Here is a 57,671-nt window from a genome sequence, read left to right as displayed (position 1 = left end):
GAGGCCCTGCAACAGGCGCTGCCCGAGGCCGAGCCCATGGTGGCCGAACATATAGAATGGGCACTGACCACCCTGGCCACACGCCAGCGAGAGGATAACAAGAAGACAAAATTGCTGATCCGTTGCATAGAAAAAGGCTTGCCAGGTCACGCCTGAGTGATCTGCCCCTTGCCGGATGCCAGTCATTTTTTCATGCTCTGCCGACGTTCGATCATCGGCGCACTAAAAGGAACATTCTGATGCAGATGTTGGGAGTAGATATAGGCGGATCCGGGATCAAGGGCTGCCTGGTCGATACCGTGACCGGCGAGCTCATCGGTGAGCGCCACCGTCTGGCCACCCCGCAACCGGCCACTCCGGCCGCTATCGCCCATACCCTCAAGGCGCTGGTCGAACACTTTGAATGGAAGGGCCCGGTAGGCTGTGGCTTCCCCGCCATCATCCACAACGGCATCGCCAAGAGCGCCGCCAACATCGACAAGAGCTGGGTCGAGACCGATGCCGCCCACTTGTTTGCGGATGTGACCGGTCTGCCCTGCCACGTGCTCAACGACGCCGATGCGGCGGGTCTGGCCGAGATGCGCTTTGGTACCGGCCGGGATCGCAAGGGGGTCATCATCCTCATCACGGTCGGCACCGGCATCGGTACTGCCGTGTTCGTCAATGGCCAGCTGCTACCCAACACCGAGCTGGGTCACCTGATGCTGGAAGGCATGATCGCCGAGCACTACTGCTCGGATGCGGCCCGCAAACGCGAAGATCTCTCCTGGAGCCGCTGGGGAAAACGCTTCAACAAGTACCTGGCCAGGCTGGAGTTCCTGTTTTCCCCCGATCTCTTCATCCTGGGCGGCGGCAGCGCCGCCAAGCTCGACAAGTTCATCGACAAGATAGAGACCCGCGCCCCGCTGGTGGCGGCGGCCAGCCTCAACCAGGCCGGCATCATAGGTGCCGCCCTCTACGCCGAGTCCCAACAAGGGCACTGAGCTGCAGTCACACGCTGATGCAAGAGGCCCGGCACATGCCGGGCCTCTGCCGTCAGTAATGCGGATTGTCGTCACAATCGCCCCTTCGCAATGCCCCACAGCGGCCACGGCGCGAACCTGCTCTCCCACTGCAAATCTTCTTCTCCACGACGCTCCCCGTCATCGGGTGTGCCGAGCATGCCATCAGTACCAAAGTGGTACCATTTCGGCCGTCGACGCCCTGCTTGATCTGGCTGTTTTCCCTCCAGCGACTCATCTCCAGGCCGGGCTGAACGGCCATCGCCTCTTCCCCACCCCAGAGCTGGCTATTTATTGTGCTTTATCAATAGGATGGAAAAGAAAAGAGGACGGGACAAGGCCGGCGGATCCGTGTCATCTTGGCAACGACCGATCCGGAGCGTCGACAACGAGATCAGGCGAGACTGATGAATCGGCGGTTTAAGACTAATGTGACGGGTTATATTCGGCAATTTAGCCACAAAAAAGAATCTAATATTGAATGGCCGCACATCCTGCCAATCCATAGTCGCTCGGCAGAAATTCTTATCCATATTTTAGACGTCTAGACGTAGAAACATGCGTTGACACAGCCATCCAGACATCTTAGCATCATCCTCCATGATGGCAGAGCAACCCAGTGAAACCTCTGCCCAATTCACCCGCCTGTAGCGCCCTGTGCTTTAAGGCTGTTAGCACGGAAGAATTCATGATCAAGTTGAACGGTCTCAACAAAGTCTACGGTAAGGGCACTGACGCCGTGCACGCCCTGCGTGACGTGAGCCTGCATGTGCCACAAGGCAAGATCTTCGGGGTGATTGGCGCCTCCGGTGCCGGCAAGAGTACCCTCATTCGTTGTGTCAACTTGCTGGAGCGCCCCACCGACGGCCAGGTCATCGTCGATGGCCAGGATCTGGTGGCCCTGCCCGAGCGGGATCTGACCCAGGCTCGCCGCCAGATCGGCATGATCTTCCAGCACTTCAACCTGCTCTCCTCCCGCACCGTGTTCGCCAACATCGCGTTCCCGCTGGAACTGGCGGGCTGGAGCAAGGCCCGGATCCAGACCCGAGTCGAGGAGCTGCTCGCCCTGGTCGGGCTGGAAGCCCGCGCCCACGCCTATCCGTCCGAATTATCCGGTGGTCAGAAGCAACGCGTCGCCATCGCCCGCGCCCTGGCGCCGGCCCCCAAGGTATTGCTCTGTGACGAGGCCACCTCGGCGCTGGATCCCCAGACCACCCGCTCCATCCTGAGCCTGCTCAAAGAGATCAACGTTAAACTGGGGCTCACCATCTTGCTCATCACCCACGAGATGGACGTGGTGAAAGGGATCTGCGACGAAGTCGCCATCATCAGTGATGGCCGCCTGATCGAGCAGGGCGAAGTGGCCTGGTTCTTCAGCAACGCCAAGACCCAGCTGGCCCGTGACTTCATCCACTCCACCATCCATCTGGAGGTACCGCAGGAGTATCAGGACAGGATGAGTGCGGAGCGTGTGGCGAACAGCTACCCGCTGGTCAAGCTCGGCTTCACCGGCAGCACCGTCGATACGCCGCTGATCTCAGAGGCGAGCCGCCGTTTCAACATCGATATCAGCATCTTGAGTGCAGACATCGAATACGCCGGCGGGGTCAAGTTCGGCTTCCTGCTGGCCGAACTGTTCGGGGATGAAGCCCAGTGCGCGGCGACCCAGCAGTTCCTGATCGACAACCATATTCAGCTGGAGGTGATGGGTTATGTCCGTAGCAATGACTGATCGACTCATCACGGCCCTCAACGGCTGCCCGGCGCAGTCCCCGCTCATAATCCTATTCAGCTGGAGGTGATGACTCATGTCCGAAGCAATGATTAATCTGCTGATCTCAGCCCTCGGCGACACCCTGATCATGGTGTTTGCCTCCGCCCTGTTTGGCTGCCTGCTCGGGCTGCCGCTCGGTGTGGCACTGCACGTGACCAAGGCCGGCCAGATCCTGGCCAACCCGCTGCTGAACCGGACCCTTGGCATCATCGTCAACGTCGGCCGCTCGGTGCCCTTCATCATCCTGCTGGTCGCCATCATCCCGCTGACTCGCTTCATCGTCGGCACCAGCATCGGCACCATAGCCGCCATAGTGCCGCTGACCATAGGCGCCGTGCCCTTCATCGCCCGCCTGGTGGAAGGGGCACTGATGGAGGTGCCGGACGGCTTGCTGGAAGCGGCCAAGGCCATGGGTGCCAAACCCTTGCAAATTATCGCCAAGGTGCTGCTGCCAGAGGCCCTGCCCGGGATCCTCAACAGCGTCATCATCACCTTAGTCACACTCGTGAACTACTCCGCCATGGCCGGTGCCATCGGTGGCGGTGGTCTGGGAGATGTGGGTATTCGCTACGGCTATCAGCGCTTCGATCCAACCGTCATGCTGGTCACCGTGGTCATTCTGGTAGTGCTGGTTCAACTTATCCAGAGCGCGGGTGAGCGCCTGGTTCAACAATGTGATCATCGTTAATCATCGATTTCTGACAGGAGGTTTTTATGAAATTGGGCATTAAATCCGCTGCGGCAGCCCTGCTGGCCGCTCTGGTACTGGTCGGCTGTGGCCAGAAAGAAGAGAACAAAACCCTGAAAGTCGGCGCCATCGCCGGCCCCGAGACCGAGCTGATCGAAACCGCCGCCAAGGTAGCGAAAGAGAAATACGGCCTGACCGTCGAGATCGTGACCTTCTCCGATTATGTCACCCCAAACGTGGCCCTGAATGACGGCAGCGTCGACGTCAACGCCTTCCAGCACAAGCCTTATCTGGATGCCCAGATCCGTGATCGCGGCTTCAAGCTGGTGCCGGTTGGCAACACCTTTGTCTACCCGATCGCCGGTTACTCCAAGAAGCTCAAGGCCCTCTCCGAGCTGAAAGACGGTGCCCAGATCGCGGTGCCGAACGATCCGACCAACCTGGGTCGCTCCCTGATCCTGCTGGAGAAGCAAGGTCTGCTGACGCTGAAAGAAGGGGCTGGCCTGGAAGCCACCGTACTGGACATCGCCAGCAACCCGCGCAACTTCAAGATCGTCGAGCTGGAAGCCGCTCAGCTGCCGCGCTCCCTGGAAGATGTTGATCTCTCCATCATCAACAACACCTTCGCCGGTCAGATCGGCCTGACCCCGACCGAGAACGGCCTCTTCGTGGAAGACAAGGAGTCCCCCTACGTGAACCTGATCGTCGCCCGTGAAAACAACAAGGATGACGAGAAGGTCAAGCAGTTCGTCCAGTCCTTCCAGACCGACGAGGTCTACAAGAAAGGCACCGAACTGTTCAAGGGTGGCCTGGTCAAAGGTTGGTAATCACTCACTCTGCAAAAAAGGCTGCGCCAAGCGTGGCCTTTTTTTTTACCCCCGCTATCATGGTCGGCAGCACGGTAACACGATAAAAAATAACACAATGAAAAAATGGTATCTGGCCTACTGCAAGCCGAGAGAAGAAGCTCGCGCCCGCGCTCATCTGGCGGCCCAGGGCGTCGAATCCTACTACCCCATGGTCGAAATCGAGAAACTGCGCCGTGGCAAGCGAGTGCCCGTACGCGAACCCATGTTTCCCAACTATCTGTTTATCTATGTGGATCTGGAAGAAGTCACCCCCGTCACCCTGAAATCGACTCGCGGCATCAGCCGCATCATTCATTTCGGCAAGGAGTGGACCGCCATCAGCAGCCAGCTGATCTATCGGTTGATGAGCCGGGATGACAGCGACGAGGCGAGGGCAAACTATGCCAGCCTGCCGACCCAGGGGGACAAGGTGCTCATCGAGGCGGGGCCCCTCACCGGCTTCGAGGCCATCTATCTGGAGCCGGATGGGGAGAAAAGAGCCATTCTGCTGGTCACCCTGCTCAATCAGGAGACCAGCGGCAGCTTCGACAACCAGACTTTCAGGCGGCTGGAATAAGCCAGACCATGCCGCTGCGTTGAGGGAAGCCTCCAGCGGCGCTGTCGACAGACGAAAAAGAGGGAGGCGTGATGCCTCCCTCTTTCTATGGTGCGCTACCCATTCGTGGTGGACTCACACCGCACCTTGGAACCAAACGCCCAACAGCATCCGGACAGGGCAGCCGGCTTCAGCCGTTGATCAACGTGGGCAAGCGCACGAGCCAGGCCTGATGCCACTGCGGCAGCGCCTCCGGCGGCATGGGACGGGCGGAGAAGTAGCCCTGACACTGATCACAACCCAGCTGGACCAGCGTCCGCCAGGTCGCCTCATCTTCGATCCCCTCGGCCACCGTCTTGAGCTTCAACTTGCGGGCCAACTCGATGCTCGATTCTATGATGGCCAGCCGCGCCGGATCCTCATGGCAGCGATCGACGAAGGATCTGTCCAGCTTCAGCTCGGTGAAGGGCAAGAGCGCAAGCTGCTGCATGGAGGAGTAGCCCGTGCCGAAGTCATCGATGGAGATGCCAAAGCCGTGCATGCGCAGCCGGGTCAGCTCCTCCAGCGACTTGCCCAGATCCTCGACGAAGGCGCTTTCCGTCACCTCCAGGGTGATGAACTCCGGCTCTATGCCCCAGTGCCGGCACTTCCCGAGCAAGGCATTGCAGAGATCCCCCTCGATGAGCGAGGCGGTGGAGAGGTTCATCGACAGCCTGAGGGAGCGCGGAATCCCCCCCTGCCGGTGATAATCGCGCAGAGCCTTGTCGATGATCATCTCGGTCAGCGGGGCGATCAGGCCATGCTCCTCCGCCAGCGGGATGAAGCGGGCGGGCGAGATGAAACCAAACTCCGGATGGCGCCAGCGAGCCAGCGCTTCCATGCCGACCCACCGCCCCGTCGCCAGACTCACCTTGGGTTGGTACCAGGGCAACAGCTCATCCTGCTCCAGGGCCCGGTGCAGATCGATGGGCTCCAGCAGCAGGCTGGGGTGCGCCGGCGACACGCGATCCTGATGCGGCCGCCAGCTCAGGATCAGCTGTCGCAGCTGCTGCGGGGTCGCCGGTTTGTCGATGCGGCCAAGCACCTTCAGGCCATAGGCGACGCTCATGCGCAGCACCGCCTCGACCAAATCTCCCTCCAGCGCGCTGGAAAGGATGACGCCACCGTGGAAACCGCTCACGGAGAGGCGCCGCAGCAGTGCCATGCCGTCCATGCCGGGCATGCGCAGATCGCAAAACAGGATGTCGATCCGATGTTGCAGGCACTGCGCCAGCGCCTCTTCACCGTCCTGCGCCTCCAGCAGGTCGGTATAGCCGAGCCCGCGGATCTGATGCATCAGGGTCTTGCGCTGGAACGAGTGGTCTTCCACCACCAGGATCCGCACCCCAGATTGGGTCTTATTCATAGAGCCAAAGTCCGATGTCTTGAATGATCGTATCCATCGATACCTGGATCGCCTGACTCCCTGCGGCGATCTTGTTCAGTTGTTGTCGTTGGACGGCCGCCTCGAGCTGCCTACCTCGCCAGGCTCCACAAGGCGAGCCATCACCACAAGAGAAGGCGATAACAGCGACACAGCATGGGTATTTCCTACACAAAATTGGGGTATACAGAGAGGGGCGAACCTGAGCCTGGGCGCCGCAACAGCCATCATGAAGGCACGGCGGGTACCATGAATGCAGTATGTTAGCATGTGCTCACCCAGAAGGGATTGAACAGAGGCTGTACGAAACTGGCAGAGAATCGGCTGTTATCTATAGGGTGCTAACGTCAACATCATCGTGACCATCCGATCTCATGCTCCCCACAGCCTTGCCAGATGACGTCAACAAATCATGGGGGCCGGGGTCGACCCCGGGTGAGGATCCGGCGCACAGGGGACAGCCGCGTCAGAGGCAGGTGGTGATGGGGACGCAGCCACTGACGGAGGTAAGGACATGTTTTGAGTGGATGGCGGCAGGCAGATCCACCTGCCCTATTGGGATCAGTCTGGCCCTAATGCTCGGAAAAAAGAGGCGGGCACCTGCCCGCCTGCATCTCAGCCCAGTTCGAACCGGCTGATGACCGAGGTCAACCGACCCGTCTCCCGGGTCAGTCTGGCAGCAATCAGCTCACCCTGTTGACCACGCTCACTGGATTGGCGGCTGAGTCCGGCGATCTCCTCGACCGTTCCGGCCACCTCCTGCGCCACTCGGGTCTGCTGTTCGGTCGCGGTGGCGATGGCCCCGAGCTGACCACAGAGATCCTGCACCAGCAGCGTCATGGCCTCGAGGGTGTCGGTCACCGAGGCCACGGCATCTCGTCCCTGCTCCACAAGCAGGGTACCACTGCTCACGGTATCGGCCGTCTGACGAGTCTGCTGCTGAATACTGGCGATGGTCTGATTGATCTCCGCCGTCGACTGGCTGGTACGGCTGGCCAGCTGGCGCACCTCATCCGCCACCACCGCAAAGCCGCGCCCCTGCTCCCCGGCACGGGCCGCCTCGATGGCGGCATTGAGTGCCAGCAGGTTGGTCTGCTCGGCGATGGTGGCGATGACCTCGGTGACGCGCCCCACCTGTTCACTCTGGGTACGCAACTGCTCCATGGCCTGATTGGCCTGGCTGATCATGGCGGTAATTTGCCGCATGGTGGTGCTCATGCGCGCCAGGGCGTCGTCTCCCTGCCGGGCCTGCTGCTCGGTCTGGCGGGCCGCCTCGGCCGCCTCGGCGATGTTGCCCGCCACCTCCCGGGTGCTGACCGACATCTGCTCGATGGCTGCGGCGACCGTATCGACCCGTTGATTCTGGCTTGCCAGATCCTCGACGATGGCGTTGGTGGTCTGGCCCACCTCGCGGCCCGCTCCCTCCACCTGACCCACAGCACCCTGGATCTCGCCCACCAGCTGGCGCAACTGGGTCGACATCCGGTTAATGGAGCCGGTCAATCCCCCCAGCTCATCCTGGCGCAGTACCGGCAAGGGTTCGGCCGGCAAGTGGCCATCCGCCACCAAACCGGCGCGCGTCACCAGGCTCGCAATATCCCGGGTCAGGCGACGGCTGAACAGCAAGGCCACCAGGGTGCCGAGCAGAATGACGCTGAGGGTGGCCAGCAGCAGGGTACGGTGAATGGCCTGACTGGCGCCGGCCATCTGCTGCGCCATCCCGTCCACCTCCGATCGGGTGTGGGTCACCTGAGACGCCAGCTGATCGGCGAGTCGGGCCAGCACAGGCTCGATATCGGTCGCCATCAGGTGGTTCGCCTGATCCCAGTCCGGCGCCTGGCGCTTACTGATCACCTGGCTCACCAGTTCGGCAAAGGGGGCCGACATCTGCTCAAACAGCGCCCACAATCCCTTCTGTGCCTCGGTGAAGTTCGCCTCCTGCTGTTTCAACTCGGCTACCCGCTGCCGGTGGAACTGGTAGTAATCCTGATACTTGTCCCGATACTCCTGCTCCCCCGAGATGAGAAAGTCCCGCAGGGCGGAGAGCGCATTGCCGAGGCCGTTGTAGGCATCCCCCACCTGCTTGAGCAGCAGCCGACGATCCCCTGGCAGCTGGTCCTGCGGGGTCGCGACCTCCTCGTTGGCAAAGGACTGCAACTGATCGAGTGCCGCCTCCGCCAGCGGACCCGCCTCCAGCAACATCAGGCTGTGGGCCGGCAGGTTCTCCTCGGTATGGGCGATGGCCCACACCTTCTCCTGGGCGTCTTTGAATGCCTTGAGCGACTGGGTCAGTGCGGGCGTGAAAGTCTGTTGTTCGATGGCATGCCAGGCACCATCCCACTCCTGCTTGAGACGCTCGGCCTGGGCCGGATCCTTGCCGAGGATGAGATAAGCGCGCAGGGAGGAGACGGTGGCGATCAGCGCCTTCTGACTCGCTTCATCCCGTTGCAGGGCGGGCAACGCTTGCTCCAGCAGGGCATCTTGCGACTGCTCGATCTGGCCGAGCTGATGGTAGACGAGGGTCGAGGAGAGAATGATGAGCAGATTGATAAAACAGAAGCTCAACAACAGCTTGCTTGAAATTTTCATGAACATCCTTGTTCCACTGCGGGCATCCTGCCCAGGGTTTAACTCTTGATCAATGCGGGCAATCGTTCGAGCCAGGTGCCGTGCCACCTCAGCAACTCCTCCCGCGGCATGGGGCGAGCGGAGAAGAAGCCCTGGCACACATCGCAACCCAGTCCGGCCAGCAGCTGCCAGGTGGATTCATCCTCGACCCCCTCGGCCACCGACTTGAGCCCCAGTCTGCGGGCCAGCTCGATGCTCGACTCAATGATGGCGAGCCGGGAGGGATCCTCATAGCAGCGATCCACGAAGGATCTGTCAAGCTTCAACTCGGTGAAGGGCAACAGGGCCAGCTGCTGCATGGAGGAGTAACCGGTCCCGAAGTCATCGATGGAGAGACCAAAGCCGTGCATGCGCAGCCGCGTCAGCACCTCGAGCGACTTGCCCAAATCCTTGACGAAGGCGCTCTCGGTCACCTCCAGGGTAATCAACTCGGGGTTGATGCTCCAGCGCTGACAGTGGTTGAGCAGGGTATTGCACAGGTCCCCTTCGATCAGCGACGTGGTGGAGAGGTTCATCGACAGGTTGAGAGAGAGCCCGGTCTGCTCCCACAGGTGACCATCGCGCAATGACTTGCCGACGATGACCTCGGTCAGCCTATCGATGAGTCCGTTTTGCTCCGCCAGCGGGATGAAACGGGCCGGGGAGACGAGACCATATTTCGGGTGCTGCCAGCGAGCGAGTGCCTCCATGCCGACCCACTGGCCGGTGCCGAAGCTCACCTTGGGTTGATACCAGGGCAGCAGTTGATCCTGCTCCAGTGCCTGACACAGCTCATCCAGCGTCAGGCTATGGCCATCTTCCTTCTGGCTGTGTACCTGCTGGGGCCGCCAGGCGCCGATCATCTGTTTGATCTGCTGATGGCTTGCGGGTTTGTCGATCCGCCCCAGCACCTGCAGGCCGTAGGCGCTGCTCATGCGCAGCACGGCGTCGACCACATCATCTTCCAGCGCACTGCACAGGATGATGCCGCCACGAAATCCCCCGAGCGAGAGCCGGCGCAGCAGCGCCATGCCGTCCATGCCGGGCATGCGCAGATCGCAAAACAGGATATCAACCTGGTGATGCTGGCACAGCGCCAGCGCCTCCTCCCCGTCCTGCGCCTCCAGCAGATTGCCGTAGCCGAGCCCGCGGATCTGGTGCATCAGGGCCTTGCGCTGGAAGTTGTGATCCTCCACCACCATGATTGCCAAATTATTCCCTGTGCTATTCATCGAGCCATAATCCAATTTCGCCTGTAATAGAGTCCATCAATGCCTGTACCGTCTGGCTCAACTCGGTGAGTCTGTCCAGCTGCTTCAGGCGGGCCGCCGCCTCCAGCCGGGCCGCCTCTTCTGCCAGCGCGAGCTGCCCGACCATGCGGGCCGCCCCCTTGATGCGGTGCGCCGTCTCCACCAACGCCTGGGCATCCTGCCGGGCCAGTGCCCGCATCATGTCTTCGCCATCTTGTCGATTGGAGTCCAGATACTCCATCGCCATGCTGCGCGCCACCGCCTCATCCTCAAACAAGGATAGCCAACTCGCCCCCTGCTCCTGCGCCCTGGCCTGCACGAGTGGCTCGGGCTCGCCCGACGGCAGGCTGGCGACCGGTAGCCAGCGCTCCAGCGTCTGGCGCAAGGTTTCCAGGCTGTAAGGCTTGAACAGCATGTCGTTCATGCCCGCCGCCTGCATCTGCAGACTGGCCTCCTCCGAGGCATCGGCGGTGACCCCTATGATGGGCGCCTCATCGCCCGCTGCACGCAGGGTGCGAGTCAGGGTATAGCCGTCCATCACCGGCATGTGGCAATCGGTCAGCAACAGGGCGAAGCCCTGCCCCTGCCAGGCGCGCAGCGCCTTCTCGCCATCATCCACCAGCTCGGCATCGATACCTAGAATGCTGAGCTGGCGGGCCAGCAGGGCTCGGTTGACGGGGTGATCATCGGCCACCAGCACCCGCCCCTGCAGCTTGTCCCCCAGGGCCTGCACCGGTTGACTAGCCAACTCCCCCGACAGCTGGCGACAAGTCTCCAGCAGCAGATCAGGATAGAGCGGAGACTGACCCAGCCGCCACCAGGCATCCGAGCCCATCCGGCCACGCAGCGCCTCCTGTGAGGAGAGCACTATGCCCTTGAGCGAGGATTGCTGCAAATGCTGCAACCAGTCGCTGCCGAGGGCTTGTTCCAGGCGACTCTCTTGGGCCAACAGGCGCCCGCTGAGCGACGACTGCCACTGGCCGGGATCCAGCCGATGAAGCCTGGCGCCGAGCCGCGTCATCACCGACTGCAGCACCTCATCCTCGCCAAACCACCACCACTCTTGCCCGGCCAGCGGCGGCAGATCCCACTGGCCGTCGCTCAGGGGGATATTGAAGGTCATTCTGGTTCCCACCCCTGGCTGACTCTCCAGCGCCAGACTGCCCCCCATCTTCTGGGCCAGCTGGTGACAAATGGCGAGCCCGAGTCCGGTCCCGCCAAAACGCCGGGTGATGTCGGACTCCACCTGCTTGAACGGGATAAACAGATTGGCCTGTTGGTCCAGCGGGATGCCAATCCCCGAGTCCTGAACGATAAATTCCAGTTGCTGGTCGCCATAACCGACCCGGATGTCTATCTGCCCAGACTCGGTAAATTTCACCGCATTGTTGAGCAGGTTGGAAATCACCTGGCCCACCCGCACCGCATCGATGCTGGCATGATCCGGCACCTCGGCCCCCCACGCCAGCGCCACGTTGAGCCCCTTGCCATAGGCCAGGGTGGCGTGGCCGCGGATGACGTCGCAGATGACCGAGGTGAGTCGGCAATGATGGCGATGCAATTGCAGCTGGCCCGCCTCTATCTTGGAGAAATCCAGGATGTCGTTGACCAGATAAAGCAGGTGGTTGGTGGACGTCGAGACGTTGCGCAGCATGTAGCGCTGATCGTCGTCCAGATCGCTCATCTGCAGCAGCTCCAGCATGCCGTGCATGCCGGAGATGGGGGTACGCAGTTCATGGCTCATGGTGGCGAGGAAGCGGCTGCGGGCCTGCATCGCCTCCTCAGCCACCGTCCTGGCCTGACGCAGTTCCAGTTCCTGACGCTTCAGGCTGGTGATGTCTTGCACCACCCCATTCAGGATGACGCCCTCTATCCCCTCCTGCTTCACAAAATGGCCCCGGATCTGCAGATAGCACGGCTTTCCATGGCGCATGATATCGACTTCGAGATCCAGCGGTTGCATCGTCCTGGCATGTTGTTCAACGGTGGCAACGAAATCATGAAGTGCTTGTCCCGTCAGCCCCAGCAGGGTGCTGCCGGTTGCGGCGGTCTGCACCGGATCCTCTTCATAGCCCACCATCTCCTTGATCCCCTGGGAGGTATAGAGGAAGCGTCCGTTCCTCGGCCCTAGCCAATGGTATTGATAGACGAGGCCCGGCATGCTGTCGGTGATCTGGGTGAGCCGGGTCTCCGCCGATTTGGCCCGCGCCTCGGCCTCCTTGGTGCGGGTCACGTCGGTCAGCACGGTCAGGATCCCCAATCGCTTGCCATCGGGGCCGACAAACAGGCGCTTGGTGTAGATCATCTGGTGCACGCTGTCATCCGCCAGCTTGAGCTCGCCACCACCATTGAACTCCTCGCCGCTCTCCCAGACGCCGGCATCTTCCCTGAGCACCCTCTCCCGAATGGCATCCGGCAACCGGTCCTTGAGCAACCGTGAGTAGTCCCCTGTGAGATCCCGCCCCTGCAAGAACAACTGTTGATAAGCCCTGTTCGTCATCGCGATCTCATGGCGCTCATTGGTCAGCACCACCAGGTTGGGCAGCGCATCGAGCATCATCTGCACGAATGCCAGTTGCTCCTCCAGCCGCTGCTCCGCCTCTCGTCGCTGGCTGATCTGGCGGCGCAGGGTCCGGTTCCAGCCAACGAACAGCAGGACGCAGAGCAGGAAGATGCCTCCTCCGAGAGAGGACCAGAGCAGCACCTTGCTCGGGTCCAGCCCCGTCTGTATGGTCAGGGAGAGCCACTTGTGATCCAGTCTGGCCAGTTCGTCCGGCCGGATGGAGAGCAGCGCCTTGCTCAGGATCTGCTGCAACATGGGGTCCTGCTGCTGCACCGCCATGGCAACGGGGACCCTGAGCTCATCGCCGGAGAAGACCACCTGATAGTGATCGCTGAACCCCTTCTGCAGTGATTGCCCCAGGGTGTTCATGCTGATCAGCGTGTAATCCACCTGATGGTTGTCGAGCAGCGGCAACAGTTGGATATCGCTGTCGGCGCTGACCATCACGGCCCCGACCTGCTCCAGCAGCAGTTGCTCCACCGATCCCCGCACCATCCCCACCCGGCGTCCCTTCAGATCCGCAGGGCTGGAGAGCTCGTCCGTCCCCAGCCTCCCCACGATGACCCGGTTGATGAAGGCATAATTCGGGGTAAACCGCATCGATCGGCGGCGTTCGTCGGTCGGGGTCATGGCGGGCACGAAATCCAGCTTGTTTGCCTCGAACTGCGCCAGGGTGTCACCCCAGCTAGGCGTCGGTACCAGGCTGAACTGCAGGCCGGAGCGGGCACTAATCAGATCCAGCAGATCGGCGACAAAGCCTACCAGCTGGCCCTGCTTGTCGATATTGCTCATCGCCGGCCAGTTGGGCGCCACCCCATACTTCAAGACAGGGTGCTGTGCCAGCCAGTTCAACTCCTCCTGGTTGAAGAGGTTCTGGCGTGGTCCATGCACTTGGCCATAATCGATGCCACCGCCCGCCTCCAGCACTTGTCGGCGTTCGCTGTCCGGGATGGCGTCCAGCACCCGTTGCAACAGGCTGTGCAATCCCAGATTGTTGGCGGTCATCACCATGGTCAGGCGGGTCGCCGGTACCCAGGATGGCGTGATCACCTGCAACTGGGCATGCTGTCGCACATGCTGCAGGCGGATCAGGGTCGGCAGGTCCGCCAGATAGGCATCCGCCAGCCCCCGCTTCACCATGAAGGCCGCCTCATCGACACTGTCAGCCTCGCTGTGATCCTTTACCCCGAGCCTGATCAGCTCATTGCAGGCCCCGAAGCCCCGTATGCATACCCAGCGCCAGTGCCTCGCCTCGGCCAGGGCGGTCTCGGTCTGGGTGCGCGCAAGCAGCACCCCCCGCGGCACCCCCATGATATCCAGCGTCTTCAGCGCCTGTTGCTGCGGTTTCTGCTCCGGCACCACCCCCAGCAGCAGATCGGTCTCACCATCGGTCAGTGCCTGCTGGGCGCGGGCATAATCGGGATAACCCCGGTACTTCAGCGTCAATCCCAGCTGGCTCGCCACCAGCTCGGCAAAGTCATCCAGCGGGCCGCTGAACCCACCCCGACCGTTGGTGTAGACATAGGGTGGCCAATCCACGGAAGGCATGCCCACTACCAGCTCGCTGCGCCGTTCGAGCCAGGCTTGCTCCGCCTGGACCAGGTTGTCGTGACTCAATGCGGTGGCAGCAGCCGTCACCAGGCTCCAACAAGCGAGCCAGCACAACAAGATGAGACGATAGCAACGGCGCAACATAATTAACTCCCATACGAACAGGGGGGTGATCATAGAGTTTTTGGTTAAATGTGCGACTAATAAATGCGTGTCGCCTTCATCTGGATATAAGAATGGCAGGCCGAGGCCTGCCATCGAGGAGTTCGGGGCCTGGCCCCTTACCTCAGGTTATTCGATTCCCGAGGCGAAAGCCGGTTTGAAACTCCCGCTCACGCACATGGGAAACCTGCACATTCATGCCTTCCAGGCCGATATCCTTCAACATGGCCGGGGAGAGGTGCAGATAGCTGACGCGCCGCTCCAGTCGGGTGATCCGTTTCTGAACCAGGGATTCGACGGTGCGCAGCAGAGTGAGTTCGATAGACATATGATTCTCCAGTTGAACATGCGGTTCTCCCGGAGAGAGGACATCACCCTGCGGGATAACCGCGGGTGATGAAAAGGCAGGTGTTACCTGTTCCCTCCACGCGGTAAATAACGAGTACGAATCTTCGCGCTGCTCATGCAGCGATCGAACGCAACGTTGAACATGGAATGTTGCATATTCGTCTCCTTACCAAGTGAAAGTTGAACAAGTTGCCACAGTCTAGAAAAACACCGAATGTTGTGCAATATCTGTCCCACCCATATGGGTGGGGCGTCTCATGAACCCCGGTCAGATCCCGGACAACAGCCGGAATTCCTCCAGCGCATAGGTATCCGTCATGCCGCTGACGTAGTCGAGCAGCAGCCGCACCCTGTAGTACCACTCCTGCTCGGCCGCAGAGGCAAAGCGGGGATCCGCCGTGGCCACCGCCAACCGGTATGCCTTGAGGTGACGGGCCGAGAGCCGGTGGAACAGACGGCGGGCGAAGAACAGCTCGCTTCCACCCTTGCCGGCCAGCAGCCGTTCGAACTGGGCGACCGGCAGCGCCAGCAGGCAGGCATAGGTAGACAGCACACCGCGCAGAGCGGCATAGCCTTCCAGCTCCAGCGCCTCGACCTCGGGGCGCATGAATACCAGCTCGCGCGCCACCTGCTTGAGGGTATCGAGTACCCTGGCAGCCGGTGCCTGGCCGTGCAGCAGCGCCCTGGGATAGGCACCGCTCAGAATGGCCTCGTGCTCGCTCACATAGGTAGCGGCCGCCAGCGCGCTCAAGTCTTGCGTGAGATGCTGACGAAAATGGGGGAAGAAGCCCCGCTCGGAGGCGCCGGCATCTGCCAGCAGGCCAGCCATATAGTCCCCCTCATCGGCGCCGCGCAGTGCCTGCAGCAGCTCGCCAAGGCTCAAGATCCGCCGGTCCACCGCATCCTCGAGATCGGCGATGCAGTAGGAGATGTCGTCCGCGGCCTCCATGATGTAGACCAGCGGATGACGGCAGCCCGGCGCCAACCCCAGGCTCTCGCTCAGGGCGCTGTAGAGCGGCTGCTCGCTGAAGAAGATACCGCGCTTGCTGGCCCAGCCATGGTGCTGGCCATAATGCAAACCGGGCTGGGGCTGCTGGGGATACTTGCACAGGGCCGCCAGCTGGCCCAGGGTCAGGTTCAGCTCGTGCAGGCTGTGTACCAGTCGCAGGCTCTGGGCATTGCCGTCGAACACCAGCAAGTCCTGGCGCAGCTCGGCCCACTGCGGGCTCGGCAGCTGACTCTGGGCGGCAGCGAACAGGCCATCCAGCTCCTGTGCCAGCCACTGGCTCATCACCTGCTCGCCGAAGTGACCGAACGGCGGGTTGCCGACGTCGTGCAGCAGGCAAGACATCTCCACCAGATTGATGAAGACCCCCTCACAGACCGAGCCTGCGGGCAGCGCGGCCAGGATGCGGCGGCTGATCTGGCGGCCGGTCTCCTGCACCTCCAGCGAGTGAGTGAGGCGGCTGCGCACCGAGGCCTTCACATCGAGCGGAAAGACCTGAGTCTTCTGCTGCAGACGGCGCACCGGCGCCGCCTGCACGATGCGGGCGCGATCCTGCTCGGTCGCCTCCAGCAGGGGTTCCTCGCCCCAGCTGTGAATTCGCAGTGACGGGATCAGGCGCTGATACATGGGATCTCCTTGGTGATAATGATGAGCCTGCTCAGGAGAGCAGCCAGCGGCGCAGTCGGGTGATGTCCCCCGGATATTCCCGCCGCAGCGTCTCAATCCAGTCTTCCACGTTCTCCCACCAGGCGGGATGATCCGGACTCTGGATCAGTTGCGCCGTCTGTTGCAGGCGGCGCAGGCCGATGGAGCCGGCCGCCCCCTTGATCTTGTGCGCCTCTTCCACCACCCCGGCCTGATCCTTGGCAATCATGTTGGAATCGAGCACCGCCATGTAATCGGGCATCATCTTCTCGAACAAGTCCACGCTGGAGAGCAGGATCGGCTTGCCGACCGTGCTGGCGTAATCGGTGAGGAAGGGCAGATCCAGCAGGGCGTCCTGATTGCCCGCATCTGCTATCGCATCGGCCTCATCGAAGGCCAGATCCGCAAACAGGTGGCCGATCACCTCCCGCACCGCCTTGGAGCCGAGCGGCTTGTTGATCACATCCTGCATGCCGCGATCCCGATAATACTGGCGATCCCCCGTGGTATTGGCGGTAAGCGCCACCATGGGGGGCAGGCTGTCGCCATAGCGTGCCAGCAGCTGGGCCGCCACATCGAAACCGGTCATGTCCGGCAGCTGAATATCGAGCAGGATCAGATCGAAGTCATCCGGGTTGGCCATGGCCAGCGCCTCTGCGCCATCCCGCGCCACCTTGACCTCATGGCCCAGCTTGCCGAGCAGGGCGCAGGCCACGGTCACATTCAGCTCCACATCCTCCACCAGCAGGATGTCGAGGCAGGGCAACTCCTGCTCCGGTTCGATGGCCTGAGGTTCGACGCACTCCACCTCCAGTTCGGCGGTGAAGCAGGAGCCCTCGCCCGGATCGCTGTCCACATAGAGCTGGCCGCCCATGGCCTGCACCAGCTGGCGGGAAACCGCGAGGCCGATGCCGGTGCCGGTGGCGTGCTTCTTGCCCTGCACCTGATAGTACATGGCGAAGATCTTCTCCTGTTGGGCACGCGGGATGCCGACCCCGGTGTCTTCCACCTCGAAGTGCAGCGCCAGCTTGCCCGGCACGTCGGAGGCGTGGGAGAGGCAGCGCACCGTCACCCCCCCCTCGTCGGTAAACTTGACCGCATTGCCCACCAGGTTCCACAACACCTGGCGCAGGCGGGTGCCGTCGGCCATCACGAACTGCGGCATGTCGCCGTCCCTGTCGAAATGCAGATAGAGCCCCTTCTGCTCCGCCTGAATGCGGGACAGGGTCTCCAGCTCGTCGAGGAAGGCGGGCAGGTCGATGCGGGTCGGCGCGATTTCCAGCCGGCGGCGATCGAGTTTGTCCAGATCGATGATGTCGTTGAAGATGTTGCCGAGCGTCACCGCGCTGAGGTGAATGGTCTTGAGCTGCTGGTGCCGCACGGGGTCGAGCGGTGTATCCATCAGCATCCGGCTCAGGCCCACTATGCCGTTGAGCGGGGTGCGCAGCTCGTGGCTGATGGTGGAGATGAAGGTGGTCTTGTCGCGGCTCGCCTTCTCCAGCTTGTCCTGATACTGCTTGCGCTCCGTGATGTCCCGGCCAAAGCCGAGCAGGCCGAGCCGCTTGCCGAAGCGGTCGAAGAAGGGCACCTTGCGCAGCTCGAAGTAGGCCTTGCGGCCATCCGGATACTCCAGCCACTGCTCATAGGTGAGCGGCTCGTTGTTGGCGAAGACCTGCTTGTCGGTCTCCACTACCTTGCTGGCGATGTCCTGCTTGTAGACATCGAAGGGGGTCAAGCCGATGAGATCCGCCTCGACCCGGCCGGTCAGCTCCTCCATGGCGCGGTTGCAACCGGAGAACTGCTCCTCCTCGTTGCGGTAATAGACCAGATCCGGCGAACAGTCGATGAAGGAGCGCAACAGGGCGGTGCGCTCTCCCAGATGCAGTTGGGCCTTCTCGCGCTGGAACACCTCGTTCTCCAGATCCTCTATCGCCTGCTGACGCAGGGTCTCGGCCCTGTTGGTCTCGGCTATCTGGGCGTTGAGGCGGTGGATGTTCTCCTGCAACTGGCTGTTGAGTTCGAGATCCCGCTCGCGCATGTCTTGCAGCTTCGCCACCAGGCGGCTCAGGCGCTGCCGGGAATCTTCCAGCTGATCCACCACGATGGAGAGAAAATAGACGGCCCAGGGCGTCACCAGCAGGCCGAAGAAGACCGAACGCACCAGATCGACGATGTCCACTGTGCCGCGCAGAAACAGGGTCACCCCCATCTGGATGGAGACCGCCAGCACTATGATGCAGGCCGCCAGCAGCATGCTGAAACGCACCAGCCCCAGCTTGGTCATCAGGTCGACATAGTATTGCGCCCAGGATTTGATTTGCTTCATCTCGTTGTTTTCTCCCCGTTATTGCGCAAACAGAATACCAGTACGGCGCCCCGAACTCTTGCCCGTTGCATCTTAAATTATTGATTAACGTCACACTCCTACTGGGGTAGCATGCCCGCACCCAGTCAGCTCCAGTTCAGCAAACGAATCCGAGCCAGACTACCGCCGCCATCATCCCCACTGTCAGGAGCCCTTACCGATGCGCAATCCCGTCCTGCTGAGTCTCGGCCTGCTGGTCGCCACTGCGGCCCACGCCGACCTTGGTGCCATTCCCACACAATCGGGCTGGTCCGGTTTTCTGCTGGGGGGCGTCACCGCCAGCAGCCATGAATCCAATTTCTATGCAGGTGGTGACAGCAACAGTCGTATCGACAACCTGAGCTCCCCCAGCAGCGACAGCGCGCTCTCACCCCTCATCAACGCTGACATCCGCTACACCTTCGCCGATACCCGCACCCAGGCGTTTCTCGGCAACCTGATCCAGGATGCGCTGCGCTTCGACTTTACCCAGCAGCTCGGGATCCGTCAGGCCATGGGCGACAAGGGAATAGTGGCGGGATCCGTGGTGTTCAACGTCATGCCGGTCGAGCTGTGGAGCGATCCCTTCGCCACCGGGGTGGATCGCAGTTCCACCGATGCCAAGTCAAAAGGGGTGCGCTTCGCCTGGGACAAGATCTGGGGCAGCAACTTCAACGGCAGCATCACCAGCCGGGAAGTGGATCTGGACGAGGAGCGCAGCGGCCAGCAGTACGACCTGGCCCACGGCACCCACTATGCCTCCATGCTGGATCGCAACGGCAAGGTCAACAACATGGAGCTTTCCTACCAGTGGCACTTCGGCGATGGCCAGCTGCTGGAGCCCGCCATTCTCTACAAGCAGGCCAAACTCGACGGCAGCGCCGAGAGCTTCAAGAACACCGGTTTGCAACTGACCTATGCCAAGCGCGGCCCCCAGTGGTCCATCGTCAGCAACGCCTATATGGGCAAGCGTGACTATGACGAGGCGAACCCCCTCTTTGGCCAGCGGGCCGATGCCGACGAGTTTGCCCTCACCGGTACCTTCTTCTGGCACCGTCTGCTCGGGGTCAAGGATCTTACCGGCGTCATCACCGCGGCCTACAGTCAGGCCGACTCCGACATCGCCTTCTACGACAACCAGACCAGTGTCTTCAGCACCGGCCTGCTCTACAACTTCTGAGTCGTTGTCGATGCCAACAACAAGGCCACCCCGAGGGTGGCCTTGTTGTTTCCGGCTTGCTGTCAGAGCCCGAGGGAGTTGAGCAGATCGTCGTGATCGTTGCTGGCGGGCGCCGCCGGTGCGGGGGCGGGTTTGGCCGCCGCCAGCTTGGCCTGGGCGATCAGCTCGTCCGGATCGACCTCCTCCTGCACCCCGCCGTCGTGGATCCGGATAAACTCGGTCCTGTCCATCGCCAGCTCCAGATAAAAGATGTTGTTGCTGGCGGTGAAGAAGGTGACGCGGCGAGTCTCGGGGTTGTCGAGGTTGGTGTCGACACTCAGCATCACCTGCTTGTTCAGGGCCAGCATCTTGGGCTGGTTCTGGGTGATGTGGGTCTGCAGCTCGCGACCGACCTTGCCGGTGAAGCTGCCGACAATCTGGTTCATCAGCTCGCCCATGACGTTGCTTACGTCGTCAGAGGTGTGAGAGATAGCGAGATCTTCCTTGGAAAGCCCCATGCTCAGCATGTAACTCTGATAAAGCTCCATGGCCGCCGCCGCGGAGAAGTTGATCACCACCAGCCCGGAGAAGCCGCCATCGAACAGCACGAAGCAGCCGATGTCCGGCTTGAGGCAGGTCTTGCTGATCCGTTGCACCATGCCGGAGAAGCGCACCTGGCTCATGGTCGCCGCGCTCAATACCGTCGTCACCGAATTGCACAGGCTCAGCAGCACATCCTCTGTGGTGAATACGGCATCATCCTCGGATCTTGTCACTATCATGGAACCTTCCTGCTGATCGAAAAAATGGGCTTGTCTGTCTCGTCACTCATGTCACCACGCGCTCGGCCGCCACGCTAACAGATAATGCGATTCTGGCGTCGAAACCGCGAGCCGGCTCCCACTTGACGAGTTTGTCAGTCGGCGAGCGGGCTGAATCCACTCAAGGTGGCCAGGCGGGCTCGCCAGTTATCGGCCTCGCGCTGCAAATCTTGTGCGCTATATGGGACGGCAGGATGAGCCCCCCAGATGGGGCCAGGCCAGGCGGGATCCGTGCCAAAACGGCAGACGTGATGCAGGTGCAGCTGGGGCACCAGGTTGCCCAGCGCCGCCACATTGATCTTGTCCGGGTTGAGCGCCAGCTCCATCAGGGTGGCGACGGCGCAGGACTCCTGCATCAGCTGTTGCTGCTGGGCGGGTGCCAGATGGTGGATCTCCCGCAAGTTGGCGACGCGCGGCACCAGGATGAGCCAGGGATACTGGCTGTCTTTGGCAAGCAGGACGCGGCACAACGGCAGATCCCCGAGGGACCGGGTATCCGCCAGCAGGCGGGGATGCAATTCGAACATAAGAACCTCGTCGGTAGGCGGGCACATCGCTGGATGCGCCCACGTTACTGCAACGAGGGGCAAACTTAAAGCCGGGGCACGGCCCAGCCGATGAAACGCTTGCGAAGCTCGGGGTCCGCCTGCAAGAACAGCTGCCGCAACTGCCCCTCCAGCGCGCTGGTCGCCACGGTGGGCGCCGTGCTGCTCGCGACCAAGGTCGTAGGTGCCGCCGCCGTCATCAGCGCCGCCTTGCCAGCGCTGCGGTTGTACTCCGCCAGCCGGGCAGGCCAGTCCATGCCGATCTGCATGCCCTTGATTACCAGCTCATCCTGCACCACCGCCAGCGGTTGCCCCGCCGCCAGCAGGCTCATGAGCGGCGCCTTGGCGTAGCGCTCCATCCCGATGTCGTCCCCGGGTGCATTGCCCTGCAGCTGCAACGGCTGAGCACGCGCCTCATAGCGGATCACCTGGGGCTCGGAGCGGATCTGGCGATCGTTGTCACTGCTGTTGCGACTCGGGATCACCCCCTCATAGCGCACCAGCAGTTGTTGCTCGCCATCGGCCAGCACCGCGTGTCGCTCGTCCTCCAGCTTGCCGTCACTCACCGCCAGGATCCGGACATCCTCCGGCGCCTCGACCCTGACCTCGGCCTGCGCCCCTCCGCTGCACAACAACATAACGCCAATCCAACCCTGATGACCCTTCATTCCCTGCCTCCTTGCCGATCGCTGTGATGGGCGCAGGCTAGCAGCCGGATATGACAGAAAAATAACGGGACCAGGGACGGTGCTTCATCGCGGTTTTTTACCGCCGGTTTTCGCCGCTTGTTTCTACAGCAGATAGTGCGGCCGCTCGGCGAACCACTGGGCCAGCACCTGCTTGAACAGGCGGATCTTGCGCGGTACCCGCCGCTGCTGGGCATGGAGCACGTGCAGCGGATGCAAACCCGTCTGCCAATCCGTCAGCACGGCCACCAGCTCCCCCCTGGCCAGACTGGCCTCCACCAGCATCAGCGGGCACTTGGCGTAGCCCATGCCGGCCTGGGCCAGCTGCAGCAGGGTGCTGTAGTGATTGGTCCGCACTCGTCCCTGCACCGGGATCTGCGCCTCCTCCCCCTCCTTGCGAAAGTGCCACTGCTCCCAGGCGGGGTTGCTCCCCTGCCGCAGGCAGGTGCGGCCGCCGAGCTCGTAGGGCGTGGCCGGGATCCCCTCCCGCGCGATCAGGGCCGGGCTCGCCACCACCACGTCCTTCAAGCGGCCGAGCGGCAACGCCACCAGGTTGTCCGGTACCCACGCCATGGCGCGCAGGGCGATGTCGTGCTCTCCCTGACTCATGTCGATCATGGCGTTGGTGAAGTTGAGTTCGACCTCGACCCCGGGGCAGAGCTCGGCGAAGCGGCTGAGCAACTCGCTCACCATGCGATCCCCGGTGCTGACCGGGCAAGTGAAACGCAGCCGACCACTGTCCTCCTCGGTCAGGGCCTGGATGTCCTGTTCCGCCTGTCGGGCCAGCGCGAAGATCTGCCCCGCCTGCAGGTAGAGGGTCTTGCCCGCCTCGGTCAGGCTGAGCCGGCGGGTGGTGCGCTGCAACAGCTGGGCATTGAGGGATGCCTCCAGCGCGCTGACATGGCGGCTCAGCATCCCCTTGCTCACCCCCATCAGGTCGGCGGCGGCGGAGAAACTGCCCCCTTTCACCACCTCATAGAAACTCGCCAGGTGAGTGACATCCATCCATTAACTCCAATATGGAAACAATACGTTCATGTTAAGCGCTTTTTCTTCTTTTTATGCCGACTAGAATGACAAATATCCCAAACAGGAGTGATCAAGATGAAAATCGTAATAGTGGGTGCCTCCGGCACCGTCGGATCCGCCGTCAGCGAACTGCTCGCCAAGGATCATCAGGTGATCCGGGTCGGCCATCGGCAGGGGGATGCCCTGGTCGACATGACCGACGGCGCCTCCATCGCCGCCCTGTTTGAGGGCATAGGCCGGTTCGATGCCCTGGTGGTCGCCAGTGGCAATGTCGCCTTCAACGCCTTGACCGAGCTGACGGACGAGCAGTGGCAGACCGGGCTCGAGAGCAAGTTGATGGGCCAGATCCGGCTGACCCGCGCCGCCATCCCGCATCTCAACGACAGGGGATCCATGACGCTTATCAGCGGCATCCTGAGCGAGGAGCCCATCAACTGGGGCGTCAGCGCCAGCACCATCAACGGCGCCATCGAACACTTCGTGCGGGCCGCCGCCTGTGAGCTGCCGCGGGGGCTGCGCATCAACGTGGTGAGCCCGACCGTGCTGGAAGAATCCATGGACAAGTACGCCGACTTCTTCCCGGGCTTCGTACCCGTACCCGCGGCCCGGGTTGCCCAGGCCTACAAGAAGTCGGTGCTGGGGGTGCAGAGCGGACAGGTATTCAGGGTCAACGGCTAGCGCCTTCCCAACGTCATTGAAAGCCCAATTAAAACGGGCCCCGCAATGGGGCCCGTTTGTCTGTCACCTCGATGACGCAGCCAGTCTTTCATCACCGGCAAACGTTTGTTTTCAGGTGACAAAAAAAGGCGGCAAGCCTCAGTCGATCAGACCGTACTGGGTGCGCAGCACCTCGATGATCTCCTGCTTCGGATTGGCGGAGCGTACCAGCGGCTGACCGATGATCTTCTCGGCGATCCCCACGTAGGTGTTGGAGATGTCCATCATCACTTCGGTCGGCAACTTGTTGTCCCGCGCCAGGGCGAAGCGCTCCGGCATGCGGTGCTTGTTGAGCAGGATGTCCGGATCCGGGAAATGGTTCAGCAGCCACTGGCGGAAGCCCTCTTTCGACTTCTCGATGATCTCGCCATCGCGCAGGGCGGGACCATCCCAGATCCGGGAGCTGTCGGGGGTACCGACTTCGTCCATGTAGATGAGCTTCTCGCGGCCTTCGGCGTCATTGACGTAGCCAAACTCGAACTTGGTGTCGACGAAGATCTGATCCAGCGCCGCCAGGGCATCGCTGATCACGTTGAAGCCTTCCTTGAGCAGTACCTCGTAGCGATCGATGTCGGCCGGCTTGCTGAAGTTGAAGGCCTGGCAGTGACGCTCGATGTCGGCACGGGAGATGTTGACGTCGTCGGCCTCAGGTATCCCTTCCAGCCCCTTGAGCACGCCCTTGGTGGACGGGGTGATGAGGATCTCCGGCAGTTTCTGATCCTTCTTCAGCCCTTCCGGCAGACGAATGCCGCAGAAGTCGCGCTCACCGTCCTTGTAGGCACGCCACATGGAGCCGGTGATGTATTGACGGGCGATGGCCTCGATCATCACAGGGCGGGCTTTCTGCACTATCCAGACGAAGGGATGCGGGATATCCAGGATGTGGCTGTCGGCCAGCCCCTTCTCCTTGAACAGCTTGAACCAGTGGCTGGAGATGGCGTTGAGGGCGGCGCCCTTGCCCGGTACGCCGTTCAGCCCGTCCACACCCTGCCAGATGCAGTCGAAGGCCGAGATGCGATCGCTGATCACCATGATGGCCAGCGGCGCATCGGCCGGTACATTGTAACCCTTCTCTTTGATCAGACGGGCGCTGTCTGCCGGGGTCAACCAGTAGACGCTGCGCACTTTGCCGGAATGGACAGGTTTATCGGTACGGATCGGGAGATCGTCGTTCACCGCCAATACTTGATCTGCAAGACTCATGGTTAGTAACACTTCCTGTTGTGGGCGTAATAACACAGGGGCGCAGGCCCCTGTTTGTGGGGGTTAACCTTACAAAAGTCGCTGGCCCCCGCTTCCGTCGGGGGACCAATATTAAAGCGTCGGGACACTGTCCCTCTTCACGAGGAGGCGGCCAGGGCGCTGTTCTCCCCTCTTCAAGCAGGGGACGAGACAACCGCGCTATGCCCCCGCTTTGAACGAGGGATTAACCTAACAAAACAGGGGCACTAGGCCCCTGTTTTCATTCTGCTTTTGCTGCTGCCTGATCGGCCTGCCCCTTGGCAAACGCCTCGGACAGGCTGATGTACATCTGGGAGATGATCCCGGAAGCGACCGGCTTCTTGTCCTTGTCGAACAGGGTAATGGAGGTCTTGCCTCCCGCCATCTCGCCGAGCTGGAAGCGATATGCCTCTTCTTCCAGCTTGAACGGCTCGGCGCCCTTGGCCTGCCAGAATTCGGCACCCGGATCGTCATACTCGACGTCGATCCAGCCAAGCGACTGCTGGGTATCCTTGATGGTGAAGCCGTAGCCCGGCAGCACCTGGTTGAGGCGGCGCCACACCTGCTCGAAGGAGCCGTCGGCGATCCAGGCACTCAGCTCGTTGTTGTCCAACCCCAGCTCCATACCCATGCCATCGCTGGACTTGTGCTGTTCACGGGCCTTGAGCTGCTTGTCGTAGTAGAGGGAGAACTGGTTCAGGGCCCGGGTCGCGTAGCGCTGGGCATCGGCGGCGGTCAACGCGGTGCTGGTCTCGCCGTCGTAGGTCTCTTCGTGCTCCAGTACCCGCACCGACATGTTGACGGCGTGGCGCTGGGGGTCATTTTTCAAGACGAACTGGTAGCGCTGACGGATCTTGAAGTCTTCGTCCTCTTCCCCCCAGCCATCGAGGGCGACCGTGTTGTCGAACCAGCCGGTCTGCAGCACGCCGGCCTGCTGATCCAGCTTCTCGGTGGTCACCTTGTGCTGAGCCAGGAAGTTCATCAGGAAGGCCCAGGTATCGCGTTCCACGCTCTGGCTGGTGCTCAGGGCATAGAAGGCCAGGGTTGGCTCGCTGGCCTTGGTCACCACCTGGCTGCCTGGTACCACGGTCAGCAACTGGGCGGGCGGGCGCACGTCGATCTTGGCACCCAGGGCACCCTCGCGGCTGCTTTCGGGCAGAGCCGGAATGTCGAAACTGCTGTTAAAGGCGGGGGTACTCAACCCGGCGGGTACGAGGAAGGCGCGACCTTCGAGGCGGCTCTCTTCATACTCGAAGCCACGGTTGGCCATCTTGCGATCCTGGGGTGAGCTACAGGCTGCCAACACGGCAACGGTCGCGACACTCAGCACCAGGCGCACTGCATTTCCCTTTCCATTTGCTTTAAACACTCGCCATCAACTCCGCAGTCGTCAGTGCTCGCGCCATCGCCTGTTCGCCCTCGGGAGTGAGGTCGGTCAGCGGCAAGCGCAAGGTCGCCGTCGCCATCAATCCCAGTCGGGCACAGGCCCACTTCACCGGGATGGGACTCGGTTCACAGAACAGAGTCTGATGCAACGGCATCAATCGATTGTTGATATCATACGCCCGTCCGGCATCACCGGTCAGCGCAGCACGACACATGTCGGCCATTTGGGCCGCCGCAATATTGGTGGTGACCGAGATGACTCCATCGCCCCCTTGCAGCATAAAATCACATCCACTGGCATCATCGCCACTATAAAGCGCAAAATCCGGCCCGCACAGCTCGCGCAGCAACGGAGTTCGGCTCAGATCGCCGGTGGCCTCTTTCAGACCTATGATGCCGGGCACTCTGGCCAATCTGGCCACCGTCTCGGGTTTGAGATCGCAGCAGGTGCGACCGGGCACATTATAGAGAATTTGGGGCAGACCACTAGCCTCGGCGATCGCACAATAGTGACGATAGAGACCTTCCTGGGTCGGTTTGTTGTAATAGGGGGTGACCGAGAGGCCCGCCACCACGCCGATGCTGGCGAAACGCCTGGAGAGCGCGATGGCATGAGCGGTGCTGTTGGAGCCGCAGCCGGCGATGACCGGAATGCGGCCGGCGGCGAACTCGACGGTTTTTTCCACGACGGCGATGTGTTCCTGCTCGGTCAGAGTGACCGATTCGCCCGTGGTACCCACCGCGACGATGGCACTGGTACCGGCGTCGACATGATAATCGACCAGGGCTGCCAGACTGGTCCAGTCGATCTCGCCCGAGGCCAGCATGGGGGTAACGAGCGCAACAATACTACCGCGTAACATGGATTTTTCTCCCGATTTTCAGGGGCGTTATGGTAAAGCTGCCCCCTTTGAAAAACAAGGGAGGCAAGGGACAAGCCGTGATACCATCCGCCCTAAAAATGACGCACGAGAGCCGGGCATGACCCGAAGCATGGCTGTCATGCCATCAATCGCGATCGCCGTCATCGCATTCGCACTAATGGACGAGAGACATTTATGACTCACTACCTGGTCGTAACGGCCATCGGCACGGATAGGCCTGGCATCGTCAATGAAGTTACCCGTCACGTCAGTGGCTGCGGTTGCAACATTGTCGACAGCCGTCTTGGTATTTTTGGTAATGAATTTACCTTCATCATGCTGCTGTCCGGTGACTGGAACAGCTTGATGCAACTCGAAATCAGTCTGCCCCTGCGCAGCCAGGAGTGGGACCTCATCACCATGATGAAGCGCACCGAGCGCCACCACTCGCTGCAATACGACATCAGCGCCAGCGCCGATGTACTGATCCGGGACCAACCCGGCATCGTCAGCCAGTGCACCCAGTTCTTCAGCGACCACGGTTGGGACATCCAGGCCATGCAGACCATCACCCTGGAACAGCAACCGTTCAACCTGCTCAAGGCGAGCTTCCAGCTGAACCTCTCCAAGCAGGGGGAAGCCGGCGAGTCGAAGACGGCCTTCGCCGATTTCTGTCGTGAACTGGGCGCCGAATCCTTCGACTTCCTCGTCAATCACAAGTACGCCTGACGGCTCAGGAGATCCTATGCAACCTTTATCCATTGGCACCCAGGCCCCCGACTTCTCCCTCTCCGATCAGGATGGCAACCAGGTCAGCCTGGCCTCCCTGCGCGGCAAGAAGGTACTCATCTATTTCTATCCCAAGGCGATGACCCCCGGCTGCACCACCCAGGCCTGCGGCCTGCGCGACGTCAACGCAGAGCTTGCCGCCCTCAACGTGGTGGTGCTCGGCATCAGCCCGGATCCCGTCAAGCGGCTGAAGAAGTTCGAGGAGCGCGACAGCCTGAACTTCCGCCTGCTGGCGGACGAAGATCATGCGGTCGCCGATGCGTTCGGCGTCTGGGGCCCGAAGAAGTTCATGGGCAAGGAGTACGACGGCATTCATCGGCTAAGCTTCCTCATCGACGAGGAGGGCAAGATCAGCCATCGCTTCGACAAGTTCAAGACCACCGACCACCATCAGGTGGTGCTCGACCTCCTCAAGGGTTGAATGGCAAACGCCGGAATAGCTGGAATAAGAACGAGGGCCTGCCATTGCAGGCCCTCGTCGTTTGGGCTCGGCTCATCAGAAGATGCCGCCGCAGGGCCGCCAGTCCAGCGACGATCTGTGCACCTGATAAGCGGTGCTTTGACGTCGCCGCCTGCGTTTTATCGCCAACCTCCCCGCTCAGATCAAAAAATTCATCCTGAATATGAGTTAACGTTATCCCAGTTTCATTTTCCAGTGAGAAAGCCCATGAACATGAGCCACACCGAACGCCTGATCCTGAGTAATCAGTACGAGATCCTGGCCAAACTCAATCCGGAGAAGGCGGCGTTTTACCAGCGGGCCAGCACCATAGTCGAACGTGGCTACTGCCTGCAGATCCTCGAGCTGGAGAAGAGTTTCGGTCACCTGGATCTCGCCACCTGCCAGGAGGTGCTGGACACCCTGGAGCTGCACCATGCGCTGGCCATTTCCTGGGGCAACTTGGACGCCTCCGCCCAGGCCGAGGTGAACGAAAGCCGCCTGAGCTTCAACGGCTACAGCCGCAGCCAGGAGCGGGAACTGGCAGATTATGTCTGCTTCCTGCTGGAGGTGGACAAGCGCTTCCCCGAACTGCCCTGCCCCTGCGACGAGCTCTCCAGCGACATCGCCATGCGTGACAAATACCAGCGCATGCTGGCGGCCTGGCGTCAATGCCCCCGTCAGTACAAGCTCTCCATTCAGGAGATCAGCAAGGTGCTGGCGGCCTGAAAAAACAGATGAAAAAGGCGCCCTCGGGCGCCTTGTTGCACAAGCTGCTTGTTATTCGTAGAGGAAGGACTTGTCCAGCTGCTTGAAGGCGGCGTTGAGGGTATCGGCCAGCTCTTCATAACGAGGCCGGGAGACAAGCTGGCGATGGCCGCCCTGCTCGTTCATCTTGCCGTTGATCTCTCTATACCAGCTGGCGAGGGAGGGCGGCAACCGGGTGTCGGCACGCTGACCGAGCCAGTAGTACCCCTGTAGCGGCAGACTGAGCAGAAACAGCACAGAGGTCATGACCGAGGGCCAGTAATGCTGTTCGCCGAACTGGAATTGCAGCATGACGCTGAGCACGGCGAGCGCCGGGATGATCTTGAGGGCAAACTCAGTCGCCTTGATCACCCGATTCTCCGGGAACATGGAATTAAGCTCGGGACGGCGCGGCCAAAGAGTCATATAATGACGGCCTTGCTGTAATTTAGTTCCAAAAATGTTCATGCTCATGCTACCTCCGAGCTCTTTTTGAACGTATTAACGGCAAAACCTCGACAATATTTGAGGTTCAATAACAAAGATTGAGGATGACTTTGTTATTTTTCAACAATCAGGTTATCCTTTGAACGCTTAATTTTTACGCCAACGGCCTGCCGTTGGCCAGTCAGGGACGTCTGGATTTCGGGTCTTGTATCACTATACAAGGGGCAAGCAACAGATTGCCAACCCTCATAAGGATAAGTTGAATGTTTTTGGACGCACCGCGTCCGGCGCATCCTCCAACCCAACCCAATCTGCGATAGGATTTATTCATGAGTAAGCTGGTTCTTGTTCTTAACTGTGGCAGCTCGTCCCTGAAGTTTGCTGTCATTGACGCAACCACCGGTGATGATCTGCTGTCCGGCCTGGCCGAGTGCTTCAACCTCGACGACGCCCGCATCAAGTGGAAGCTCAATGGTGAGAAAGGCAGCGCCGATCTGGGTGCCGGTGCCGCTCACCAGGAAGCACTGGACTTCATCGTTCACAAGATCCTGCCGCTCAACCCTGAACTGTCCAAGAACCTGATCGCCATCGGCCATCGCGTGGTACACGGCGGCGAGCAATTCACCTCCTCCGTGCGCATCTGCAAGGACGTGATCGCCGGCATCGAAGCCGCCATTCCTTACGCGCCGCTGCACAACCCGGCTCACCTGATCGGTATCCGTGCCGCGCTGAAGGTGTTCCCGGAGCTGGCCGAGAAGAACGTGGCCGTGTTCGATACCGCCTTCCACCAGACCATGCCGGAAGAAGCCTTCCTGTACGCCCTGCCGTACAAACTCTACAAAGAGAACGGCATCCGTCGCTACGGCGCTCACGGCACCAGCCACTACTACATCAGCCTGGAAGCCGCCAAGCAGCTGAACAAGCCGGTGTCCGAGCTGAACATCATCAACTGCCACCTGGGCAACGGCGGTTCCGTCTGCGCCATCAAGAACGGCCTGTCCGTCGACACCTCCATGGGTCTGACCCCGCTGGAAGGCCTGGTGATGGGTACCCGTTCCGGTGACATCGATCCGGCCATCATCTTCTTCCTGCACGACAAGCTGGGCATGAGCGTCGCCGAGATCAACACCATGCTGACCAAAGAGTCCGGTCTGCAGGGCCTGACCGAAGTCACCTCCGACTGCCGTTTCGTTGAAGACAACTACGACAGCAAGGAAGAAGCCAAGCGCGCCATGGACGTTTACTGCTACCGCCTGGCCAAGTACATCGGCGCTTACGCCGCCGCCATGGACGGTCGCCTGGATGCCGTGGTCTTCACCGGTGGCATCGGCGAGAACTCCGCCCCGATCCGTGAGATCACCCTGAACAAGCTGGGCCTGCTGGGCTTTGACGTCGACCACGACGCCAACCTGAAAGCTCGCTTCGGCAAGGGTGGCGAGATCACCAAGGCTGGCTCCACCAAGGCCCTGGTTATCCCGACCAACGAAGAGTGGGTCATCGCCCACGACGCGCTGGAACTGGTCGGCGCATAATTTAGCTGTAGAGCAAGGCCGCCCCAGGGCGGCCTTTTCCTGATCCCAAAAAAATGAACAAGGGGTAATAAGTGGCACGCACTATTATGCTCATCCCGGTCGGCACTGGTGTCGGCGTAACTTCCGTGAGTCTTGGCGTCGTTCGCGCCATGGAGCGTCACGGTGTCAATGTCAGCTTCTTCAAACCGGTTGCTCAGCCGCGTCCGGGTGAAACCGGTGCCGAGCGCTCCACCGCCGTGATCCGCGCCGCCGCCAACATCAACCCGCCCGAGCCGTTTACCCTCTCCTACGCCGAGAACATGATCACCTCCAGCAACACCGATATCCTGCTGGAAGAGATCGTGGCGCGCTTCGAAGAGCACGTAAAGGCCAGCGGTGCCGAGGTACTGGTGATCGAAGGTCTGGTCCCGACCGACAAGCAGCCGTTTGCCAACAAGCTGAACTACGACGTCGCCAAGGCGCTGGATGCCGACATGGTGTTCGTGACCCATCCGGGCAACGACTCCAGCCAGAAGCTCAAAGAGCGCATCGAGCTGGCCTGCTCCAACTTCGGTGGCGTCAGCAACCCGCGCATCGTCGGTTGTGTCATCAACAAGGTCGGCGCCCCGGTTGACGAGCACGGCGTGACCCGTCCCGATCTGACCGAGATGTTCGAGGCCCATCACCACACCTCCGACACCGCCCACAATCTGGAAGTGCTGCAAGTGTTCGGCAAGAGCCCGCTGCGCATCCTCGGCTGCATTCCCTGGAACACCCAGCTGATCGCCCCCCGTGCCAAGGATCTCGCCAAGCACCTGGCCGCCAAGATCCTGCACAAGGGTGAGCTCGACAGCCGCCGCCTGCAGACCGTGACCTTCTGTGCCCGCTCCATCCACAACATGATCGAGCACTTCCGTCCGGGCAGCCTGCTGGTGACCTCCGGCGATCGTTCAGACGTCATCGTCTCCGCCTGCCTGTCCGCCATGAACGGCGTCAAGCTGGGTGCCCTGTTGCTGACCGGCAACTATCATCCTGAGCCGCAAGTCATCGCCCTGTGCCAACAGGCCATGGCCACCGGCCTGCCAATCATGATCACCGGCACCAACACCTGGCAGACCGCCGTCAGCCTGCAGAACTTCAACGTCGACATCCCGGAAGATGACCGCGAGCGGATCGAACTGGTGCAGGACTATGTGGCTGGCCACATCGACAAGCACTGGATCGAGTCTCTGTCTGCCAAGTCCACCCGCTCCCGTCGCCTGAGCCCGCCGGCCTTCCGTTATCAGCTGACCGAGCTGGCCCGTCAGGCCAACAAGCGCGTCGTGCTGCCGGAAGGGGAAGAGCCGCGTACCATCAAGGCTGCCGCCATCTGTGCCGAGCGTGGCATCGCCCGTCCGGTGCTGCTGGGCAACCCGGAAGAGATCCGTCGCGTTGCCGAGCAACAGGGTGTGGTGCTGACCGATCGCGTCGAGATCATCGATCCGCTGGAAGTGCGCGAGCGCTACGTGCCGCGTCTGGTCGAACTGCGCAAGAGCAAGGGCATGACCGAAGTGGTCGCTCGCGAACAGCTGGAAGACAACGTGGTGCTGGGCACCATGATGCTGGAACGTGGTGAAGTGGATGGCCTGGTCTCCGGCGCCGTACACACCACCGCCAACACCATCCGTCCGCCGATGCAGATCATCAAGACAGCCCCGGGCTCGTCCCTGATCTCCTCCATCTTCTTCATGCTGCTGCCGGATCAGGTGCTGGTGTATGGCGACTGCGCCATCAACCCGGATCCGAGTGCCGAGCAGCTGGCCGAGATCGCCATCCAGTCCGCCGACTCCGCTGCCGCCTTCGGCATCGAGCCACGCGTGGCCATGATCTCCTACTCCACCGGTACCTCTGGCGCCGGTGCCGACGTAGAGAAGGTGCGCGAGGCGACCGAGCTGGCCAAGGCCAAGCGTCCCGACCTCATCATCGACGGCCCGCTGCAGTACGATGCGGCCATCATGGAGAACGTGGCCAAGTCCAAGGCACCGAACTCACCGGTCGCGGGTAAAGCCACCGTGTTCGTGTTCCCGGACCTGAACACCGGCAACACCACCTACAAGGCGGTACAACGCTCCGCAGAACTGGTCTCCATCGGCCCCATGCTGCAAGGCATGCGCAAGCCGGTCAACGACCTGTCCCGCGGTGCCCTGGTGGACGACATCGTCTACACCATCGCCCTGACCGGTATCCAGGCAGCCCAGGCCGAGTAATCCCCTGCACGCCTATGAAAACAAAAACCCGCCTTTCGGCGGGTTTTTTTATGGCGGCGAGATGTTGATCCGCAAGATCAAATCAGGATCCTGAGCGGATCCACCTGCCTGGTGCTGGGCCTCGTCTGGCAAGGCACCGACGATAAGCGAACGCTCACCCCCTCGCCAACGATTGCACAATTGCGATCCAGCCAGGATCAAATCAAAATATCCCTTTAATATCAGCCAACTAACGCCAGACACACCGCTAATCTACAGAGTTTTCCACAGCTTTTGTGGATAGTTTACCGATCATTTGAAAGAAAATGACAGACTCACACTCTCCCCGACTAGACTCGCCCCGTGAAAAAGGGCTCCGAAGAGCCCCTTTTGTGGATAACCGATTGACCGGCAGTATCGCTCAGGGACGCAGCGCCTTGTCGGCGCGGGAGATCCCGCAGACAGTTTGAGGCGCACCACCCGGTGAAATCACAAAAGGGCTCCGAGGAGCCCTTTTGTGGATAACCGATTGACCGGCAGTATCGCTCAGGGACGCAGCGCCTTGTCGGCGCGGGAGATCCCGCAGACGCCAGAGCGCACCACCTCGATGATCTCGTTGGTCTGGGCCGCAGTCTTGATGAAGGCGTCGAGCTTCTCGCTCGTCCCCACCAGTTGCACCGTGTACTGCTCCGGGGTCACGTCGACGATCTGGCCGCGGAAGATATCCGCCAGCCGCTTCAGTTCGTCGCGAGCCCCACCGGCGGCACGGGCCTTGACCAGCGCGATCTCCCGCTCGATGTGTTCACCCTCGCTGAGATCGCACACCTTGAGCACGTCCACCAGCTTGTGCAGCTGCTTCTGGATCTGCTCCAGCACCCGCTCGTCACCCATGGTGACTATGGTCATGCGCGACAGGGTGGGATCCTCGGTGGGGGCCACCGTCAGGGTCTCGATGTTGTAGCCGCGTTGGGAGAAGAGGCCCACCACTCGACTCAGGGCGCCGGATTCGTTTTCCAACAGAACGGAAATAATATGTCTCATCAGGTTCTCTCCGTCTTGCTCAGCCACATCTCGTCATTGATGGAACCAAACTTGAGCTCCATGAGCACGACCGAAATAATATGTTCCATCGTCAGGTCCTCTCCGTCTTGCTCAGCCACATCTCGTCCATGGCACCAAACTTGATCTGCATCGGATAGACGTGCTCGTCCGGATCGACCGAGATGTCCATGAACACCAGCCGATCCTTCATGGCGAAGGCCTTCTCCATGGCGCTCTCAAGCTCGGCCGGATCGCTCACCGCGATGCCGACGTGGCCATAGGCTTCCGCCAGCTTGACGAAGTCCGGCAGGGACTCCATGTAGGAGTGGCTGTGACGGCCGCCGTAGAACATCTTCTGCCACTGCTTGACCATGCCGAGGGCACGGTTGTTGATGGAGATAATCTTGATGGGCACCCCGTACTGCAGGCAGGTGGAGAGCTCCTGGATGTTCATCTGCACCGAGCCGTCGCCGGTCACGCAGCAGACCACCGCATCCGGGTTGGCGAACTGGGCGCCCATGGCGGCCGGAATGCCGAAGCCCATGGTGCCGAGGCCACCGGAGTTGATCCACTGGCGCGGCTTGGCAAACGGGTAGTAGAGCGCGGCAAACATCTGGTGCTGGCCCACGTCCGAGGCGACGAAGGCCTCCCCCTTGGTCACCTTGTAGAGCGCCTCTATCACCTGCTGCGGCTTGATCAGGGTGGGCGAGGTCTCGTAGGCCAGACAGTTGCGGGAACGCCACTGGGCGATCTGCTCCCACCACTGTGCCAACTCCTGCTTGTCGTTGTCGAAACCGCATTCGCGGATCACGTCCAGCATCTGCTCCAGCACGGTTTCCACCGAGCCGACGATGGGCACATGGGCCTGCACCGTCTTGGAGATGGAGGTGGGATCGATGTCGATGTGGACTATGGTCGCATTGGGACAGAACTTGGCCACGTTGTTGGTGACGCGGTCATCGAAGCGTGCCCCCACGGCGAAGATCAGATCCGCGTTGTGCATGGTCTTGTTCGCTTCGAAGGTGCCGTGCATGCCGAGCATGCCGATGAACTGCGGATGGACGCCGGAGAAGGCACCCAGCCCCATCAGGGTGGTGGTCACCGGCAGGTTCAGCAGTTCGGCCAGCTTGGTCACCAGCTGATCCGCATTGGCGTTGATGGCACCACCGCCCACATACATTACCGGGCGGCTCGCCTCGGTCAGCAGCTTGGCGGCCCGCTTGATCTGGCCCTTGTGGCCGGCCTTGGTCGGATTGTAGGAACGCAGCGAGACGGACTCGGGATACTGATAGGGGAACTTCTCTTTCGGGTTCTGCACATCCTTGGGCAAGTCCACCACCACCGGCCCCGGGCGGCCGCTGGCGGCGATGTAGTAGGCCTTCTTGATGGCATCGGGGATCTCGCTGGCCTTCTTGCACAGGAAGCTGTGCTTCACCACCGGGCGAGAGATACCGATCATGTCGGTCTCCTGAAACGCATCTTCCCCAATCATGCTGGTCGGCACCTGACCGGACAGGATCACCAGGGGGATCGAGTCCATGTAAGCGGTGGCGATGCCGGTGATGCAGTTGGTGGCACCTGGCCCCGAGGTCACCAGCACTGTGCCCACCTTGCCGGTGGAGCGGGCGTAACCGTCCGCCATGTGCACCGCGGCTTGCTCGTGCCGCACCAGGACATGCTCCATCTTGCCGTTTTCGAAGAGAGCGTCATAGATGTCGAGCACTGAGCCACCCGGGTAGCCGAACACGTGTTCCACTCCCTGATCTTCCAGCGCTCTAACCACCATCTGGGCGCCTGATAACATCTCCATGATAAAGCCCTCCAGGCTTTGCTCCGTTAAGCGAAAGCTATCGACAGTCCGCTGCTTCCCGGCAACGCCGGTCCGTGTCTTAGTTGTTGTCTGAATACAGACCAGGCGAGTACGGAGCGGTCGATAGTAGAAAAAGTGATTTTTTCCATCATTCACCCGAAAATCGGGTGAAAAACCAACTTAACCCGCTTGTGAACGCTTGTCCACGGCTTTGTCTGGCCTGAACAGTCATAAATTTCAAACAGCTATTAACATTCAGTGACTTGGTCACAGGGCAGGAAAGAAAGCGAAGAGGATGGACAATAAACTAGCGGATCATGCTGAAAATTTGCGGTTTCACGGAAATAAATGGCCCACCGCTTGGGTGGGCCCATCAACTATCCGGTGACTCACTGGCCCTGTTCCGGCTCCACCAGCCAGATCTGCTGATCCGGATCCGTCTCCTCGCAGACCGAGATGCTGACGCCCATATCCAGCAATTCATGGAGTGTCAGATTATCCGCCAGGGTCATGGTGTCGCCGTTCTCATTGGTAAAGCGCATGCTGTCCGTCCTCTCCTTGGGTGGGGTTATCTCAGTTTAGTCAAAGGCACTGAGTTGCGATAACCAGGGACGAGTCAATACCGGGTTTTCAGCCAGCTCGCTGAGCCGATCACACACCTCTTCCGGGAAGAGGGTGCGGGCCCACAGCCGGCGGGACAGATGCTCGATGCCCTCCTGTGCCCCGGCGGCCAGCCAGTTCGCCAGCTCGCCCGCCACATCCGGATAACGAATGGCCCCGGGTGCCGCCGTCTCGAGCCAGCCGCGCACCGCATTGGCATCGAGCACCTCCATCAGCTGGGCCAGCCCCATCAGCTCCAGAGTCTTGCCGTTGGTCAGCTGCTCGAACTGGCCGCCAAGGGGCTTGACCAGCAACTTCTTGCCAAGGGACAGCGCCTCCGAGGCCAGCTCGAAGCCGGCATTGGTGATGACGCCCCGACAACCGGCCAGCACCTGCTTGAACCCTTCCCGCGCCAGGGGCTCGAAATGAATGTTGCGCCACTGGCTGGGGGTGCGAATGGCGGGATGGAAGCAGACGAAATGCTGCTGGTTGAAGCGCGACAACAGGGCCGCTATCTGCTCGGTCTGCTCGAACGGCAGGTAGACCAGCACCTGCTGGTTGTCCGGCGCGAGTGCGATAGGATCGATGATGGGAGGCAACAGCGGCTGGCCGAAGTGGAACCAGTGCAACCCCAGCGACTGGCTAACCGGGGCGAAGCGACGCATCAGCTGGCGGCTGAAGCCGCTCTCACCCCAGCGCGGAATGGACCAGTCGAAGCTGGCCTGATGGCTGATGGTGAGGCTGGGTTTTTGCCAGCGCCGGGCGGCATGGGCGCTGAGTGGCTCGAAATCGCTGATCACCAGGTCATAATCGCGGCAATCCAGCGCCCGCATGTCCCGCCAGAAACGCAAGGGGGCCAGTCCCTTGAGCGTGCGCCAGCCCGAGATGCTGCCCTCGTGGCTGACGAAACTGATGCCGGGGAAGGTGCGATACTCCCCGAATTCCCCCATCTCGAAATAGCCGTCGGCGGGGCGGCCGCTGAACAGGTAGTCGACCTCGATCCCCCTGGCCTTCAAGGCGCGCGCCAGAGTCCTGCTGCGGCTGATATGACCGTTGCCGGTGCCCTGGACCCCAAACAGTATCTTCATCCCTGGCTCCAGCTCAGCGCCCAGAGGGCGCAACCACCGCCGAGCAGGGCACCGGCCACCAGATCGCTCAGGTAGTGCACCCCGAGCAGCAGGCGGGATGCCCCCACCAGCGCGGCCCAGGCGAACAGCAGTGGCGCCCAGAGCGGGAAGCTGACGGCCAGCACGGTCGCCATCAAAAATGCCGCCGCGGTGTGGCCCGACGGCAGGCTGTAGCGATCCGAGGGGGTGATGAAGACCGGCAGCCCTGCGGGACGCTGACGTCTCAGGGCATTCTTGAGCAGCAGATAGAGCGGAAACTCGAGGGCAAACGCCAGCAGGGCGACCAGCACCAGTTCGCGTTGCGCCCCTCCCTGCCACCAGAGCAGCGCCGCCAGCACCGCGTAGAGCGGACCGTCTCCGGTGTGGGAGATGACCCGGCTGACTCTGGCTTGCGAGCGGTTGTAGGGATGGAGCAGGCAGACACGGCACACCTGCAGGTCCCATTGCTGGATCTTGTTCATAACCCCTCCTTCCCCGAGATCTCTGTGCAGACTAGGGCGGCGGAGTGACACTAAGTTGAAGGACAGATAACAGATTTGTGAACGACGTAATGAAAAAAGGGCCGAAAGGCCCTTTTTTTGATTCTTCAGATGAAAATACCGGTGATCAGTTCAGGGAACCGCGCAGACCGTTCTCCATCAGTTGGCAGTTGTGGGCCGCCAGACGACTCATGAAGCTCTCGTCCACGGTCAGACCAAACACCTGCTCGTAGAGATCCTTCATCACGAACGGCTGCCACATCATGCTGAGGAAGGAGATCTTCAACATCTCGGGATCCAGATTGTCACCCAGCTGACCGTTGGACTTCATGGATTCGAGCAGGGCGTCGAACTGGGGCAGTTGACGCTCCAGCAGACGGTTCAACACGAAATCCCGTCCCGGGCTCTTCTCGGTCGACAAGGCACTGGAGATGGCGGAGGTCAGCTCGCTGTTCGGCGCCATCACCTGATAGTAGGTGTTGAGCAGATCGGTGAGGCTGCGGTTGCTGGTCTCATCGTGCCAGGCCTGATCCAGCGGCTCGGCGACATCCCCCAGCACGGCCTTGTAGAGGCCCTCTTTACTGCCGAAGTAGTAATGGATCATCGCCAGATTGGAACCGGCCAGCTCGGCGATCTCACGGGTCGTCACCTTGCTGTAGGGAGTGTTCAGAAAACGTTCGCGTGCGGCGGCAAGCAGCTTGTCACGAATGTCGGAACGTCCGACCGGACGACCTGGTCTGCGTTTTTCCATGGGATACCTCAGATAATTCAGCAAGTGCTGATAAGTCGATCTGATTGTGCGGGTGATCGAGTACAGCAGGAATGACCGGATAATCAGGCATGAACCGAATATGGGACAAGGAAATTTGCATTCCTTTACAATCCGATTAAATAAAACAGTGAAATGAACCTGCCAGTTCGAGTTGACACAGCATAAGAATCTCGTTATTGGTAGAAGCGTTATCGACTGGAAGGATTGAGTCATCATGCATATTGCCGCTCCGCTACTACTGCTTTCCCTAATCGCGACTCGTCGCGCGGGATCCTTGTAGCCGGGCTAAGGCATAGCCGGAATTTACAAAAACCCGTGCACCCCGCACGGGTTTTTTTATGCCATGCAGGATGCACGCACCGAACTTAGGAAGAGGGAAGTCACATGTCAGATCGCGTCATCATATTCGATACCACCTTGCGTGATGGTGAGCAGGCGCTGTCGGCCAGCCTGACGGTCAAGGAGAAGCTGCAGGTCGCCCAGGCACTGGAGCGGCTCGGTGTCGACATTATGGAGGTGGGCTTCCCGGTCTCCTCCCCCGGTGATTTTCTCTCGGTGCAGACCATCGCCCGTCACATCAAAAACAGCCGGGTCTGTGCCCTAGCCCGCGCCCTGCCCAAGGACATCGACGCCGCCGGTGAAGCGCTGAAAGTGGCAGAGGCGTTCCGCATCCATACCTTTATCTCCACCTCATCGATTCATGTGGAGAGCAAGCTGAAGAAGAGCTTCGAAGACGTGCTGGAGATGGGGGTCAGCGCCATCAAGCATGCCCGCCGCTACACCGACGACGTGGAGTTCTCCTGCGAGGACGCGGGCCGCACCCCCATCGACAACCTATGCCGCATGGTGGAGGCCGCCATCCGGGCCGGTGCCCGCACCATCAACATCCCGGACACCGTGGGCTACACGGTACCGACCGAGTTCTCCGGCATCATCCAGACCCTGTTCAACCGGGTACCCAACATCGATCAGGCCATCATCTCGGTACACTGCCACGACGATCTCGGCCTGTCGGTAGCGAACTCCATCGGCGCCGTGCAGATGGGAGCCCGCCAGATCGAGTGCACCATCAACGGCATCGGCGAGCGGGCGGGCAACTGCTCCCTCGAAGAGGTGGCGATGATCCTGAAGACCCGCGCCGATCTGCTCGGGGTTCACACCAACATCCGCCACAGCGAGATCCACCGCACCAGCACGCTGGTCAGCCAGATCTGCAACATGCCGGTGCAGCCGAACAAGGCCATCGTCGGTGCCAACGCCTTCTCCCATAGCTCAGGCATCCATCAGGATGGCGTGCTCAAGGCCAAGAACACCTACGAGATCATCACCCCTGAGAGCATCGGCCTGACCCAGAACAGCCTCAACATGACCTCCCGCTCAGGCCGCCACGTGATCAAGCACCGCATGGAATCCATGGGCTACGCCGAGAGCAGCTACGACCTGGACGATCTCTACGGCAAGTTCCTCACCCTGGCGGACAAGAAGGGCCAGGTATTCGATTACGACCTCGAGGCCCTCGCCTTCTTCAGCCAGATCCACGAGGAGCCCGAACACTTCAAGCTGGAATACCTCGGCGTGCAGAGCGGCAGCTCGGTGCTGGCCACCGCCTCGGTGAAGCTGAAGGTCGGTCAGGAGTTGATCTGCGAGGCCGCCACCGGCAACGGTCCGGTGGATGCGGTCTACCAGTGCATCAACCGCATCACCGGCTACGAGATCCGCATCGACAAGTACGAGCTCAAGGGCAAGGGAGAAGGCAAGAACGCCCTCGGCCAGGTGGATATCGTCGCCGAGTACAAGGACCGCAAGTTCCACGGCATGGGGCTGGCCACCGACATCATCGAGTCCTCGGCCCAGGCCCTGGTCCATGTCATCAACAGCATCTGGCGCGCCGATCAGGTCGCCGAGCAGATGGGACAGAAGAACAACATCAAAACGGAAACCGTCTGAACGGCGACAAGCTCGCTGACAGATGAGAGACAACAACATCAGAACGGAGACACTCTGAACAGTAGTCGGCCCACCGTATCGGGCCGCTGAGCAGAGGGATCTCAATAACAACATCAGGACGGAAACAGTATGAGCAGTTATCGGATCGCAGTATTGCCGGGTGACGGCATTGGCCCGGAAGTGATGGCCGAGGCCGTCAAGGTGCTGGAAAAGATACAGGCCAAGTTTGGCTTCACCCTCGAGTACGACCGCCATGACGTGGGCGGCATCGCCATCGACAACCAGGGCACTCCCCTGCCTTCGAGCACCATAGCAGGCTGCGAAGCGGCCGACGCCGTGCTGTTTGGCTCGGTCGGTGGCCCCAAGTGGGAGCATCTGCCGCCGAACGATCAGCCGGAACGTGGCGCCCTGCTGCCCCTGCGCGCCCACTTCAAGCTGTTCTGCAACCTGCGTCCGGCCCGCATCTACACCGGTCTGGAACAATTCTCGCCACTGCGTGCCGACATCTCGGATCGCGGCTTCGATATCGCCTGCGTCCGCGAGCTGACCGGCGGCATCTACTTCGGCCAGCCCAAGGGGCGCGAGGGGGAAGGCGCCATGGAGAAGGCATTCGACACCGAGGTCTATCACCGTTTCGAGATCGAGCGTATCGCCAAGATAGCGTTCGAATCGGCCCGGGTGCGCAAGGCCAAAGTCACCTCCATCGACAAGGCCAACGTGCTCGCCTCCTCCATCCTGTGGCGCGAAGTGGTGAGCCAGGTCGCCAAGTCCTACCCGGACGTGGCCCTGAACCACATGTACATCGACAACGCCACCATGCAGCTCATCAAGGATCCGTCCCAGTTCGACGTGCTGCTCTGCTCCAACCTGTTCGGCGACATCCTCTCCGACGAGTGCGCCATGATCACCGGCTCCATGGGGCTGCTCCCCTCCGCCAGCCTGAACGAATCCGGCTTCGGCCTGTTCGAACCGGCCGGTGGCTCGGCGCCTGACATCGCCGGCAAGGGCATCGCCAACCCCATCGCCCAGATCCTCTCCGCCGCCCTGATGCTGCGCTACAGCCTCGGCCAGGAAGCCGCCGCCCAGGCCATCGAGCAGGCCGTGGCCCAGGCCCTGGCCGAGGGTTACTTCACCGCCGACTTGCATCAGGCCGATGCCAAGCACCCGGTGCAGAGCACCGCCGCCATGGGCTCCCAGATCGCCGCGCGCATCTGAAGACAGCAGATAACAAGGAAGAGAGCAATGTCCAAGACCCTCTATCAGAAAGTATTCGACGCCCACGTGGTGCGTGAAGTGGCCGGGGAAACGCCGCTCATCTACATCGACCGCCACCTGGTGCACGAAGTCACCAGCCCGCAGGCGTTCGACGGCCTGCGCGCCATGAAGCGCCCCCTGCGCCGCCCGGACTTGACCTGGGCCACCATGGATCACAACGTCTCCACCACCACCAAGGACATCGCCGCCTCCGGCGAGATGGCCCGCATCCAGATGGAGACGCTGGCCGCCAACTGCAAGGAGTTCGGAGTCCGGCTCTACGATCTGAACCATCAGTATCAGGGGATCGTCCACGTGATGGGGCCTGAGCTCGGCATCACCCTGCCCGGCACCACCATCGTCTGCGGCGACTCCCACACCGCCACCCACGGCGCCTTCGGATCCTTGGCGTTCGGCATCGGTACCTCCGAGGTGGAGCACGTGATGGCCACCCAGACCCTGAAACAGGGCCGCGCCAAGACCATGCGCATCAGCGTCAACGGCAAGCTGGCCGAAGGCATCAGCGCGAAAGACGTGGTGCTTGCCATCATAGGCCGGGTCGGCCACGCCGGCGGCACCGGCTACGTGGTGGAGTTCGCGGGAGACGCCATCGCAGCGCTCTCCATGGAAGGGCGCATGACGGTGTGCAACATGGCCATCGAGCTTGGCGCCAAGGCGGGCATGATAGCCCCCGATCAGACCACCATCGACTACATCCGCGGCAAGGTCTTCGCCCCCGAGGGTGAGGCACTGGCGCAGGCTATCGCCTACTGGCAGACCCTCAAGAGCGATGAAGGTGCCAGCTTCGATGCAGAAGTCGTGCTCAATGCCGCCGACATCGCCCCCCAGGTGACCTGGGGCACCAACCCCGGCCAGGTGATCGCCGTGGGTGATCCCATCCCGGATCCGGACTCCTTCACCGATCTGATGGAGCAGCAGTCCGCTCGCAAGGCGCTGGCCTACATGGACTTGCAACCGGGCCAGAAGCTCTCCGACGTCGCCATCGACAAGGTGTTCATCGGCTCTTGCACCAACAGCCGCATCGAGGACTTGCGCGCCGCCGCCGCCATAGCCCGGGGCCGCAAGGTCGCCGCGGGGGTACAGGCGCTGGTGGTGCCGGGCTCCGAGCAGGTGAAGGCCCAGGCCGAGGCCGAGGGGCTGGACAAGATCTTCATCGAGGCAGGATTTGAATGGCGTCTGCCGGGTTGCTCCATGTGTCTGGCCATGAACAACGACCGACTGCAACCGGGGGAGCGCTGCGCCTCCACCAGCAACCGCAACTTCGAGGGTCGTCAGGGCCGTGCCGGCCGCACCCATCTGGTGAGCCCGGCCATGGCCGCCGCCGCCGCCGTCACCGGTCACTTTGCCGATATTCGCGCACTGTAAGAGGGAATGAACATGACAGGATTCAAACAACATAAAGGGATCGCCGTCCCCCTCGACAGCGTCAACGTGGACACCGACGCCATCATTCCCAAGCAGTTCCTGCAGAAGGTGAACCGCACCGGTTTTGGCAAGCACCTGTTCCACGACTGGCGCTTCCTGGATGATGCCGGCCAGCAGCCAAACCCCGAGTTCGTACTGAACCAGCCGCGTTACGCTGGCGCGAGCATCTTGCTGGCCCGGGAGAACTTCGGCTGTGGCTCGAGCCGCGAGCACGCCCCCTGGGCGCTGGCGGATTACGGCTTCAAGACCATCATAGCCCCGAGCTTCGCCGACATCTTCTACGGCAACGCCATCAACAACGGCCTGGTGCCGGTGCGTCTGAAGGACGAAGAGGTGGAGGCCCTGTTCCAGCTGGTTGCCGCCAATCCGGGCCAACAGATCGAGGTAGATCTGGAGGCCAATCAGGTGCGCGCAGGTAGCCTCAGCTTCGGCTTCGAGATCGACGAGTTCCGCCGCTACTGCCTGCTCAACGGGCTGGACGCCATCGGCCTGACTTTGCAGCATGAGGCCGCCATCGACGCCTTCGAGGCGAAGCAGCCGAGCTGGATCTGAGCACGTTCAAAACCCGTCTCTGCGCCTTCGAAACAAGGCAGCCGAGCGGGAGCTAGGCACGAATAGCCACAACGAGTAGCATCCACAGGGAGCCCAGGCTCCCTGTTTTATTTCCGGCAGACGGCCAACCGACACCTGAGGAGAGGATGATGACGACAACGAGCGGCCTCCTGCTCTGCGCCCTGCTGTTCGCGCTGCCGGCAATGGCAGGGCAGCGTTATTTTCACAGCAACGGCGGTCAGCTCAACGTCGGCTGGCAGGACAGGGAGGGCAAGGCGCAGCAGCTCAGCTACCGGCTGGAGACGGGCCAGTTGCCACCGCTCATCGCCTATAGACCCGCGCGGATGCAGGAGGAGATGTTGCAGCAGTTGCTGCAGCAGGCCGTCATCGCGTTCCCCGAGGTGCAGTTCTCCCTCTCTCGCCCCGCGCTGGCCCTCAACATCAGGAGCCGCAACGCCGACAAGGCGCGGGAGGCCGAGAGCTGGGTCGGGCCTGAGCGGGCGAAATTGGAGCAGGAATGGCTCAAGCAGCACTACTTCCAGCGCTTTACGCCGTACGACGGGGTGCCCGCCATCAAGCAGGATCACGTGCGCATCGCGCTGGAGAGTCGGGCCGAGCTGGCACCGCTGGCGGATCAGCTCAAGCGGCAGGGGACCACCGAGGTGGAGGCACGCCAGCAGACGGTGGCCTTCATGCTCGACTTCATTCAAGCCATTCCCTATAGCCTGCTGGACAGCCAGTCTGGCCGGGCCGGCAAGGGCTTCCTGACCCCGCGTCAGGTGCTGGAGCAGAACCGGGGGGATTGTGACAGCAAGGTGACCCTGATGGCGGCCATGCTGGCCCAGCTCTTCCCGGAATTGCCCCAGGCCATGGTGTTCGTGCCGGGCCACGCACTGCTGGGGGTCGCCCTGCCCGCCAAGCCGGGAGACGCGACCCTGAGCTGGGAAGGACAGACCTACCTGCTGATGGAGCCGACCGGCCCGGCCCAGCTCCCCATCGGCCAGCTCGCTCCCACCAGCAAGACGCTGGTCGACAGCCGGCAGTTGAGCGTGCAGCCCGTGCTGGCCAGCCACTGAGTCGCCCCCAGACAGGCCGGGAAGCGATGGCGAATGGCCAAGCGGCAGCATAACAATCTACTGAAAACCAAAATGACATCGACCAGCAGATGCTGGCCGATGAAAAGTGGTGGAATGTGCTACCGCGTCAGGCCAGAGACTGAAACTCCAGCGCCAGCAAGAGTCCCTCCTCTTCCTCCAGCACCCGCACTATGCGGGCCTGCACCTCGAACGGCGGCAGCAAGTTGCTGCTGGTCGCGAGGCTCACCCGGATGAGTTGATGCACATCGAAGCTGTGCTCGTTCACCTCGACCCCCATGCCGTTGGCGCTGAGATCCCGACAGATCCCCTCCAGCACGTCCTGATGCTGAAACAGGGTGACGGGAGCATTGATGACCATGCGCGCAAAGGCACGCCTTTCCTTGGTACTGGTGATCACGGGAACCTCCTCTGCTATGCCGCTACGCCCGTATCGGCCGGTGAAATAATTGTGCTGGCCTCCCCCAAGGAACGTTAATACAATGCGGTTCGTTTCTCAAACGGGGTGCGGCTTGCCGCTGAGATTATACCCGTGAACCTGATCCAGATAATGCTGGCGGAGGAATTTGAGGCATGGCGCTCGTTTTTTGCGCCCTCTCCCCGCTGGCACTTCACGACTCACAGGAGTGCCATCAATGAAAACCCTGCTGCTGGTTGCCACCAGCCTGCTCAGTGCCCAGGCCTTCGCGGCCGACACCCTCACCGTCTACACCTACGGCTCCTTCGCCAGCGAATGGGGACCGGGTCCCAAGATCAAGCAGGCCTTCGAGCAGGAGTGCGGCTGCACCCTCAAGCTGGTGGCGCTGGAAGACGGGGTCGCCATCCTCAACCGGCTGCGACTGGAAGGCAAACACAGCCAGGCCGATCTGGTGCTGGGGCTGGACGATGCCCTGGTGAGCGAGGCCAAGCAGAGCGGCCTGTTCGCCCCCCATCACACGGATCTCGCTGCCCTCAAGGTGCCGGGTGGCTGGCAGGACGATACCTTCGTCCCCTATGACTACGGCTACTTCGCCTTCGTCTACAACAAGGACAAGCTCCAGACCCCTCCCAAGAGCCTGAAAGAGCTGGTGGAGCGCCCGGATCTCAAGGTGATCTATCAGGATCCCCGCACCTCCACCCCGGGTCAGGGGCTGATGCTGTGGATGAAGTCCGTCTATGGCAAGGAAGCGCCGGCCGCCTGGGCCCAGCTCGCCAAGAAGACGGTCACCGTCACCAAGGGCTGGTCCGAGGCCTACGGCATGTTCCTCGACGGCGAGGCGGACATGGTGCTCTCCTACACCAGCTCCCCGGCCTATCACCTGATCGCCGAGAACAAGGCCCAGTACCAGGCCGCGGCCTTCGAGGAGGGCCACTATCGCCAGGTGGAGGTCGCTGCCAAGCTCGCGAGCGCCAAGCAAGACAAGCTGGCGGACCAGTTCCTGCAGTTCATGGTCAGCCCCGCCTTCCAGCAGGCGATCCCCACCGGCAACTGGATGTATCCGGTGACGGACACCCCGCTGCCCAAGGGCTTCGATCAGATGATCACAGTCACCAAACCGCTGAGCTTTAGCTCCGATGAGGTGGCCGCCAATCGCAAGGGCTGGATCAAGGAATGGCTGCAAGCCGTCACCCAGTGAGCCGTCACGCTGTAAAACCACAGGCTCGTCCTCTCTGGTGGCTGCCGGGTAGCGCAGCCACCAGCATCATCCTGTTGCTCTCCTTGGGGCCGCTCGTCGCCCTGTTGTGGCAGGCGGGCACGCTCCCTGGCAGCCTGCTGGCAGACCCCTACCTGCGCCATGTGCTGGGCTTCAGCCTGGGGCAGGCCCTGCTCTCCACCCTGCTGAGTCTGGGGCTGGCCATTCCGGTGGCCCGGGCCCTGGCGCGGCGCCGTTTTCGCGGCCGAAGACTGCTGCTGAAACTGTTTGGCCTCTCCCTGGTACTGCCCGTCATCATCGCCATCTTCGGCATAGTCGCGGTGCACGGCTCCCAGGGCTGGCTGCCCCATGCCCTGCGCAGCCTGGGGCTGGACCCCGGCAACTACCTGTACGGCCTGTTCGGCATACTGCTGGCCCACGTGTTCTTCAACATGCCGCTCGCGGCGCGCCTCATTCTGCAAGGGATAGAGAGCATCCCCGAGTCCTCCTGGCGCCTCGCCAGCCAGCTCGGCATGCATTCCTCCCACATCTTCCGGCTGCTGGAGTGGCCCATCATCCGTGGCCTGCTGCCGGGATTGGCGAGCCTCATCTTCATGCTCTGCTTCACCAGCTTCACCACAGTGCTGGCGCTGGGCGGTGGCCCCAAGTCCACCACCCTGGAGGTGGCCGTCTATCAGGCCCTGCGCTTTGACTTCGATCTCGCCACCGCCGGCGGCCTGGCGCTGGTGCAACTGCTGCTGACCGCGGGCCTGTTGCTGCTGCAACACAAATTGCAGACCACCCCGTCCAGTCGCCTCACCAGCCGCCGCCCCTGCCTGCGCCCGGACAGACAACAGCCGGGCACCCGCTGGGTGGATGGTGCCGCCCTCACCCTCGGCCTCGCCATCTTCCTGCCACCGCTGCTGGCCATCGTCGTCGCTGGCTTCAACCCAGGTCTGCTGACGGCGCTCGGCTCGTCCCGGCTGTGGCAGGCGGGGGGCCAGTCTCTCGGCATCGCGCTGGTGGCGGGGAGCCTCGCCACCCTGCTCGGGGCCGGCCTGCTGCTCACCAGCCGCCACCTGCGGGTGCGGGCCCGCAAGCGACGGGCGGCCGCCCTGTGGGAGGCCAGCGGCTCCATGATCCTGATGATCCCGGCGGTGGTGCTCAGCACCGGCCTCTTCATCCTGTTCATGCCCTTCACCGATGTGTTTGCCCTCGGCCCCTGGCTGGTGGTGCTGGTCAACGCCCTGATGGCGCTGCCCTATGTGCTGCGCACCCTCAGCGCGCCCATGCAACTGGTGGTGCGCCAGTACGATCGGCTGGCAGACAGCCTGGGAGTGCGCGGCCTGCATCGCCTGAAGTACGTCGAGTGGCCCCTGCTGCGCCGCCCGCTGGCGCTGGCCATGGCACTCTCCATGATATTGTCGCTGGGGGATCTCGGCGCCATCGCCATGTTCGGCAGCCAGGAGCTCACCACCCTGCCCTGGCTGCTCTATCAGCAACTCGGCAGCTACCGGTTGACCGAGGCGGCGGCCACCGCCCTGCTGTTGCTCACCCTCTGTTTCTCGCTGTTCTGGCTGGTGGAACGGGGTCTGGGAGGCAAGAACCTGGATGCTGGATAGTCGAGTTTGCTGCCATGGCACGGTTTCACATGCGGTCTGCGCACCCAGCCATATCACAGGAGTCAAAGATGCTGTTAATTGATGATTTTACAACCAGTTACCCTGATTGGCGGGTGACCTTCAACGCCTCCCTGCCCAAGGGGGAGATCACTGCGCTGATCGGTCCGAGCGGGGCCGGCAAATCGACCCTGCTCGGCATGATAGCGGGCTTCGTGCCGGTAGAATCCGGCCGTCTCAGCTTCGATGGCATCGACTTGCTGCCGCTCGGCCCCGCCGAGCGGCCGGTCACCACCCTGTTCCAGGATCACAACCTGTTCCTGCACCTGTCGGTGTTCGACAACATCGCCATCGGCCTGCACCCCGGCCTGCGCCTGAGCCCGGCCCAACGCGCCCAGGTGAAAGAGGCGGCCATCAAGGTGGGGCTCGGTGACATGCAGGATCGGCTGCCGGAGCAGCTCTCCGGTGGTCAACAGCAACGGGTGGGGCTGGCCCGCGCCCTGGTGCGCGGCAAGCCGCTGCTGCTGCTGGACGAACCCTTCTCGGCGCTGGATCCCGCCCTGCGCCGGGAAATGCTGGCGGAGGTCGCCCGCCTCGCCTGCGAGCAGGGCATTACCGTGCTGATGGTGTCCCACAACCCGGAGGATGCCCAACTCATCGCCGATCGAGTGCTGTTCGTGGACGAGGGACGCATCGCCCTGCAGGGCACGCCCGACATTCTGCAAAACAGCGGTCACCCGGGCCTTCAGCGCTATCTGGGCCACTCGCAGAGTGCCTAGGGCAGGAGCGCGGGATCAAAAAAGGGAGGCCAATGGCCTCCCTTTTTGTATGAAGATATTCAGTGAAATCAGAGATTTTCCTCGGCAAAGGAGGCGAGCTTGCTGCGCACCACCCCGTTCAGGAAGATGTTGGCACTGCCATCGAAGTCCTTGAAGCGCTCGACGATGTAGGTCAGCCCCGAGGTGACCGGGCTCAGGTAGTTGGAGTCGATCTGGGCCAGGTTGCCGGAACAGACGATCTTGGTGCCCTCGCCGCAACGGGTGATGATGGTCTTGATCTGGGACGCGGTCAGGTTCTGGCACTCGTCCAGCAGCACGAAGGTGTTCTGGATGCTGCGCCCGCGCATGAAGTTGACGGATTTGAACTGGATGTTGGCCTTCTCCATGATGTAGCTCAGGGACCCGCTCATGTTCTCGTCCTGCTTGTGCAGCACCTCCAGGGTGTCGGTCACCGCCGCCAGCCAGGGCATCATCTTCTCTTCCTCGGTACCGGGCAGGAAGCCAATGCTCTCGGCAATCTCCGGGGTATTGCGGGTGACGATCACCTTCTCGTAGATCCCCTTCTCAATCACCAGCTCCAGCGCCGCCGCCATGGCCAGCAGGGTCTTGCCGCAGCCCGCCGGGCCGGTCAGGATCACCAGATCGATGTGCGGATCCAGCAGCGCATCCAGCGCCATGCCCTGATAGACGTTCTTGGGGTGAACGCCCCAGGCCTTGCGCGACATCAGCCGCTCGCGGCCGAGATCCTTGAGGCGGATCTTGTGGCCATCGTGACTCAGCACCCTCGCTGCGAAGAAGTTCTCCTCGTCCAGCAGGTACTGATTGACGTGTACTCCCTCCAGCAGATTGGCATCGATCACATGCACGGTGTCACGGCCATGGGTCTCGCTGTCACACTCGCCGACCCGCTCCCAGAAGCTGCCGGGCACCACCTGGAAGCCTTTGGCCAGCAGGCGGATGTCGTCGATCAACTGGTCGCTGCGATAGTCCTCAACGTGCGCCAGCCCGGCCCCCTTGGCCTTGAGACGCATGTTGATGTCTTTCGTCACCAGCACCACCTGGCGCTTCATCTCGTGCTTTTGCAGGTAGAGAGCCGCGTTGATGATGCGGTTGTCCGCCTCCTTGTCGGTGAACACCTCGGCATCCTGGGGCAGGTGGTGATCGCTGAAGATGGAGATATGACCGCTCGCCTCCCCGGCCAGCGCCACCCCCTGCACTATCTGCTCCGGAGTGGCATCACGAAACACGTCTTCCAGCGCCCGGATGGCGACCCTGGCATCACGGCTGACGTCCTTCTGGCGATCCTTGATGTTGTCGAGCTCTTCGAGCACCGTCATGGGGATGAGCACGTCGTGCTCTTTGAAGGAGTAGATGGCGAGGGGTTCGTGAAGCAGAACGTTGGTATCCAGGATAAACAGCTTTCGGTCCGTATTGTCCATAAGCATCCTCCTTGGCACTGAAGGTGCCACGCGTGTGAATCTCAGATGTCATTGAAACCACACCGCCGTGACAGTTTTATTACTTCCCAACGCTACGCCCGATTTTACCAGCGTGCAACAAATCCCTTTGGCTCCCCCATGGACCGAACAAAAAACAGCCAACAAGAAAGACCGGCTCATCGGCCGGTCTTTTTCGATTCGCTATCCCCTCAACCACACTTGGAATCGCCGCAGTTGAGGCAGGTCATGCAGCCATCTTTCTGCACCAGCGCCTTGGTGTGGCACTTGTAGCAGAGCGCCGCACTGGCCGGGAAACCGCTGCCGACCTGCTGTGCTTCCGCTTGTTGTCCGCCCTGCAGCTCGGCCTGTTTCTCGGCCAGGAATGCCTGCTGGTGCTCATCCAGCCCGGGCACCTTGAGCATGCCGATCTCGGTGAGGTGAGTCTCGATCACGTTGCCAATCTCGGCGATAAGGGAGGGAACGTACTTGCCCTTGTTCCAGTAGCCGCCCTTGGGATCGAACACCGAGCGCAGCTCCTCCACCAGGAAGGTGACATCCCCGCCCTTGCGAAACACCGCCGAGATGATCCGGGTCAGCGCCACTATCCATTGGTAGTGTTCCAGGCTCTTGGAATTGATGAAGATCTCGAACGGGCGGCGGGTCTCGTGCACCGTGCCCTCGTTGAGAATGATGTCGTTGATGGTGATGAACAGCGAGTGCTCGGAGACATGCTCCGGCGTCTTCAGTTTGTAGGTGGTGCCCATCAGCCGCTCCGGCCGCAGCACCGTCTCGTGCATGTGCACCACGTCATCTTGCGGGGCCGGCGCTTCTTGCGGCTCATCCCGGGTCTTCACCTTGTAGGCGACGATTTTGCTGTCGATCTTCTTGACCATGTGTCGTCCTCAGAATTTACCGTAATAGCCTTCTTTCAAGGCGTCATAGAGGTTGGCGGCGGTGTGCAGCTCGCCATCGTACTCGATCTCTTCGTTGCCCCTGGCGGTGATGACGGAGCCATCCTCCAGGGTGAACTCGTAACATGTATTCTCCAGATCCTTCTCCTTCACCAGCACCCCCTGGAAGGCGGCCGGGTTGAAGCGGAAGGTAGTGCAGCCCTTGAGCCCCGAATCAGAAGCATAGAGGTAGATGTCCTTGAACTGCTCGAACGGGAAGTCGGTCGGCACGTTGGCGGTCTTGGAGATGGAGGAGTCGATCCAGCGCTGGGCTGCGGCCTGGATGTCCACGTGCTGGGCCGGGCTGATGTCATCGGCGGTGATGAAGTAGTCCGGCAGCCGGGTCGCCTCCTCCTCCCCATAGGGCATGGCGCCAGCATTGACGAGCCCACGGTAGGCCAGCAGCTCGAACGAGTAGACGTCCACGCTCTCCTTGCTCTTCTTGCCCGGCTTGATGACATTGCGGCTGTAGTGATGGGCAAAGCTCGGCTCTATGCCATTGCTGGCATTGTTGGCGAGCGACAGGGAGATGGTGCCGGTCGGCGCTATGCTGCTGTGATGGGTGAAACGACCACCCACCTCAGCCAGCTCGGCCACCAGGACGGGGTCCACTCCGGCGACTTGTTGCATGTAGCGGCTGTAGCGCGCGTGCAGCACCCGGCCCTTGATCTTGTCGCCAAGCTTGATGCCATCGGCGGCCATCTCGGGGCGCAGCCGCAGCATCTTGCCGGTGACCTCGAACTCCTGCTCCATGATGGGGGCCGGGCCCTTCTCTGTCGCCAGCGCCAGGGATTCGCGCCAACCGGTCATGGCCAGCTCCTGGGAGACCTGCTCGGTGAAAGCGACGGAGGCGGCGGAGCCATATTTGATCCGCAGCATGGTGAGGGCCGAGCCGAGACCGAGGAAGCCCATGCCGTGACGACGTTTGTTGATGATCTCCTCCCGCTGTTTGGCCAGCGGCAGCTGGTTGATCTCCACCACGTTGTCCAGCATGCGGGTGAAAATGGCCACCACCTTGCGAAATACCTGCCAGTCGAAGCTGGCCTGATCGGTGAAGGGATTGCGCACGAACTTGGTGAGATTGACCGAGCCCAGCAGGCAGGCGCCGTAGGGCGGCAAGGGCTGCTCGCCGCAGGGGTTGGTGGCGCGGATTTCCTCGCAGAACCAGTTGTTGTTCATCTGGTTGACCTTGTCGATCAGGATGAAGCCGGGCTCCGCGTAGTCGTAGGTGGAGCTCATGATGACGTTCCACAGCTTGCGGGCGGGCAGTGTCTTGTAGCGCTTGCAGGCCACCTGGCCCAGCTCATTGATGACCACTCCTTCCTTGTTCGGCCAATCAGCCCAGAGCACCTGCTCGGGGTCGTCCAGCGCGATGCCGTCCTGCTCCACCTCCTTGGCGGTGTAAGGGAAGATCAGCGTCCAGGGAGCATCCTCCTTCACCGCTTTGACGAACTCCTCGGTGATCAGCAGGGAGAGGTTGAACTGGCGCAGGCGGCCATCCTCCCGCTTGGCCTGAATGAACTCGATGACGTCCGGGTGACGGATATCCATGGTTCCCATCTGGGCGCCGCGGCGACCGCCGGCGGACGAGACGGTGAAGCACATCTTGTCGTAGATATCCATGAAGGAGAGCGGGCCCGAGGTGTAGGCCCCAGCCCCGGAGACAAAGGCTCCGCGTGGACGCAGGGTCGAGAAGTCATAGCCGATGCCGCAACCCGCCTTCAGGGTCAACCCCGCCTCGTGGACCTTGCCGAGAATGTCATCCATCGAATCTTCGATGGTGCCGGAGACGGTGCAGTTGATGGTGGAGGTGGCGGGCTTGTGCTCGAAGGCCCCCGCATTGGAGGTGATGCGTCCCGCCGGGATGGCGCCGTTGCGCAGCGCCCACAGGAAGGGCTCATACCAGGCATCGGGTTCGCGCTCCTGCGCTGCCAGGGCGCGGGCCACCCGCTGGTAGGTCTCGTCAACCGAGCCATCGATGGGAGTCGCGTCCTTGCGCTTGAGGCGATACTTGCTGTCCCAGATCTCGAGGGAGGTCTCCTGCAGGGGTATGAGATCGGCGCCGGGATCACTCGCCGGCACAGGGTTGGATTTAGCCATTTTCAAGCCACCTTATGTGAATGCATCAACGTCATGCAGAAGATCAAAACACAACCAATAGATGAATGTGAAATACAAAAACACTATATATAGTAGCACCCATATCATGAACCACCGCCAAAAGCCTAAAAAAACGCCCCGGCCAGCAGAGTGCTGGACCGGGGCAGTTAACCGTTCATTGCCCGAGGGATTGACCGCTCGGGGCCGGATCAGGGCTTCTTGACGTACACCGTCGGGGTTTCGCCAGCCAGGTTCAGATAGAACTCATAGACCCCGTCCGCCTCCGGCGAGAACTTCATGTCCTCGTACTTGGAGCAGGGGTTGACCGGAACAGGTTCACCACCCAGCACGGCGACGCCATCGCTTGGGCTCTTGTAGCCGAAGTTGGTGCCGCAACTCCAGCTTGAGTCACCAAATTTGAATTTGTAGGGGGCCCACTCCTTCTTGAGGGTACCCTTGGCCATATAGAGCTTGTCGGCCACCTTGACCGCCTTGGTCTCATCGTTGGCCATCCAGTCGTTCATCTCCCCGCGCAGGTAGATTGACTTGCCGCCGAAATCGCTGTTGTCCGCCCCCGCCTGCTCAGCGCCACCGTTAGATGCGCAACCGCCTAATACCAGGGTTCCCGCCGCCAGCATCATCGTTACTGTTCTCTTGAACATGTGTCCATTCCTCAGATTATTGTGATTCCTTGGCCCATCGAATGTGAGCAGACGAATTAAAGCAGAGCGGACTCGGCAAGAAAGGTAGGGGTATCACATTCTGTGCTTTTTATATCCAAAACAACGAGAAAGGGACAAAAAGCTATCTGTTCTGCGAGAGAAGAAGAGTGCGAGGTGGGGCCAAAGCGTCTTGATGGTGCCGGTTGGCCTGCCACTCCCGAGCCGAGCAAGCGGGATCCTCCACCCAAGCCATGGCCTATCGGCAGGCTGGCAGGCACAGGAATAGGTATCAGGTATCAGGTATCAGGTATCAGGTATCAGGTATCAGGTATCAGGTATCGAGAGTGGCTCAGGAGGCGGGTAATCAGAGAAATAAAAGGCAGTTGTCATGACTAATAAATCAACTTTATCAATATTTCTAACCATTAAATAAGCATTATGTAGATATTCATACTATAAAATTACGATTTTCAGGCAAAAAAAAGCCCGCTCGATTGAGCGGGCTTCTTCTAATTGGGTGCCTGGCAGTGTCCTACTCTCGCATGGCGAATGCCACACTACCATCGGCGCTACCGCGTTTCACTTCTGAGTTCGGCATGGGATCAGGTGGTTCCACGGCGCTATGGCCGCCAGGCAAAAAACTTCATCTGGAAAGCTGACGTGAATAACGACTTAGGCGTTTGCCTTGTCACTATCACTGAATTAGATAAGTAGTTCGTTCACTTGCTACAAGGCCCAGAACACTTCTTGGGTGTTGTATGGTTAAGCCTCACGGGTAATTAGTATGGGTTAGCTCAACACGTCGCCGCGCTTACACACCCCACCTATCAACGTTGTGGTCTCCAACGGCCCTTTAGGACCCTCAAGGGGTCAGGGATGACTCATCTCAGGGCTCGCTTCCCGCTTAGATGCTTTCAGCGGTTATCGATTCCGAACTTAGCTACCGGGCAGTGCCACTGGCGTGACAACCCGAACACCAGAGGTTCGTTCACTCCGGTCCTCTCGTACTAGGAGCAACTCCCTTCAATCATCCAACGCCCACGGCAGATAGGGACCGAACTGTCTCACGACGTTCTGAACCCAGCTCGCGTACCACTTTAAATGGCGAACAGCCATACCCTTGGGACCGACTTCAGCCCCAGGATGTGATGAGCCGACATCGAGGTGCCAAACACCGCCGTCGATATGAACTCTTGGGCGGTATCAGCCTGTTATCCCCGGAGTACCTTTTATCCGTTGAGCGATGGCCCTTCCATTCAGAACCACCGGATCACTATGACCTACTTTCGTACCTGCTCGACCTGTCCGTCTCGCAGTTAAGCTGGCTTATGCCATTGCACTAACCTCCTGATGTCCGACCAGGATTAGCCAACCTTCGTGCTCCTCCGTTACTCTTTGGGAGGAGACCGCCCCAGTCAAACTACCCACCAGGCACTGTCCGCGAGCCCGATTCAGGGCCCTGCGTTAGAACATCAAACATACAAGGGTGGTATTTCAAGGACGGCTCCAGCGCAACTAGCGTCACGCCTTCAAAGCCTCCCACCTATCCTACACATGTAGGTTCAATGTTCAGTGCCAAGCTGTAGTAAAGGTTCACGGGGTCTTTCCGTCTAGCCGCGGGTACACCGCATCTTCACGGCGAATTCGATTTCACTGAGTCTCGGGTGGAGACAGCATGGCCATGGTTACACCATTCGTGCAGGTCGGAACTTACCCGACAAGGAATTTCGCTACCTTAGGACCGTTATAGTTACGGCCGCCGTTTACCGGGGCTTCGATCAAGAGCTTCGCTTGCGCTAACCCCATCAATTAACCTTCCGGCACCGGGCAGGTGTCACACCCTATACGTCCACTTTCGTGTTTGCAGAGTGCTGTGTTTTTGATAAACAGTCCCAGCCATCTGGTCACTGCGACTCCCAACTGCTCCATCCGCAAGGGACTTCACTGTCAAGAGCGAACCTTCTCCCGAAGTTACGGTTCTATTTTGCCTAGTTCCTTCACCCGAGTTCTCTCAAGCGCCTTGGTATTCTCTACCCGACCACCTGTGTCGGTTTGGGGTACGATGACTTGTAATCTGAAGCTTAGAGGCTTTTCCTGGAAGCAGGGCATCAATGGCTTCACCACCGTAGTGGCTTCGTCTCGTGTCTCAGCGTTGTATCTCCGGATTTGCCTAGAGATACCGCCTACGCACTTTCACCAGGACAACCGTCGCCTGGCCCACCTAGCCTTCTCCGTCCCCCCATCGCAATTACAAGTCGTGCAGGAATATTAACCTGCTTCCCATCGATTACGCCTTTCGGCCTCACCTTAGGGGTCGACTCACCCTGCCCCGATTAACGTTGGACAGGAACCCTTGGTCTTCCGGCGAGGAGGCTTTTCACCCCCTTTATCGTTACTTACGTCAGCATTCGCACTTCTGATATCTCCAGCATACCTCTCGATACACCTTCGCAGACTTACAGAACGCTCCCCTACCACTCACACATACGTGTGAATCCGCGGCTTCGGTGCCTGGTTTGAGCCCCGTTACATCTTCCGCGCAGGCCGACTCGACTAGTGAGCTATTACGCTTTCTTTAAATGATGGCTGCTTCTAAGCCAACATCCTAGCTGTCTGAGCCTTCCCACATCGTTTCCCACTTAACCAGAACTTTGGGACCTTAGCCGGCGGTCTGGGTTGTTTCCCTCTTCACGACGGACGTTAGCACCCGCCGTGTGTCTCCCGGATATTACTTACTGGTATTCGGAGTTTGCATGGAGTTGGTAAGTCGGGATGACCCCCTAGTCCAAACAGTGCTCTACCCCCAGTAGTATTCGTCCGAGGCGCTACCTAAATAGCTTTCGGGGAGAACCAGCTATCTCCGAGTTTGATTGGCCTTTCACCCCCAGCCACAGGTCATCCCCTAACTTTGCAACGTTAGTGGGTTCGGTCCTCCAGTTGATGTTACTCAACCTTCAACCTGCCCATGGCTAGATCACCCGGTTTCGGGTCTACACCTTGCAACTAGACGCCCAGTTAAGACTCGGTTTCCCTACG

47 protein-coding genes, 2 rRNA genes and 1 riboswitch (2 of these 50 running past the window's edge) are annotated in these 57,671 nt (G+C 61.0%); of the genes, 21 read left to right on the top strand and 28 right to left on the bottom strand.

Features of this window, described 5'->3' with window-relative positions; translation table 11 throughout:
- From queG to rfaH, 6 genes are all read left to right on the top strand, one after another.
- A protein-coding gene (queG, locus tag ACZ9IL_RS00255) for a tRNA epoxyqueuosine(34) reductase QueG (protein ID WP_476005282.1) crosses the window boundary here: on the top strand, positions 1–156 show its end. The gene continues 987 nt to the left of window position 1, outside the view; the window shows 156 of its 1,143 coding nt (coding positions 988–1,143); its start codon lies beyond the left edge, outside the window; its stop codon occupies positions 154–156.
- 83 nt (positions 157–239) lie between these two features.
- On the top strand, positions 240–983 hold the full coding sequence (gene ppgK, locus ACZ9IL_RS00250) for a polyphosphate--glucose phosphotransferase (RefSeq protein WP_476001683.1): 744 nt from the start codon (positions 240–242) through the stop codon (positions 981–983).
- A 706-nt stretch (positions 984–1,689) separates the two neighbouring features.
- Positions 1,690–2,733 (top strand): methionine ABC transporter ATP-binding protein MetN, encoded by a 1,044-nt coding sequence (gene metN, locus ACZ9IL_RS00245; protein WP_476001682.1) that lies wholly within the window; start codon positions 1,690–1,692, stop codon positions 2,731–2,733.
- A gap of 76 nt (positions 2,734–2,809) precedes the next feature.
- On the top strand, positions 2,810–3,463 hold the full coding sequence (locus tag ACZ9IL_RS00240) for a methionine ABC transporter permease (protein ID WP_033128760.1): 654 nt from the start codon (positions 2,810–2,812) through the stop codon (positions 3,461–3,463).
- Between the two features lie 26 nt (positions 3,464–3,489).
- On the top strand, positions 3,490–4,290 hold the full coding sequence (gene metQ, locus ACZ9IL_RS00235; RefSeq protein WP_476001681.1) for a methionine ABC transporter substrate-binding lipoprotein MetQ: 801 nt from the start codon (positions 3,490–3,492) through the stop codon (positions 4,288–4,290).
- A 97-nt stretch (positions 4,291–4,387) separates the two neighbouring features.
- Complete coding sequence (rfaH, locus tag ACZ9IL_RS00230) at positions 4,388–4,888, top strand: transcription/translation regulatory transformer protein RfaH (RefSeq protein WP_476001680.1); 501 nt, start codon at positions 4,388–4,390, stop codon at positions 4,886–4,888.
- Positions 4,889–5,057: 169 nt separating this feature from the next.
- On the opposite strand, the gene ACZ9IL_RS00225 is transcribed toward rfaH, so the two are convergent.
- The 7 genes from ACZ9IL_RS00225 to arcB all read right to left on the bottom strand — a co-directional run bounded on the left by ACZ9IL_RS00225 (position 5,058) and on the right by arcB (position 18,748).
- Positions 5,058–6,272, bottom strand: coding sequence for an EAL domain-containing response regulator (locus tag ACZ9IL_RS00225; protein WP_476001679.1), 1,215 nt, complete (start codon positions 6,270–6,272; stop codon positions 5,058–5,060).
- Positions 6,273–6,905: 633 nt separating this feature from the next.
- Positions 6,906–8,879 carry a HAMP domain-containing methyl-accepting chemotaxis protein gene (locus ACZ9IL_RS00220; RefSeq protein WP_476001678.1) on the bottom strand — a complete coding sequence of 658 codons (1,974 nt, stop codon included), beginning with the start codon at positions 8,877–8,879 and terminating at the stop codon, positions 6,906–6,908.
- Between the two features lie 38 nt (positions 8,880–8,917).
- Positions 8,918–10,099 carry an EAL domain-containing response regulator gene (locus ACZ9IL_RS00215; protein ID WP_476005281.1) on the bottom strand — a complete coding sequence of 394 codons (1,182 nt, stop codon included), beginning with the start codon at positions 10,097–10,099 and terminating at the stop codon, positions 8,918–8,920.
- 22 nt (positions 10,100–10,121) lie between these two features.
- Positions 10,122–14,405, bottom strand: coding sequence for an ATP-binding protein (locus ACZ9IL_RS00210; protein WP_476001677.1), 4,284 nt, complete (start codon positions 14,403–14,405; stop codon positions 10,122–10,124).
- Between the two features lie 142 nt (positions 14,406–14,547).
- Positions 14,548–14,751: a hypothetical protein gene (locus ACZ9IL_RS00205; RefSeq protein WP_081965923.1), complete on the bottom strand. Its 204-nt coding sequence runs from the start codon at positions 14,749–14,751 to the stop codon at positions 14,548–14,550.
- A gap of 288 nt (positions 14,752–15,039) precedes the next feature.
- Positions 15,040–16,404, bottom strand: a complete 1,365-nt coding sequence (gene dgt / locus ACZ9IL_RS00200) for a dGTPase (RefSeq protein ID WP_476001676.1) — start codon at positions 16,402–16,404, stop codon at positions 15,040–15,042.
- Between the two features lie 31 nt (positions 16,405–16,435).
- Entirely contained in the window at positions 16,436–18,748 is a 2,313-nt protein-coding gene (arcB, locus tag ACZ9IL_RS00195; RefSeq protein WP_476001675.1) for an aerobic respiration two-component sensor histidine kinase ArcB, read from the bottom strand.
- Between the two features lie 199 nt (positions 18,749–18,947).
- On the opposite strand from arcB, the gene ACZ9IL_RS00190 reads away from it, so the two are divergent.
- Complete coding sequence (locus tag ACZ9IL_RS00190) at positions 18,948–19,946, top strand: DUF2860 family protein (RefSeq protein ID WP_476001674.1); 999 nt, start codon at positions 18,948–18,950, stop codon at positions 19,944–19,946.
- A gap of 62 nt (positions 19,947–20,008) precedes the next feature.
- On the opposite strand, the gene ACZ9IL_RS00185 is transcribed toward ACZ9IL_RS00190, so the two are convergent.
- The 4 genes from ACZ9IL_RS00185 to ACZ9IL_RS00170 form a co-directional block, all read right to left on the bottom strand.
- Positions 20,009–20,707, bottom strand: a complete 699-nt coding sequence (locus ACZ9IL_RS00185) for a DUF3334 family protein (protein WP_476001673.1) — start codon at positions 20,705–20,707, stop codon at positions 20,009–20,011.
- Positions 20,708–20,841: 134 nt separating this feature from the next.
- Positions 20,842–21,273: an HIT domain-containing protein gene (locus tag ACZ9IL_RS00180; protein ID WP_476001672.1), complete on the bottom strand. Its 432-nt coding sequence runs from the start codon at positions 21,271–21,273 to the stop codon at positions 20,842–20,844.
- A 65-nt stretch (positions 21,274–21,338) separates the two neighbouring features.
- Positions 21,339–21,959: a DUF2057 domain-containing protein gene (locus tag ACZ9IL_RS00175; protein ID WP_476001671.1), complete on the bottom strand. Its 621-nt coding sequence runs from the start codon at positions 21,957–21,959 to the stop codon at positions 21,339–21,341.
- A gap of 123 nt (positions 21,960–22,082) precedes the next feature.
- Positions 22,083–22,982, bottom strand: a complete 900-nt coding sequence (locus ACZ9IL_RS00170) for a LysR family transcriptional regulator (RefSeq protein WP_476001670.1) — start codon at positions 22,980–22,982, stop codon at positions 22,083–22,085.
- A gap of 99 nt (positions 22,983–23,081) precedes the next feature.
- Between ACZ9IL_RS00170 and ACZ9IL_RS00165 the strand changes: the two genes are divergently transcribed.
- Positions 23,082–23,684: a short chain dehydrogenase gene (locus ACZ9IL_RS00165; RefSeq protein ID WP_476001669.1), complete on the top strand. Its 603-nt coding sequence runs from the start codon at positions 23,082–23,084 to the stop codon at positions 23,682–23,684.
- Positions 23,685–23,822: 138 nt separating this feature from the next.
- Here ACZ9IL_RS00165 and ACZ9IL_RS00160 read toward each other — a convergent pair whose 3' ends face one another.
- The 3 genes from ACZ9IL_RS00160 to dapA form a co-directional block, all read right to left on the bottom strand.
- Positions 23,823–24,926 (bottom strand): phosphoribosylaminoimidazolesuccinocarboxamide synthase, encoded by a 1,104-nt coding sequence (locus ACZ9IL_RS00160; protein WP_476001668.1) that lies wholly within the window; start codon positions 24,924–24,926, stop codon positions 23,823–23,825.
- Positions 24,927–25,185: 259 nt separating this feature from the next.
- A complete protein-coding gene (gene bamC / locus ACZ9IL_RS00155) occupies positions 25,186–26,313 on the bottom strand; it encodes an outer membrane protein assembly factor BamC (protein ID WP_476001667.1) in 1,128 nt (375 codons plus the stop codon).
- The gene (gene dapA / locus ACZ9IL_RS00150; RefSeq protein WP_476001666.1) at positions 26,306–27,193 is read right to left on the bottom strand and encodes a 4-hydroxy-tetrahydrodipicolinate synthase; all 888 of its coding nucleotides are present in this window, start codon (positions 27,191–27,193) and stop codon (positions 26,306–26,308) included. The genes bamC and dapA overlap by 8 nt, the downstream gene beginning before the upstream one ends.
- A gap of 195 nt (positions 27,194–27,388) precedes the next feature.
- Here dapA and ACZ9IL_RS00145 point away from each other — a divergent pair, with 195 nt between their 5' ends.
- The 3 genes from ACZ9IL_RS00145 (at position 27,389) to ACZ9IL_RS00135 (ending at position 29,150) form a co-directional block, all read left to right on the top strand.
- Entirely contained in the window at positions 27,389–27,922 is a 534-nt protein-coding gene (locus ACZ9IL_RS00145) for a glycine cleavage system transcriptional repressor (RefSeq protein WP_042644760.1), read from the top strand.
- Between the two features lie 16 nt (positions 27,923–27,938).
- Positions 27,939–28,403 carry a thioredoxin-dependent thiol peroxidase gene (gene bcp / locus ACZ9IL_RS00140; protein WP_476001665.1) on the top strand — a complete coding sequence of 155 codons (465 nt, stop codon included), beginning with the start codon at positions 27,939–27,941 and terminating at the stop codon, positions 28,401–28,403.
- 246 nt (positions 28,404–28,649) lie between these two features.
- Positions 28,650–29,150 carry a YfbU family protein gene (locus tag ACZ9IL_RS00135; protein ID WP_476001664.1) on the top strand — a complete coding sequence of 167 codons (501 nt, stop codon included), beginning with the start codon at positions 28,650–28,652 and terminating at the stop codon, positions 29,148–29,150.
- A gap of 51 nt (positions 29,151–29,201) precedes the next feature.
- On the opposite strand, the gene yfbV is transcribed toward ACZ9IL_RS00135, so the two are convergent.
- Positions 29,202–29,642 (bottom strand): terminus macrodomain insulation protein YfbV, encoded by a 441-nt coding sequence (yfbV, locus tag ACZ9IL_RS00130; RefSeq protein ID WP_476001663.1) that lies wholly within the window; start codon positions 29,640–29,642, stop codon positions 29,202–29,204.
- Positions 29,643–29,944: 302 nt separating this feature from the next.
- Between yfbV and ACZ9IL_RS00125 the strand changes: the two genes are divergently transcribed.
- Both ACZ9IL_RS00125 and pta read left to right on the top strand, forming a co-directional pair.
- Positions 29,945–31,147, top strand: coding sequence for an acetate kinase (locus ACZ9IL_RS00125; RefSeq protein WP_476001662.1), 1,203 nt, complete (start codon positions 29,945–29,947; stop codon positions 31,145–31,147).
- 71 nt (positions 31,148–31,218) lie between these two features.
- The gene (gene pta / locus ACZ9IL_RS00120; protein WP_042644750.1) at positions 31,219–33,372 is read left to right on the top strand and encodes a phosphate acetyltransferase; all 2,154 of its coding nucleotides are present in this window, start codon (positions 31,219–31,221) and stop codon (positions 33,370–33,372) included.
- A gap of 525 nt (positions 33,373–33,897) precedes the next feature.
- Here pta and ilvN read toward each other — a convergent pair.
- The 6 genes from ilvN to ACZ9IL_RS00090 form a co-directional block, all read right to left on the bottom strand.
- A complete protein-coding gene (ilvN, locus tag ACZ9IL_RS00115) occupies positions 33,898–34,392 on the bottom strand; it encodes an acetolactate synthase small subunit (RefSeq protein WP_005311605.1) in 495 nt (164 codons plus the stop codon).
- 91 nt (positions 34,393–34,483) lie between these two features.
- A complete protein-coding gene (locus ACZ9IL_RS00110) occupies positions 34,484–36,202 on the bottom strand; it encodes an acetolactate synthase 3 large subunit (protein WP_476001661.1) in 1,719 nt (572 codons plus the stop codon).
- A gap of 389 nt (positions 36,203–36,591) precedes the next feature.
- A complete protein-coding gene (locus ACZ9IL_RS00105; RefSeq protein WP_476001660.1) occupies positions 36,592–36,744 on the bottom strand; it encodes a hypothetical protein in 153 nt (50 codons plus the stop codon).
- Between the two features lie 36 nt (positions 36,745–36,780).
- Entirely contained in the window at positions 36,781–37,890 is a 1,110-nt protein-coding gene (locus ACZ9IL_RS00100) for an MJ1255/VC2487 family glycosyltransferase (protein WP_476001659.1), read from the bottom strand.
- Positions 37,887–38,390 carry a phosphatase PAP2 family protein gene (locus ACZ9IL_RS00095; RefSeq protein ID WP_476001658.1) on the bottom strand — a complete coding sequence of 168 codons (504 nt, stop codon included), beginning with the start codon at positions 38,388–38,390 and terminating at the stop codon, positions 37,887–37,889. Before ACZ9IL_RS00095 ends, ACZ9IL_RS00100 begins: the two co-directional genes overlap by 4 nt.
- Positions 38,391–38,535: 145 nt before the next feature.
- Complete coding sequence (locus ACZ9IL_RS00090; RefSeq protein ID WP_476001657.1) at positions 38,536–39,159, bottom strand: TetR/AcrR family transcriptional regulator; 624 nt, start codon at positions 39,157–39,159, stop codon at positions 38,536–38,538.
- Positions 39,160–39,564: 405 nt separating this feature from the next.
- Between ACZ9IL_RS00090 and leuA the strand changes: the two genes are divergently transcribed.
- The 5 genes from leuA (at position 39,565) to ACZ9IL_RS00065 (ending at position 45,455) form a co-directional block, all read left to right on the top strand.
- Positions 39,565–41,127 (top strand): 2-isopropylmalate synthase, encoded by a 1,563-nt coding sequence (leuA, locus tag ACZ9IL_RS00085; protein ID WP_476001656.1) that lies wholly within the window; start codon positions 39,565–39,567, stop codon positions 41,125–41,127.
- A gap of 129 nt (positions 41,128–41,256) precedes the next feature.
- The gene (leuB, locus tag ACZ9IL_RS00080) at positions 41,257–42,342 is read left to right on the top strand and encodes a 3-isopropylmalate dehydrogenase (protein WP_476001655.1); all 1,086 of its coding nucleotides are present in this window, start codon (positions 41,257–41,259) and stop codon (positions 42,340–42,342) included.
- A 27-nt stretch (positions 42,343–42,369) separates the two neighbouring features.
- Positions 42,370–43,767, top strand: a complete 1,398-nt coding sequence (gene leuC / locus ACZ9IL_RS00075; protein ID WP_476001654.1) for a 3-isopropylmalate dehydratase large subunit — start codon at positions 42,370–42,372, stop codon at positions 43,765–43,767.
- Between the two features lie 12 nt (positions 43,768–43,779).
- A complete protein-coding gene (leuD, locus tag ACZ9IL_RS00070; RefSeq protein ID WP_476001653.1) occupies positions 43,780–44,379 on the top strand; it encodes a 3-isopropylmalate dehydratase small subunit in 600 nt (199 codons plus the stop codon).
- A 149-nt stretch (positions 44,380–44,528) separates the two neighbouring features.
- Complete coding sequence (locus ACZ9IL_RS00065; RefSeq protein ID WP_476001652.1) at positions 44,529–45,455, top strand: transglutaminase-like domain-containing protein; 927 nt, start codon at positions 44,529–44,531, stop codon at positions 45,453–45,455.
- A 127-nt stretch (positions 45,456–45,582) separates the two neighbouring features.
- Here the strand turns inward: ACZ9IL_RS00065 and ACZ9IL_RS00060 are convergent, their stop codons facing one another.
- Positions 45,583–45,873, bottom strand: a complete 291-nt coding sequence (locus ACZ9IL_RS00060) for a PilZ domain-containing protein (RefSeq protein ID WP_476001651.1) — start codon at positions 45,871–45,873, stop codon at positions 45,583–45,585.
- Positions 45,874–45,964: 91 nt separating this feature from the next.
- Positions 45,965–46,055: riboswitch (TPP riboswitch) on the top strand.
- A gap of 53 nt (positions 46,056–46,108) precedes the next feature.
- Here ACZ9IL_RS00060 and thiB point away from each other — a divergent pair.
- The 3 genes from thiB (at position 46,109) to thiQ (ending at position 49,484) form a co-directional block, all read left to right on the top strand.
- A complete protein-coding gene (thiB, locus tag ACZ9IL_RS00055) occupies positions 46,109–47,089 on the top strand; it encodes a thiamine ABC transporter substrate binding subunit (protein WP_476001650.1) in 981 nt (326 codons plus the stop codon).
- Positions 47,065–48,708, top strand: a complete 1,644-nt coding sequence (gene thiP / locus ACZ9IL_RS00050) for a thiamine/thiamine pyrophosphate ABC transporter permease (RefSeq protein WP_476001649.1) — start codon at positions 47,065–47,067, stop codon at positions 48,706–48,708. The genes thiB and thiP overlap by 25 nt, the downstream gene beginning before the upstream one ends.
- Positions 48,709–48,776: 68 nt before the next feature.
- Positions 48,777–49,484 (top strand): thiamine ABC transporter ATP-binding protein, encoded by a 708-nt coding sequence (thiQ, locus tag ACZ9IL_RS00045; RefSeq protein ID WP_476001648.1) that lies wholly within the window; start codon positions 48,777–48,779, stop codon positions 49,482–49,484.
- A 68-nt stretch (positions 49,485–49,552) separates the two neighbouring features.
- Here the strand turns inward: thiQ and ACZ9IL_RS00040 are convergent, their stop codons facing one another.
- The 6 genes from ACZ9IL_RS00040 to ACZ9IL_RS00015 form a co-directional block, all read right to left on the bottom strand.
- Positions 49,553–50,923, bottom strand: a complete 1,371-nt coding sequence (locus ACZ9IL_RS00040) for a PhoH family protein (RefSeq protein ID WP_476001647.1) — start codon at positions 50,921–50,923, stop codon at positions 49,553–49,555.
- Positions 50,924–51,132: 209 nt separating this feature from the next.
- A complete protein-coding gene (locus ACZ9IL_RS00035; protein ID WP_476001646.1) occupies positions 51,133–51,816 on the bottom strand; it encodes a TSCPD domain-containing protein in 684 nt (227 codons plus the stop codon).
- A 9-nt stretch (positions 51,817–51,825) separates the two neighbouring features.
- Positions 51,826–53,973 (bottom strand): adenosylcobalamin-dependent ribonucleoside-diphosphate reductase, encoded by a 2,148-nt coding sequence (locus tag ACZ9IL_RS00030; RefSeq protein WP_476001645.1) that lies wholly within the window; start codon positions 53,971–53,973, stop codon positions 51,826–51,828.
- 209 nt (positions 53,974–54,182) lie between these two features.
- The gene (locus ACZ9IL_RS00025; protein ID WP_408858522.1) at positions 54,183–54,635 is read right to left on the bottom strand and encodes an early set domain-containing protein; all 453 of its coding nucleotides are present in this window, start codon (positions 54,633–54,635) and stop codon (positions 54,183–54,185) included.
- A 519-nt stretch (positions 54,636–55,154) separates the two neighbouring features.
- Positions 55,155–55,269: ribosomal RNA gene (gene rrf, locus ACZ9IL_RS00020) — 5S ribosomal RNA — on the bottom strand.
- A 124-nt stretch (positions 55,270–55,393) separates the two neighbouring features.
- Positions 55,394–57,671, bottom strand: a 23S ribosomal RNA gene (locus ACZ9IL_RS00015) (it continues 612 nt past the right edge of the window).

The organism is Aeromonas sp. TECH754 (assembly GCF_056279295.1).
Note: the sequence above shows the minus strand (reverse complement) of the source record. Positions and strands in the feature narration are given on the sequence as shown.

Bases quoted from the DNA above. Each gene is read 5' to 3' on its own strand.
- ACZ9IL_RS00040 (WP_476001647.1), bottom strand. From the start codon at position 50,923: ATGGACAATACGGACCGAAAGCTGTTTATCCTGGATACCAACGTTCTG.
- ACZ9IL_RS00185 (WP_476001673.1), bottom strand. From the start codon at position 20,707: ATGATAGTGACAAGATCCGAGGATGATGCCGTATTCACCACAGAGGAT.
- ACZ9IL_RS00110 (WP_476001661.1), bottom strand. From the start codon at position 36,202: ATGGAGATGTTATCAGGCGCCCAGATGGTGGTTAGAGCGCTGGAAGAT.
- ACZ9IL_RS00180 (WP_476001672.1), bottom strand. From the start codon at position 21,273: ATGTTCGAATTGCATCCCCGCCTGCTGGCGGATACCCGGTCCCTCGGG.
- ACZ9IL_RS00160 (WP_476001668.1), bottom strand. From the start codon at position 24,926: ATGAGTCTTGCAGATCAAGTATTGGCGGTGAACGACGATCTCCCGATC.
- ACZ9IL_RS00240 (WP_033128760.1), top strand. From the start codon at position 2,810: ATGTCCGAAGCAATGATTAATCTGCTGATCTCAGCCCTCGGCGACACC.
- ACZ9IL_RS00165 (WP_476001669.1), top strand. From the start codon at position 23,082: ATGAAAATCGTAATAGTGGGTGCCTCCGGCACCGTCGGATCCGCCGTC.
- metN (WP_476001682.1), top strand. From the start codon at position 1,690: ATGATCAAGTTGAACGGTCTCAACAAAGTCTACGGTAAGGGCACTGAC.
- bcp (WP_476001665.1), top strand. From the start codon at position 27,939: ATGCAACCTTTATCCATTGGCACCCAGGCCCCCGACTTCTCCCTCTCC.
- ACZ9IL_RS00135 (WP_476001664.1), top strand. From the start codon at position 28,650: ATGAACATGAGCCACACCGAACGCCTGATCCTGAGTAATCAGTACGAG.
- thiB (WP_476001650.1), top strand. From the start codon at position 46,109: ATGAAAACCCTGCTGCTGGTTGCCACCAGCCTGCTCAGTGCCCAGGCC.
- yfbV (WP_476001663.1), bottom strand. From the start codon at position 29,642: ATGAGCATGAACATTTTTGGAACTAAATTACAGCAAGGCCGTCATTAT.
- ppgK (WP_476001683.1), top strand. From the start codon at position 240: ATGCAGATGTTGGGAGTAGATATAGGCGGATCCGGGATCAAGGGCTGC.
- thiP (WP_476001649.1), top strand. From the start codon at position 47,065: ATGGCTGCAAGCCGTCACCCAGTGAGCCGTCACGCTGTAAAACCACAG.
- ACZ9IL_RS00225 (WP_476001679.1), bottom strand. From the start codon at position 6,272: ATGAATAAGACCCAATCTGGGGTGCGGATCCTGGTGGTGGAAGACCAC.
- ACZ9IL_RS00175 (WP_476001671.1), bottom strand. From the start codon at position 21,959: ATGAAGGGTCATCAGGGTTGGATTGGCGTTATGTTGTTGTGCAGCGGA.
- arcB (WP_476001675.1), bottom strand. From the start codon at position 18,748: ATGAAGCAAATCAAATCCTGGGCGCAATACTATGTCGACCTGATGACC.
- ACZ9IL_RS00125 (WP_476001662.1), top strand. From the start codon at position 29,945: ATGAGTAAGCTGGTTCTTGTTCTTAACTGTGGCAGCTCGTCCCTGAAG.
- ACZ9IL_RS00105 (WP_476001660.1), bottom strand. From the start codon at position 36,744: ATGCGCTTTACCAATGAGAACGGCGACACCATGACCCTGGCGGATAAT.
- leuC (WP_476001654.1), top strand. From the start codon at position 42,370: ATGTCCAAGACCCTCTATCAGAAAGTATTCGACGCCCACGTGGTGCGT.
- leuD (WP_476001653.1), top strand. From the start codon at position 43,780: ATGACAGGATTCAAACAACATAAAGGGATCGCCGTCCCCCTCGACAGC.
- ACZ9IL_RS00170 (WP_476001670.1), bottom strand. From the start codon at position 22,982: ATGGATGTCACTCACCTGGCGAGTTTCTATGAGGTGGTGAAAGGGGGC.
- ACZ9IL_RS00100 (WP_476001659.1), bottom strand. From the start codon at position 37,890: ATGAAGATACTGTTTGGGGTCCAGGGCACCGGCAACGGTCATATCAGC.
- ilvN (WP_005311605.1), bottom strand. From the start codon at position 34,392: ATGAGACATATTATTTCCGTTCTGTTGGAAAACGAATCCGGCGCCCTG.
- ACZ9IL_RS00065 (WP_476001652.1), top strand. From the start codon at position 44,529: ATGACGACAACGAGCGGCCTCCTGCTCTGCGCCCTGCTGTTCGCGCTG.
- ACZ9IL_RS00030 (WP_476001645.1), bottom strand. From the start codon at position 53,973: ATGGCTAAATCCAACCCTGTGCCGGCGAGTGATCCCGGCGCCGATCTC.
- metQ (WP_476001681.1), top strand. From the start codon at position 3,490: ATGAAATTGGGCATTAAATCCGCTGCGGCAGCCCTGCTGGCCGCTCTG.
- ACZ9IL_RS00220 (WP_476001678.1), bottom strand. From the start codon at position 8,879: ATGAAAATTTCAAGCAAGCTGTTGTTGAGCTTCTGTTTTATCAATCTG.
- ACZ9IL_RS00145 (WP_042644760.1), top strand. From the start codon at position 27,389: ATGACTCACTACCTGGTCGTAACGGCCATCGGCACGGATAGGCCTGGC.
- ACZ9IL_RS00210 (WP_476001677.1), bottom strand. From the start codon at position 14,405: ATGTTGCGCCGTTGCTATCGTCTCATCTTGTTGTGCTGGCTCGCTTGT.
- ACZ9IL_RS00190 (WP_476001674.1), top strand. From the start codon at position 18,948: ATGCGCAATCCCGTCCTGCTGAGTCTCGGCCTGCTGGTCGCCACTGCG.
- ACZ9IL_RS00035 (WP_476001646.1), bottom strand. From the start codon at position 51,816: ATGGTCAAGAAGATCGACAGCAAAATCGTCGCCTACAAGGTGAAGACC.
- dapA (WP_476001666.1), bottom strand. From the start codon at position 27,193: ATGTTACGCGGTAGTATTGTTGCGCTCGTTACCCCCATGCTGGCCTCG.
- leuA (WP_476001656.1), top strand. From the start codon at position 39,565: ATGTCAGATCGCGTCATCATATTCGATACCACCTTGCGTGATGGTGAG.
- ACZ9IL_RS00215 (WP_476005281.1), bottom strand. From the start codon at position 10,099: ATGGTGGTGGAGGATCACAACTTCCAGCGCAAGGCCCTGATGCACCAG.
- ACZ9IL_RS00095 (WP_476001658.1), bottom strand. From the start codon at position 38,390: ATGAACAAGATCCAGCAATGGGACCTGCAGGTGTGCCGTGTCTGCCTG.
- thiQ (WP_476001648.1), top strand. From the start codon at position 48,777: ATGCTGTTAATTGATGATTTTACAACCAGTTACCCTGATTGGCGGGTG.
- leuB (WP_476001655.1), top strand. From the start codon at position 41,257: ATGAGCAGTTATCGGATCGCAGTATTGCCGGGTGACGGCATTGGCCCG.
- ACZ9IL_RS00025 (WP_408858522.1), bottom strand. From the start codon at position 54,635: ATGTTCAAGAGAACAGTAACGATGATGCTGGCGGCGGGAACCCTGGTA.
- dgt (WP_476001676.1), bottom strand. From the start codon at position 16,404: ATGTATCAGCGCCTGATCCCGTCACTGCGAATTCACAGCTGGGGCGAG.
- rfaH (WP_476001680.1), top strand. From the start codon at position 4,388: ATGAAAAAATGGTATCTGGCCTACTGCAAGCCGAGAGAAGAAGCTCGC.
- ACZ9IL_RS00205 (WP_081965923.1), bottom strand. From the start codon at position 14,751: ATGTCTATCGAACTCACTCTGCTGCGCACCGTCGAATCCCTGGTTCAG.
- ACZ9IL_RS00090 (WP_476001657.1), bottom strand. From the start codon at position 39,159: ATGGAAAAACGCAGACCAGGTCGTCCGGTCGGACGTTCCGACATTCGT.